Source organism: Nostoc sp. 106C, from assembly GCF_002154725.1.
Taxonomy (GTDB): domain Bacteria; phylum Cyanobacteriota; class Cyanobacteriia; order Cyanobacteriales; family Nostocaceae; genus Aulosira.
In genome coordinates, this window is the sequence record NZ_MTAW01000088.1 from 1 (window position 1) to 46,199 (window position 46,199).

A 46,199-nucleotide genomic window follows, 5' to 3' on the forward strand; every position below is an offset into this window, starting at 1 on the left:
CCCCTTAATCCCCTCCCCCGAAGTTTGCTCAACGGGGGGGAACCCCCGCACGCAACTTCTCTCCGCAGGCGGGGAGGGGAAGTTTTGGCTTTAGACAAAACTGGGGTGGGGTGACGAGGATCGTAATGGTAGGTGAGTGAATACAAAATCACGTTTTAACAAGGGTTTCACGTTAAGTTGACACGTATGGGCACTGCCGTGACCTCTAGAATATTATTGATGTGTCGCAAACATTATTTGATTTGGTATAAGATAGTTGACCCAAACCTATGAAACTTTCAGCAAGCACCTCACCTGACATCCCTAACCACACCATCGTTGAGCAACTGTATCTAGGTACTCGAACCGCAGTATATCGAGCAGTGTAAACAACGACTCAGTGTCCGGTGGTGATTAAGGTGCTGCGGCGCGACTATCCGAGCACAACAAGCACAATTACAAATTATCCAAAGCGAAAAAATGTCCGCTTTAGGTAATCTTGTGGCTGGTGTCGCCCACGAAATTAATAACCCTGTTGGCTTTATCAATGGCAATATTCAACCAGCATACGCAGGCGTTCAAGATTTATTTAATTTGCTCAAACTTGATCAAGAAAAATTTATCAGTCCGGGTGAAGAAATAGAATCAGAAATCGCAAACATTGATTTAGAATACCTGCGAGAAGATTTACCAAGTTTAGCAATTAACACTAAACAGGCTTTACTGATTTGGGAAGACTATATTCAGAAATCATGAAAAAGCAGTATGGTCAGCACTCTTGCCAGGATTCCTGGATACAACGTAACTGAAGAAATCTACAATGGTTCGAGAACCTTGGTTTATCGAGGTTATCGACAGACTGATCGAAAACCTGTAGCGATTAAACTGCTGAAAAATCCTTATCCTTCGTTTAATGAACTAGTACAATTTCGCAATCAGTATACCATTGCCAAAAATCTGCACTCACCTCTAATAGTTCAAACTTATAGCATAGAACCTTACCAAAATGGCTATGCGTTGGTGATGGAAGACTTTGGAGGAATTTCGCTCAAAGAGTGGAGAGTAAGGGGAAATCTACAATCTCTACAAGAGTTTTTCGTTATAGCGATCGCCTTATGTGACACCTTAGATATTCTGTATCACAAACGCATTATTCATAAAGATATTAAACCCAGCAATATTTTAATTAATCCCGAAACCAAACAAGTTAAATTAATTGATTTTAGTATCGCCTCCTTGCTGCCAAAAGAAACGCAAACTTCGCTCAATCCGAATGTCTTAGAAGGGACACTAGCTTACATTTCTCCCGAACAAACTGGACGGATGAATCGAGGGATTGACTATCGCACAGACTTTTACTCGGTTGGTGTAACCTTCTATGAATTACTCACAGGAGAGTTACCATTTCAAGCTGATGACCCAATGGAATTAGTGCATTCTCATATTGCAAAAATGCCGCCTAATCCAGAAGCTAGGAGGCACACTTCGACTACGCTCAGTGACCAGGAGGCAGGAGGCAGGAGGGAAGAAATACCAAAAGTTTTATGCGATATTATCAGCAAGTTGATGGCGAAGAATGCAGAAGATCGCTATCAAAGTGCTTTGGGATTGAAGCATGACTTAGAACGATGTTTGCAGCAGTGGCAAGAAACTGGAAAAATTCAAGCTTTTGAATTGGGACAGCGCGACATTAGCGATCGCTCTCGCTCACCGATAATGTGGTGGAGTTCATGGCACTGCAATTACAAAAGTTACCCTCAGCCACCCAAGAAATGCTGAAGTTAGCTGCTTGTGTAGGTGCAAAATTCGATTTAGAAACATTGGCGATCGTTTCAGAAAAATCGCCAACCCATACCGCAGCAGCCTTGTGGCCAGCTTTGCAGGAAGGCTTAATTTTACCCACGAGTCAGATTTATAAGTTTTTTCAGACAGGGGAACAGCCCCAGACAGAAGATACAGTTAATCCGACCTATCGATTTTTGCACGATCGCGTCCAGCAAGCTGCCTATTCTTTAATTCCTGATAATCAGAAACAAGCAACTCACCTGCAAATGGGACAACTGTTCCAACAAAAGCTCTCCGAAGTAGACCGAGAAGACAAGCTATTTGATATTGTTGGGCATTTGAATTTAGGCATAGAGTTAATCGCGCAACCACAAGAACGGCAAGCTCTAGCACAACTGAACTTGAAAGCGGGAACTAAAGCTAGAAGCGCCACTGCCTATGCTGCTGCAAGGGTTTATTTGCAAACTGGGATAGCGTTACTTTTGCCAGACTGCTGGGAAACTCAGTATGAGTTGACGCTGAATCTGTATGTAGCTGCTGCCGAAGCCAGTTACTTGAATAGTGACTTTGAGGGTATGGAGCAGCTTGCTGCATTAGTTTTGCAGCAGGCACAGACGATTCTCGACAAAGTGAAAATCTACCAAATTCAAATCGCCGCACACACGGCTCGTAACCAAACATTGCAGGCGATCGCAGTCGGTGCAGAGGCACTGAAGCAATTGGGGGTAGAGTTCCCGACAAAACCAGACTCAGCCATGATTGGCAGTGCTTTACAGCAGATCAAAGAGCAACTCCAGGGGAGAGAAATTGCCGAACTGGTTGATTTACCCGCGATGAGCGACCCCAATGCTCAAGCCGCCATCCAACTGTTAGGAATGTTATTTTCAGCCGTGTACCAGGGGATGCCAGGATTACTGCCTCTGTTGGGCGCGACGATGGTGCGATTGTCGCTGGAGTTTGGTAATGCCCCCGCTTCAACGATTGGCTATGTGGCTCACAGCATGGTACTGTGTGCCTTTTTGGGCGAAGTCGAAACTGGCTATAAATTTGGTCGATTAGCACTCGCAGTGCTGGAGCGGTTGAATACTCAAAGCATGAAGTGCATCACTTTGGGGATGTTTGGGTTTTTTATTCAACCTCACCAGGAAGCGTTGCGGGCGGCACTTGTGACGTTGAAAGAGAGTTACAAGGCAGGTATGGAAACGGGCAATCTGCTCAGTGCAGGCTACGACATCGGAAGCTACTCCCATCTGGCTTTTTTCGCGGGTGTAGAACTAGATCTGTTGGAACCCGAATTAGCAGCTTACAGTGCTGCTATGGCTCAGATGAAAAATGATTCAGCGCGTTTTCTTTTGGATATGACGTGGCAAACGGTACAGAATTTGCGAGAAACAGTGAGCCAGAGCGATCGCCTAATTGGTACTGCCTATGATGAAACTGTGATGCTGCCCAAGCACCAGCAGGATAACGAACTGATGATGATTGTCGTTGCCTTTATCTTCAAACTGTTGCTTGCCTACTGCTTTGGTAATTATCCGGCGGCTGTGGATATCCTCACCCAACTTAAGCCCTGTTGGATGGTACTATCGGGAACGGTTTTTATTCCTATTTTCCATTTCTATGCGGCGCTGACGCACCTGGCACTGTTACCCACCCAGCCAGAGACAGAGCAAGCCCAACTGCTTACCCAGGCTACCACCCATCAAGCAGCTTTGCAGCAATGCGCGCACAATGCCCCGATGAATCACTTGCACAAATGGCATCTAGTGGAAGCAGAGCGATATCGGGTTTTGGGTAACAAAGCTGCTGCCATTGAGCATTATGACCAAGCGATCGCCCTGGCTCAAGAACACCAATTCATCCACGAAACAGCTTTAGCCAATGAACTGAGTGCTAAGTTCTATCTGGAATGGAAAAAAGAACGCATCGCCCAGGAATACATGACCCAAGCCTACTACGGCTATGCTCGCTGGGGAGCTAAAGCCAAAGTTGCAGACCTAGAACGCCGCTACCCGCAACTGCTGGCTGCGATCTTAAAGCAAGCTCACTCTGCCCTTTCTATCGACGAAACCGTCTTTGCTGTGGGAACCGTCACTTCCACCACTTCCTCCTCCAGTGTCTCCGATTCCCTCGACCTCTGCGCCATCCTCAAAGCTTCTCATGCCATTTCCAGTGAAATCGAACTGGAAAAGCTACTTTCATCGTTGCTTTCGATTGTCATTGAAAATGCGGGGGCGAATAAATGCGTGTTAATGCTCTTGCGAGACGATCGCCTGTTAATTAAAGGCTCAATTACCGAGGGTTCAAAGCCAGTTGTCTTGCAGCGTCTTCCCGTTGAAGATAGTCAGGAAATTCCCCACAGACTGATTTACAAAGTCAAGCATGACAAGCAAACTGCTGTGTTGGTAAATGCAAGTGCCGAGCCGACTTTAGCCAACGATCCGTATATCATTCGTCAACAGCCCAAGAGTATCTTGTGCAGCCCAATTTTGTATCAAGGTCAGTTGAAAGGCATTTTATATCTAGAAAATAATTTAGTTACGGGGGCGTTTACGAGCGATCGCGTTGAACTACTGAACTTAATCTGCGCTCAAGCGGCAATTTCCTTAGAAAATGCTCGACTTTACGAGCGATCGCAGAACTATGCTCAACAGTTAGAACAGTCTTTTAATGAACTTAGTGCTGCCCAGTCTCGCTTCCACAACTTAGTAGATAATGTGCCTGGAGTGGTTTATCAATTCCGCATGAGTGCTGATGGCATTACCTCACTGACTTATATCAGCGCCGACTGTTACACCCTATACGAAATCACCCCTGAGCAGGCTACTGCCAATGTAGGCTTTCTTACACAAATGGTGCATCCAGATGATCTAGCTTCTTTCCAGCAAACTTACACTGACACCGTTCAGACTTTATCTCCCTGGCGGTGGGAGGGGCGAATCGTTACCCCATCCGGAATCGTCAAGTGGATTCATGGCGAATCTAGAATTGAACAGCTTGCTGATGGCTCAGTTGTCTGGGATGGATTATTTTTAGATATTAGCGAACAGCAAGCTGCACTGCGTGAACGCAAAATCGCTGAACTTGCCTTGCAACAAAAATCCTTTGATTTAGAAAAAGCACTAACCGATCTACAAAACGCTCAATTACAAATGATCCAAAGTGAGAAAATGTCTGCTTTGGGTAACTTAGTTGCTGGTATTGCCCACGAAATGAATAATCCTTTGGGTTTTATTGCTGCCAGTATCAAACAAGCTAAACCCACCATTGCTGATATTTTTGAACACTTAAAACTCTATCAAGAAACTTTTCCCAACAAGAGTGCAGAAATCGAAGATCATGCTGACGAAATTGACTTAGAATATAGCTTCTCAGACTTACCAAAAATGCTTGATTCCATGACTTTGGCGTGCGACAGGCTCAAAAATATTAGCACTTCACTCCGTACTTTCTCCCGTGCTGATCGCGATTACAAAGTGCCGTTTAATATTCACGAAGGTATTGATAGCACCATTCTCATTCTTAAGCATCGTCTAAAAGCTAACGAACAACGTCCGGCTATCGAAGTTGTCACCAACTACGGTAATTTACCACAAATTGAATGTTTTCCTGGACAACTAAATCAAGTTTTTATGAATATTTTGGCTAATGCTATTGATGCCTTAGAGGAGTCGAATATTGGGCGCGATTTAGCAGATATTCAAGCCTTACCCAATCGCATTACTATTACCACTTCAATGACCGATCGTCTCGTCAAAATTGCCATTGCTGATAATGCTCAGGGGATGAGTGAAGAAGTCCAAGAAAAAATATTTGACCATTTATTTACTACAAAAGGAGTCGGTAAAGGCACGGGGTTGGGATTAGCGATCGCCAAGTCTATCATTCTAGAAAAACATGGTGGTAGCCTAGAAGTGCAGTCTGAGTTGGGTCAAGGTACTGAGTTCTGTATCCGCCTGCCGATTCATGTTTAATTGTCTGTGGTAATGCCGAAGAAGCGATCGCTTTTTCGGCATTACATCAAGGACAATCGCCTCTCCTATCCTTACACCATTCAATAGTTTTAAAAGCTATAGTGCTTATTTTGCATAGCTTGTAGCTTTTATTATTGCCATTCACTCAGGAGTCTAAAGTCCAAAATCAAAGGAAGACCTTTTACCCTTGACTATTAACCCAAATCGCAGTAGATAGCAGTACATATATTATGTACCATAGCTTGAGCGTGATATTGTGTTTGATGAATTTGACACTTTAGCGATCGCTATCCATGCAGTTCATCAAAAAACTCTTGACTTGGCCAAGAAGTATTTATTTTTTGCTCCCTATAATAATTATCGGTCTTTTTTGGAGCAATTTAGCGTCGGCGGCTGTAACAGTTAGTGGCATAGAGTTTATCGGACAAGCTACTCTCCCCAAAGGATTATATTTTCAAAAAACGCCCGTAGGAGGATTATCTGGAATTACCTACGACGCCCAAAAAGACCTTTATTATGCCATTTCTGATGACCGCAGTGAAAAAGCTCCTGCCCGTTTCTACACTCTCAAAATTGACCTCAGTAAAGGTTCACTGAAAAATGGTGGTGTTGTCCCTGTTGGTGTCACCACCCTATTAAATGAAAATGGTGACAAGTTTCCTCCCGATACCAGCGATACAGAAGGGATTGCTTTAACTAGCAAAAAAACGGTCTTCATTTCTTCTGAAGGTGATGTTAGGCAATTAATTAATCCTTTTATTCAAGAATTCTCCTTATCTACTGGTAAGGTAATCACAACACTACCCATACCAAACAAGTTTTTGCCCGATAACAATGGTCAGCATGGTATCCGCAACAATTTGGCTTTTGAAAGCCTTACCATCACACCTAACGACAAGAAACTCTTTACAGCTACCGAAAATGCTCTAATTCAAGATGGTGCAGCCGCTCAACCCAATACCAGCACTTCCTGCCGAATTTTACAATATAACTTGCTGACTAATCAGCCAGAAAAGGAATTCCTTTATCAAACTGAACCTATCTCGCCTTTTTTAAATTTTACTGGCAAGTTTGCTAGCGGTTTACCCGATTTAGTTGCCTTGGATAATCAAGGAAGTTTCCTGAGTTTAGAACGGTCTTTTACAGGTTTGGGATTTGCTATTTTCCTGTTCCAAGTTTCTTTAGAGGGTGCTGATGATATTCAGCAGATCGATAGCCTCTTAAATGTTAACTCCCAAACAATCAAACCTGTTCAGAAAAAACTGCTGTTAGATTTGAGAACTCAAGAGGTATTGCTAGATAACATTGAAGGCTTAACCCTTGGTCCTACATTACCTGATGGTCAACGCTCATTAATACTAGTAAGCGACAACAATTTTAATTCTCTGCAACGTACGCAAATACTAGCCTTTAAGTTGAAAATCGAATCGCCGCTCATCAGGCTCTTGCGTCGTCTCCTCCCTAATTTTAACCGCTAACTTCTACAAGACCAATCTACTAGATTAGAAGTATAATTAAGATTCTAAAATTTAATTTTAGTAAGTATTTCTACTTTTACCGTATATTCACTGAGGAAATTAGGCAAATGTATTATGTCGATTTGGGGATTCAGTGGAAATTCTCATACGGTTTCTATATTAAATATGTTACACCATGTTTAAGAACTGTTGCAGATAGGTTTGCCATAATTTTATTAAAAATTAAACAAGTTTTGTAGTAAATTTCACCTCATATAATTAACTCTCTAAAATTATTCATCTTGTTTATAGATAAAATAAAACTTTAAGGAGAGTTATTTTAATAACTTTCTGATTTTATTTTTAATAAATAATTTTATGGTGCAAAATCCGATTCCGAATCTAGTCAACGCCAAGACTGAATTAGATATTTATATTGGTAAATTCTTAAATAATCGCTATTTAATCCGAGATTTGATTGGCAAAGGCGGCATGGGTAGAGTTTACCTAGCAGAAGATGTTGCCAAAGGTGGGATGGCAGTTGCTGTCAAGATTCTCTCGCTTAGTTTGGGTAGTCAGCAAATGTCCCAACGCTTTGCTAGAGAAATTTTTATTGGTGCTCAATTAGGACGGAAAAGTAAAAATATTGTCCGGGTATTTAGTTATGGTGTAACTGAGGAAAATATTCCCTTTTATGTGATGGAATATCTCCAAGGTAAAAATCTCAAACGTATCCTCAAAAATCAAACATTACCACTAACAAAACTTTTAGATATTTGCAATCAAATTTGCTTAGGCTTACAGTGCGCACATCAAGGTATTATTCTTAAAGGAGAAAACTTTCCTATTGTTCATAGAGATATTAAGCCCGAAAATATTTTCCTGATAGAAGATACTAAAAAAGAGAATGTAGTCAAGATTCTTGATTTTGGCATTGCCAAATTTTTAACAGAGCGCAGTGGAATGACTCTGACTGATTCTTTTATAGGTAGTTTACCTTACTGTTCTCCAGAACACATGGAAGGACGTAAACTATTGGATGTGCGTTCTGATATCTACAGTTTAGGAATACTAATGTTTGAAATGCTAGCTGGAAAGCATCCATTTCAAGCCACAACTAACTCTTTTGGTAGCTGGTATCAAGCACATCACTTCCAAACTCCACCTGCATTTGGGGAAGTCAATCCACAATTAGTTATACCCCAAACATTGCAGAAATTAGTGATGAGTTGTTTAGCCAAGGAAGTAAGCGATCGCCCACAAAATATTAAAGAAATATTAGAAACTTTAGAACAAGTAAAATTGCAAATTGAGCGTAGTGCTGCTATTAGTATTAGCGAAGAGTTGCAATCACCTACACTACAAATAGTACCTGTAACATCATTATCCGAAAAAGAGTGTTTACAGAAGACTTGGCCTAAGAATAGACCAATTGCACCAATTGGTTTTCCTTATTTATTACACACATTCCAGGGAACTATCCCAACTTTTTGGGCTATGTTACCTCAACAAGAAATTACAAAATTTTTAGATAAAACACATAGCACAGAATTTGTGGCTAAAATGAATATCTATCCAATGGTTTTATGGATAACAGCATTATATAATTCCCAAATTTCCCAAACAAAGTGGCTTTCTTGTTTCTTAGACATGAATGATAGCCGAGGGCAAAAAATAATCCGAAGTTTAGCAGAAGTTGGCTATTATCATTTGTTATTTTTTTCCATAGAAGAACCACATAATTGCACTCATGTAATGACATTGACTCTGACTGCTAGCCAACGTCAGCAACTAACAGATTGGTTAGCAATGAATCCGACATCCCAGGAATTTATTTCTACTAAACAAGCAAAAATTATTTTAAAGGCAGAGTATGAAAGGCTAAAAACAGGAATAGTACGCAAATTAATAGCTACACCAGAGAAGAAAGAAATACGTTTAAAAGCTTGGGCATTTAAAATATATTATTATTTTATCCAAGTTATCTTGCGCCGTTAAATCTTAACCGAATATATTGATAAGGCTGAATATTACTAAATTATCTTATTTTAAATATGTTAATCTTTAGATTGAAATTGGAGAGTATTTAGAGGTCGTAAAAGTGAACCAAAGCTCATTTGCATCTCCACAGAATACAGGGTTACTTGTCAATCGTTATAAATTGATCAAGTTAATTGGCAACGGAGGCATGGGCAAGGTTTTTTTAGCGAATGACATTTTGCTAGGAGGAATACCAGTTGCGATCAAATTCCTCACGCAAACTGTCTCAGATGCAAAGATGCAAAAAGATTTCGCTAGAGAAGCTCTAATGAGCGCAGCTTTGAGCCAAAAAAGTATACATATAGTGAGAGCGTATGATTATGGCGTAAGTGAAAAAGGTAACCCATTTTACGTCATGGAATATTTATCTGGCAAATGCTTAAAGGAATTAATTCCTGTAAACTTACCAATGTTTATGACTTTGATACGTCAGATTTTTTTGGGCTTACAGTGTGCTCATCAAGGCATAAACATGGACGGCAATATTTATCCGCTAGTTCATAGAGATATTAAGCCAGCTAATATATTAGTTATTCCCGATCCCATATTAGGTCAGTTAGTAAAAATCCTAGATTTTGGGATTGCTAAGTTTTTAAATTATGCGACAACCATAAGTACTAATAAAGGTTTTCATGGCACATTACCCTATTGTTCGCCAGAGCAACTAGAGGGAGGAGATTTAGATAGTCGCTCTGACATTTATAGCCTAGGGGTGATGATGTTTGAAATGCTCACAGGTGAAAAACCTTGGGAACCAGAAACCGATCACTTTGGTGCCTGGTATAAAGCACATCACTTTGAAGCACCAAAGGCGATCGCACAGGTTAAACCCAATCTGCAATTGCCACGAGAGTTAAATGATTTAATTATGACTTGTCTAGAGAAACAAGCCAGCGATCGCCCACAAAATATGGCTCAACTGCTGCAAGTCTTAGAAAATATTAATCGGTCTAATTATCTCAGCTTGCCCACAAATGTGAGGATACCAGAAGTGGGCAGTAATGTCCAAGCAGAATCCGTCAATGCCAATTCCTCAAATTTTTCCCTGAGATCTGAGTTACCTGTAGCTTTAGAACAAACTTGTTGGAAACTTACGTGGCCGGAAAATAAACCAATTCAGGAAATAGTTTTTCCCCAACTTCTAGATACCGAACCACAACCAGTGGCATCAATATGGCTGATGTTATCAAAACAAGAGATCAAACAACGTGCCCTTTCTGTACGTTACAACGAATTTCTCTTCATCACATCTCCTCACCCTATGCTGCTGTGGCTGACAGTCCTGTACAATCGCAAACTCGGTCCCAAGTGGCTACCCTGCTACCTCGATATGCAGAACCCACAAAATCATCAATTGCTGTCTTCGTTGGCGGAAAATGAACGCTACCCTTTAATTTTATTTACTCTCGAATCACCTCACTCCTGTGCTGGAGTGATCAGCAGTTACATAGATCCCACGAAGCGACAAATGTTTAAAACTTGGGTCAAAAAAAGTCAAAGCCTACCACCCTCTTCTCAAGCCCAATTGAGCAAAAACATATTAAAGCAGCAGTATCGGCAAATGCAATCTCAAATACAGCAGCATCTAGCATCAATACCGCAGGCTGTAGCATCAGGCGTTTTGGGATGACTGAATCGGAAAGGGAGGAGAAAAGAAATAGGACAAGGAAGAAATAGCCAAGAACAAAGGGTTATTGACTTCTAAATTTCTCACTCCTAGATACTTGACAAGCCGGAAAAAAATGTACATAATAGCAAAGTTGCCAATTAAGGGACTGTAGTTCAATTGGTTAGAGCACCGCCCTGTCACGGCGGAAGTTGCGGGTTCGAGCCCCGTCAGTCCCGTAGAAGTTAATGAGTTAGCAGTGCTGAGTTCCGAGAAGAGCGGTGCAAGAAGAAGTGATTTTCAATGTTGACTTGAGAATTTCCTTTTACCATACCCCATTGAGCGATCGCCTAAAACTCGGTATTCAGGGCTTGTTATATTAATCATGCTTTGAGAAAGAGAGAAAGAACTGTGACTGTTAGAGTCCGTATTGCTCCAAGTCCCACGGGAAATTTACATATTGGTACAGCCAGAACTGCTGTGTTTAACTGGCTATTTGCCCGCCACCACGGCGGAAAGTTTATCCTGCGAATTGAAGATACAGACCTAGAGCGATCGCGTCCCGAATATACAGAGAATATCCTCGAAGGGCTGCGCTGGTTGGGGCTAAACTGGGATGAAGGCCCATTTTTTCAATCTCAACGCCTAGACCTCTACAAACAAGCAGTAGAAAAACTGCTAGAGCAAGGGTTAGCCTATCGCTGCTATACAACTTCTGAAGAACTAGAAGCTTTACGGGAAACCCAAAAAGCTAAAGGGGAAGCACCGCGCTATGACAACCGTCACCGCAACCTTACTCCAGAACAAGAAGCCGCTTTCAAAGCTGAAGGCCGTAACTTTGTGATTCGTTTCAAAATCGAAGATGAGCGTGAGATTGTCTGGCATGACCTAGTAAGAGGAAAAATGTCTTGGCGAGGAAGCGATCTTGGTGGTGATATGGTCATCGCTCGCGCTTCCGAAGCAGGTGTTGGTCAACCACTGTACAACTTTGTAGTTGTCGTTGATGACATCGATATGCAAATCACCCATGTCATCCGGGGAGAAGACCATATAGCCAACACAGCCAAGCAAATTCTCCTCTACGAAGCTTTGGGGGCGAAAATACCAGAGTTTGCCCACTCACCGCTAATTTTGAATATGGAAGGGCGCAAACTCTCTAAGCGGGATGGCGTTACTTCCATTTCCGAGTTCAAAAAATTAGGCTTCACTTCTGAAGGTTTAGTTAATTACATGACTTTGTTGGGTTGGTCGCCACCAGACTCTACTCAGGAAATATTTACTTTAGAAGCCGCAGCTAAAGAATTCAGCTTTGAGCGTGTCAATAAAGCAGGTGCAAAGTTTGACTGGGCAAAATTGGATTGGTTAAACAGTCAGTACATCCACAGTACCCCAGTAGATAAGCTGACAGATCTACTTATACCTTATTGGGAAGAAGCAGGCTTTAAATTTGATGGCGGACGAGATCGCCCTTGGTTAGAGCAACTAGTAGCTTTAATCGGCCCTAGCCTGACACGGCTCAAAGATGCTGTGGAGCAGAGCCAACTGTTCTTTACCGATACTGTTGAATTTAGCGAAGAAGCCACTAAACAGTTGCAGCAAGAAGGTTCGGCTGCTGTTCTCCAAGGCATTCTTACAGCTTTGGAAAATCAACCGCAATTACCAGAAGCTACTGCGCAAGAAATTATTAAGCAGGTGGTAAAAGCCCAAAATGTCAAGAAAGGATTGGTAATGCGATCGCTTCGAGTCGCCTTAACTGGAGATGTTCATGGTCCCGACTTAATCCAATCCTGGTTACTACTCAACCAAATTGGTTTAGATCGCTCACGTTTGAGTAGAACCATAACAGCAGGCAGTTAGCTCTCAGTCTTTGGGAATATTTTAGATTTTTAGAGGCGCACCTAGGTGCGCCTCTATTGATAATAAAAGCAGCCACAAGAATTGTGAGCCTTGGCACCAACTACAAGCCCAGTTCCTGGGAAACTAAATCAATCCTTCGGAGTGCATCTTCCAAAAGTAGTTAATTCTTCTATTTTTGGGAACTTGGTGTGTAAAATTCATGTCATCAACTCCACTTAGATAACCATGTAATTAAAATGCCGAAAAGCGCGCTCAATAGAGGGATCAGATTATCATTAGTGGTATTTACACTCTTCGTCACATCGAGCACTCATGCCGGAGCAGATGTGCCACCAACACCACCAATATTTGGAGATGCCACCATCGGCAAGAATTTTTCCCCAGATCCCTTTACTGTTAGGGGTATGAGTGGCGGCTCAGTTCCAGGGAACCAAGTTGGCAAGAGAACGGAAACTGCCACTGGCCCATGTACTGGATTTGTTGATGAAGCACCAGACCATAAATTGGAATTAACAAATAAATTTGACTATCTGAAGTTGCAAGTGCAAAGTCCTGAAGATACTACGCTCATAGTCAAGGGACCTGGTGGTACATGGTGCAATGACGAGTTTGATGGTAAAAATCCTGGCATAGTTGGGGAATGGCTTCCAGGAACTTATCAAATTTGGGTTGGTTCTTATGTTAAAGGCAAGTATTTCCCTTACACTCTCCAAATTACAGAAGTTAAATGAGATACCTGCATCCAATACATCAATTTCAGCAGTAGGATTTCATCAGCCAAAATCGGGCATTCACAATAGGATAGAGGGATAGAGAAACAGCAATAACTTAGAAAGCAAGCTTTGAGAATGCTTCCTAATCATGAGTTTCTCTAATCCTCGTTTCTTTTGTGGGCAATTTTGTATTAAAATTAAGTTAACTTTAATTAAGATTCGTGCTGTCGTTATAAATTTGCTGTAATGACCTTAGAGCTTGTATGGCGATGCACGTAAAACATCAGATTAAACAAAATGGATTTATCCAGATCCGTTTCCCAGCGATTCAGCAACCAAGAAAGGATGAATGATGACAAAAAAGTTTTGAATTCCAAGATTAAACGCCCTCTGGGGAGCGTAGCCAAAAGCTAGCGCCGCTGGCAGGGTAAGTTAGGTTGAAAAATTTTATACTTTTTACTCCACTCTCATCCTGAAATTAACAGAGTGATTGCATCATTTGGTTGCTAAAGCTGATGAGTTGTATTGGCATCTAGAGGCAGATTAAGATGAAATTTTCTTGGAAAGTCCTATTACTATGGACATTGCCTGCTTTGGTAATTGGCTTTTTCTTTTGGCAAGGGGCATTTGCTAGCGCTCCTGCTGACATGACTAAGAATGCAGCCAATACCCGCATGACCTATGGTCGCTTTCTGGAATACTTAGACGCTAATCGCGTTAGTAGTGTAGATCTTTATGAAGGCGGCAGAACAGCAATTGTTGAAGCCGTAGATCAAGACATCGAAAATCGTGTTCAACGGTGGCGGGTGGATCTGCCTGTTAACGCGCCTGAGTTAATTAGCAAGCTTAAAGAAAAAGGAATTAGTTTTGATGCCCACCCCATGCGCAATGATGGAGCCATTTGGGGATTGTTGGGCAATCTCGTTTTTCCAATATTATTGATTACTGGATTGTTCTTTTTGTTCCGTCGCTCTAGTAACCTCCCTGGCGGGCCTGGTCAAGCGATGAACTTCGGCAAGTCTAAAGCTCGCTTTCAAATGGAAGCAAAAACCGGAGTTAAATTTGACGACGTAGCAGGTATTGAAGAAGCTAAAGAGGAATTACAAGAAGTTGTCACCTTCCTCAAACAGCCAGAAAGATTTACTGCTGTAGGCGCGCGCATTCCCAAAGGAGTGCTGTTAGTTGGGCCTCCCGGAACTGGTAAAACTTTATTAGCAAAAGCGATCGCCGGGGAAGCTGGTGTACCTTTCTTTAGCATTTCCGGTTCGGAATTTGTGGAAATGTTCGTGGGTGTGGGTGCGTCTCGTGTACGTGACCTATTCAAAAAAGCCAAAGACAACGCCCCCTGTATCATCTTTATCGATGAAATTGACGCCGTAGGTAGACAACGGGGTGCTGGTATCGGTGGTGGTAACGATGAGAGAGAACAAACCCTCAACCAACTACTCACCGAAATGGATGGTTTTGAAGGTAACACAGGCATCATTATTATTGCAGCCACCAACCGTCCCGATGTATTAGACTCAGCATTGTTGCGTCCCGGACGCTTTGACCGCCAAGTGACCGTTGATGCACCAGATATCAAAGGACGTTTGGAAATCTTACAAGTCCACGCCCGCAATAAGAAACTTGACCCCAGCGTATCCTTAGAAGCGATCGCACGCCGCACACCTGGTTTCACTGGTGCAGATTTAGCCAACTTACTCAACGAAGCCGCTATTCTTACCGCCAGAAGACGCAAAGAAGGAATTACTCTCAACGAAATTGATGATGCGGTAGATCGGGTAGTCGCAGGGATGGAAGGAACTCCCTTGGTTGACAGCAAGAGCAAGCGCTTAATTGCTTACCACGAAGTTGGACACGCTTTGGTGGGAACTGTATTAAAAGATCATGACCCAGTACAAAAAGTTACCCTTATCCCTCGCGGACAAGCACAAGGTTTAACTTGGTTTACTCCCAACGAAGAACAGGGGTTGATTTCCCGTTCCCAACTGAAAGCGCGGATTACTGGTGCTTTGGGTGGACGCGCTGCGGAAGAAGTAATTTTTGGACCTGCGGAAGTTACCACTGGTGCAGGTGGCGACTTACAACAGTTGTCGGGTATGGCTAGGCAAATGGTTACCCGGTTCGGGATGTCAAATTTAGGCCCCCTATCTCTGGAAAGCCAGCAGGGAGAAGTCTTCTTGGGTCGTGACTGGACAACCAGATCTGAGTATTCCGAAGCGATCGCATCGCGTATCGATGGTCAAGTTAGAGCGATCGTCGAAGATTGCTATCAAACAGCCAAGAAAATTATTCGTGAAAATCGTAGCGTCACCGATCGTTTAGTTGATCTGCTGATCGAAAAAGAAACCATTGACGGCGCAGAATTTCGTCAAATTGTGGCTGAGTACACAGACGTACCTGAGAAAGCTCAGTATGTACCACAGCTATAATTACTGATTTAAACATCTTAAGATGGGTATGGTTAAAGAACTATACCCATTTTTATTTTTTGTATTGATAAAATACTAAATATTTAGTTGGTAGCAGGGAACACTAAGCATAGTTAAGGTTTTGTTACTGCTATGCAATACCTGCTTTACCCGATCGCAATCTACGTTTTACTGCTTTTTATCCGCTATTTCATTACCTTTTTACAGCTTTGCAAGTCTCAATTTCAATATCCAAAATACCAAATTACACAAGCTGATACAGTTCCTACTTACCTGAGAGATTTATTTCAAACTCCAATTAGAGAACTTGAACAATTAGGCTTTAAACCATTTAGCTATTTGCGCTATCAACCAGTTGTAAAAGTTTATCAGCAAACAAATTGGGAAATTCTCTTATATAACAAAGCGCTTAAAAGCTACGCCACAGTAGTTGTGCGTCGTTTAGTTGAACCTGTTAATTTATTTGATATAGAGTTTTATACCTTCTTTAAAGAGAAAACATTGTTGCTGACTATTAACGGTAAAGCACATGGAGTGATAGGAGAAATTCCTAACACAATTGTTCAAGATGTTTATACAGATCGAGTATCGGTGCAATGGCAAACTCACCAAGATAAACTCAAACAATTAACTTCTAGTAAAACCCCCTGTGGTTTGCTACCAGAGGCTTTTGCTAAGGCACTACAGATATACATGAGTAATTATGTCAGTTTCCTAGCCAAAGCAGGACATCTATCACCAATTAAAGGAACAGAGTTATTTCAGCTACATTGGCTAACGGCTCTGAAAACAGTCAACCCGATGATCCAAGGTGGTAGTAAAGCCGCAACTATCATCAAGCAACGCAGACAAAAAGCTAAAACTGATTCCAGTATCTCTAGAGAAATCCCGATAGAACTGGAAGTTGAGGGCTTTCAACAAATGCAATACTTGCAACAGGGTCTAGTAGGGAAAAAATTTCGCGCCTGGCTATTGTTGGGCAGTCTAGTGCTGTTTATCGCCAGCTATACTCACTACCTCTCCGCCCTAAGTGTTGGGATTTTTATCAGTGTACTCCTGTTCCATGAAGGTGGACACTTATTAGCGATGAAACTGTTTGGTTACCGTGACACCTCTGTTTTATTCATACCGTTTTTAGGAGCTTTAGCAACTGCCCGCAAAGATGACGCCACACTTACGCAAAAATTTTGGATATCCCTAGCAGGCCCATTACCAGGGTTAATTTTGGGGATTGGGTTGGCAATCCTTGCCCCTCCGAATAGTGGCTATCCTAGTTGGGTGCGAGAAGCAAGCTGGACGCTAATTTTTCTGAATTTATTCAACTTGCTGCCAGTATATCCATTGGATGGCGGACAAATTGCTGATTTACTGCTGTTTTCCCGCTTTCCTTACATTGGAGTTTTATTTAAGCTAATTGGCGTTATGATCTTGGGGCTGATCGGGAAAGACCGACCAGAGATGCTGTTATTTGTATTTTTGATAACTTTGAGTATCCCTCACAGTTTTCGCAGTGCCAAAGTGAATGCCAAATTACAGAAAGAATTACAGCAAAACCCACCCACAGATCGAGATAATCTCCTACATGCCATATTCAAATACTTGAAGCAGTTCGGATATGGAAACTTGCCCTTCAGTACTAAATACACTCTGGTGAAGGAGTTAATTCAACGGCATTACGAATCGCGTGGCAAGTGGAAAACTAGATTGTTACTTGTTATTGTCTACTGTGTGAGCTTGTTAGGCGGAATAGCTGGTAGTGTACAAGCAATCATTCCTAGTTGGGTCAGCTTTTTACCTTATTATTTTGAAAATCCGCAACAAAGACGTGAACGTGTCATAAAAAATAGGCAACAAGCAGTTGAGGAGGCGACTGCTGCTTTGCGTTCAAATCCTAATGATGTTAATGCTTATATAAAACGATCGCGGGCCCATCTTGCCTTACGTAACTATCAAGGAGCGCTAGCAGATTATGACCAAGTGGTACGCCTACAACCTCATGATATTGAATCTCGCATGACTCGTGCCAATTTTCGCCGCAGGTTAAAGAATTATCAAGGTGCGATTCAAGATTACAATCAGGCCTTACGCCTTGATCCTAAAAATATCAATGTCTATCAGCTAAGAGCGCGAGTGCGTGATGAGATGCAAGACTACAAAGGTGCGATCGCTGATTACAACGAAATGATTAAATTAGATGCCAAAGATACATGGGCTTACATCTCTCGTGGATATGTGCGTCAAAAGCTACAGGATTACAAAGGCGCGATCGCAGATGCTGACTATGTAATCAAGCTAAATTCTAAAAACCCTGAGGCTTATGTTTTGCGCAGTCAAGTCCGTCATCATATGGGAGATACTCAAGGAGCGATCGCAGATCAACAAAAAGCAGATACTCTTTATAAAGCTATGGATGAGGAAGATCCAACTAATAAAGTTTGATATTTTTGGCGTTGCTGAATTACAAGTCTAACTGCGCGACAATTTCAAATCTCCCTCAGAAGCGATCGCCTCAAAGCAAGAATCCATTTCAACAAATAATTCCCAGTAATCTCGCTTGCACAATCCCAATATCCTTTCAATTACCATAGTTTCCAATTGAGAAATGCGCTTACCTTTCCAAAGTGTGTCAGCCAGAGCAACAAGTAGTTCTTCAAAAGAGCATTCCATCGCTTCCCATTGAGCATGAGAACGACAGCAGCGTGCAAGACTTGGCTCAACTCCATGAGCAATTAAAAGCTCCTCACCTGCGAGTTCATGATTATTTCCTTTTGCAGTCAGTTCCTCCGGATAGAGAATTTTACCTGCATCATGGAACGCGACACCTAAGCGAACAAAATCTTCGTTAAATGAAACGGATAGTTGATGAAGTTTTGCAATCAACAAATCAGCAGCTTCACCAACCAATGTCACATGACGAATTAGCTTTGATGATGCTCCCAGTTGTCGCAGAAATTTGTAAGCATCATGCACTGTTGGGAAATCTTTGATTTGGCTACTCATTCAGCTTCATCCAGTATAGCGATCGCTAGTTTAGTTTAAGCTTGGAATTTGACTTTTATGGCTGTACCAGTTGCGACTTTCAAGCTGACTTTTCTATCAAAGAGTAAGGTTGGATTAACACATCTGCCGGAATTCCTAATTGCTGATGCAAAAGACGAATCATATCCAACGTTAGAGGCTGTTGTCGATTCAAAATCTCCGAAATCTGCACTTGAGTACCAATTACAGCCTCTAAATCATGCTGAGACAACCCACGAGATTCGAGATAATATAAAATCGCTGCAATCGGATCTGGTGGTTCGATTGGGTAATGCTTTTGCTCGTATGCTTCCACAAGCGTAGTTAAAACTTCCAAGCGGTCATACTCTGGCGTATTTACTTTCGCATTAAACAGTCTTTCAATTTCAGCAAGCGCAGCATGATAATCAGCTTCGGTTCGGATGGGACGGGGTTCAAGCATATATAATTACTGCCTCAAATACTTGTCGCATCTACGTTATCGTATTCTTGATGCGTTCCAATAAAACAAATAAAAATAATTTTAATCTCATAACGAACATGAACAATTAAGCGGTAATCATTGCCTTTAATATTAAAAACAACACGATTATTAGCAAGAATACTGGCATTGCGATAGATGCTTTTGATATCTGCTGGACTGTCCCATTCGGCACGAGATGCTTCATCAAACCAAGCTTTTAATGGCTGTTCGGCATCTGGATATGCTTCCCAGAACTTTCGTAAAGTACTACGGGCAATGATTCGCATAATGAGATTATAATTACTCCGACTATGAGAGTAAATCCTCTAAAGTTGCAAATCCCGTGTATGCATGAGGTAACCCTACCCTGCGGGTTATCCGTTGGGCGTAGCCCTTCTCGTAGAGTAGGAGTACGACTACGCTCATACGTGTCAACTTAACGTGAAACCCTTGTTAAAACGTGATTTTGTATTCACTCACCTACCATTACGATCCTCGTCACCCCACCCCAGTTTTGTCTAAAGCCAAAACTTCCCCTCCCCGCAGGCGGAGAGAAGTTGCGTGCGGGGGTTCCCCCCCGTTGAGCAAACTTCGGGGGAGGGGATTAAGGGGTGGGGTAAAACGTATGTGGGATAAGCGTTTGAGCTTAAGTTGACACCAATGGACTACGCTCGGCGTAACCCTGAGCGTAGTCGAGGCGTAATTTCTACTTCAGCCCCAAAATGTTCTAAGAATGTCATCATAGTTAAGGTAAAACATTCTGGAGATAAAGCTACGGTTTACGCACGTCCTTTAGCACGGTTAATTGAGCAATTGCAACGCCTACCGGGAGTTGGGCCGAAGTCAGCCCAGCGATTGGCTTTGCATATTTTGAAGCGACCAGAAACGGAAGTAGAGGCTTTGGCACAAGCTCTGATTGATGCTAAAAAACAGGTGGGCTTGTGTTCTGTCTGCTTTCATTTATCTGCTGAACCAGTTTGTGAAATCTGCCGCAATCCTAACCGTGATATCAATACTATCTGTGTGGTGGCGGATTCTCGTGATGTGATTGCACTGGAAAAAACCCGCGAGTTTAAAGGTAAGTATCACGTTTTGGGTGGGGTGATTTCGCCAATGGATGGTATTGGCCCAGAACAGTTGACTGTTCAAGCTTTAGTGCGGCGGGTAAGTCAACAAAAACCCCAGGAAGTGATTTTGGCAATTAGTCCCAGTGTCGAAGGGGAAACGACGACACTATATATTGGTCAGCTATTAAAACCATTTACTAAGGTGACGCGGATTGCCTTTGGTTTGCCTGTGGGTGGGGATTTGGAGTACGCTGACGAGGTGACTTTGGCAAGGGCGTTGGAAGGGCGGCGAGAGTTGGATTAGGGGAAGGGACAAGGAGGATTGAGGTTTCGATTTTTTTATTCAGGCGATCGCGCTCAGATGATGGAAAAAGACGATGCAATTCAATTGCAGGGTGATGTATTAATATAGCAAGGCAATGCGATCGCATACAATGTTCCCGCGTCTTCCCTACCGCCATTCGCCTTGCAACGTAAAAGCTGCCCATTCATAAGGGCTGCGCCCCTCTTGCCATAACTTGCTTTGCGCTGCACGCAAAGCTTGGGCTGGAGTTTTACCTTGCTGCAACATCTGTTTGTAAAATTCCTGCATCAATACTGATGTGCCTTCGTCGCTAACTTGCCACAGTGACACCACAACCCGCGCTGCGCCTGCATACATTAACCCGCGTGTTAAACCAACTAATCCCTCACCATTGACGTTTTTACCTAGTCCAGTTTCGCAAGCACTCAAGACAATTAGCTCGGCTGGGTAATCTTGGTTAAACAAATCTTCCAAGCGCAAGTAGCCACTGATGGGATTGCCTTTTTTATCAACTAATGACAGTACAATCCCTGATAGCTCTGGTTGGTCAGAATTGACAAAACCGTGAGTAGCAAAATGTAAAATGCGGAATTGACTGAGGGTGCTGCTGGTTGCCCAGTTGTAATTAGCATCAAAATTCACGGCTTCCAAGGTGTTTGCTGCTGGTATCAGCTTTAATATTTCTTTGGCTTCTGTTGCAGTATTTTTTAACCTATCCCAACCATTGCGTTTCAGGCTTCTGGCGGAACGCTCCAGTGCAGAACGCTCGAGGTCAAGGTTTGAGCCGAGTGAGGATTTTTCGGGTTTAGCTGTCACTCGCTCATCGGTAGCACTATATACTGGATCAGCGAGGATAGCTAAAGCTTTCGGTGCTGGATGTCGCTTGGCGAGTTGTTGGCGTTGAAAGGCAATAGTTGAAGCTGAGGGTAAATTGACAATTTCATGATTTACCATTAATGGTTGGTATTTATTTGCACTTATGTCAGCCAACGCTGCAAAAGGAATGGTCTGTAATGCACCATCAGCAACAATTACTAAACGCTTTCGGGCTAGTTTATCAACAACAGGTGTAAGGATGAGTTGAGTAAGTTTTTTTGCCCTTGAGATCGATAAATCGCTAGCTGTTCCTGCTTGCAAGCTTGAATGAAATTTTGTGGCAACTTCTTCTATCTCTTTGCGTGGCGGGAGTGTGTAAGCTTGCATCGATGTGGGAGTGACAGCCCACAAATAACTATGTTCATCTCCCAAAGAATACTGCAATAGTAGGGTGTCTTTATCGAGTTGTTGCTGAATTTGGGGTAATTTGAGAATGTCCTTTTCCGGGTCTGGGTTTGTCAATTTTGCATATACTGGGTTGCTAGTACGAATTTTTGCTTGTATTTCTTGGTATTGTGCCAGGAGATTTGTAATTTCTGTAGTTAGTTTTTGAATAGATGCTTGAGTTTTTGGAGTGTTATTACTTGCTGATGTTTGTAAATTGCGCCGCAGTGTATCTTTAGCATCAATTTGCTGTCGTAAATTACGTTCTTGTGCTACTGATTGTGGGTTTGCACCTTTAAAAATTTTGGCATGAGCCTCGTTTAACAATTCTATGAGGCTGCGAGCGCGGGAGCGTTCGCTGTAGTGCAGAGCTAATGCATCGTATCCTTGGGACGGTTCTTTTTTGTGCAGTTCCATCAGCAAGTCGATGTAGAATTTGTAAAGATGCTGCTTGGTAGCGAAGTAAGAACTTCGGAGTTCTTTGCTGTCAATTTTGGTGCGTAATTCTTCAATAATTTTGATAGCTGCTTCTACATTGGTGCGGGCTGCTTGCAAGTTACCACGACTGCGTTCTAAGTAAGCGATGTTACCAAGAGTAGTAGTTTCCCCACTCTTGTCACCCACCGTGCGAGACAACGGGAGAGCAGAGTTGAAATATTCCAAAGCTTTCTGCTTTTCCCCTAAATTGTCATAAAGATAGCCGATATTATTCAACGTAATAGCTTCACCACGTCTATCGCCCACTGCACGCCTCAGTAGGAGAGCAGAGTTGTAAGATTCCAAAGCTTTCTGTTTTTTCCCTAGAGTGTCGTAAACATAACCGATAGCAGTCAAGGTAGTAGCTTCTCCATGTCTATCGCCCACCGCACGCCGCAGTGGCAGTGCAGAGTTGAAATATTCCAAAGCTTTCTGCTTTTTCCCTAAATCGTCGTAAACTCCCCCAATGTTATTGAGGGTAATAGCTTCGCCACCTCTGTCACCTACTACACGACGCAGTGGGAGAGCAGAGTTGAAATATTCCAAAGCTTTCTGCTTTTCCCCTAAATCGTTGTAAACGTCTCCAATATTACTCAACGTAGAAGCTTCCCCGCGTCTATCGCCCACTGCACGTCGCAGTGAGAGTGCGCTGTTGAAATATTCCAAAGCCTTCTGCTTTTCTTCTAAATTGTTGTAAACTGCACCGATATTATGTAAAGTTGCAGCTTCCCCAAGCTTGTCACCTACTGTCCGCAGTAGTGAGAGTGCATTGTTAAAATATTCTAAAGCTTTTTGCTTTTCCCATAAATCTGCGTAAACTATCCCGATATTAGCTAAGGTAACAGCTTCTCCACCCTTGTCGCTCACCGCACGCTGGATTGGGAGAGCAGAGTTGAAATATTCTAAAGCTTTTTGCTTTTCCCATAAGTCGTTGTAAACTAGCCCGATGTTAGTTAAGATATTGGCCTCGCCACCCTTGTCGCTCACTGCACGCTGGATTGGAAGTGCACTATTGAAATATTCCAAAGCTTTTTGTTTTTCTCCTAAATGGGAGTAAACTAAGCCGATATAAGTTAATGTATTAGCCTCCCCACGTCTGTCACCGACTGCACGCCGCAGTGGGAGAGCAGAGTTGAAATATTCCAAAGCTTTTTGCTTTTCCCCTAAATCTGAGTAAACTGCACCGATATGATTGAGAGTAAGAGCTTCTCCACGCCTATCGCCCACCGCACGATACATTGGAAGAGTACTGTTGAAATATTCCAAAGCTTTTTGCTTTTCCCCTAAATCTGAGTAAATTTGCCCGATATTAGTTAAGGTATCAGCTTCCCCATCCTTGTCACCAAATGTACGCACCAGTGGGAGTGCATTATTGAAATATTCCAAAGCTTTTTGCTTTTTCCCTAAATCGGAGTAAACTCCGCCGATGTGAGTTAAGGTACTAGCTTCCCCTCTTTTGTCGCCCATCGCACGTCGCAGTGAGAGTGCATTGTTGTAATATTCCAAAGCTTTTTGCTTTTCCCCTAAATTGTCGTAAACTCCGCCGATGTAAGTTAAGGTATTAGCTTCCCCTCTTTTGTCGCCCATCGCACGTCGCAGTGAGAGTGCATTGTTGTAATATTCCAAAGCTTTTTGCTTTTCCCCTAAATTGTCGTAAACTCCGCCGATGTAAGTTAAGGTATTAGCTTCCCCTCTTTTGTCGCCCATCGCACGTCGCAGTGAGAGTGCATTGTTGTAATATTCCAAAGCTTTTTGCTTTTCCCCTAAATCGTCGTAAACTCCTGCGATATTAGTTAAGGTATTAGCTTCCCCACTCTTGTTGCCGATCGCACGCCGCAGTGAGAGTGCATTGTTGTAATATTCCAAAGCTTTTTGCTCTTCCCCCAAATTGTCGTAAACTGCGCCGATATTATTGAGAGTAAGAGCTTCGCCACCCTTGTCACCCGCCGCACGCCGTAGTGGGAGTGCATTGTTGAAATATTCTAAAGCTTTTTGCTTTTCCCCTAAATCTAAGTAGACCCCGCCGATATTGGTTAAAGAATTAGCTTCGCCACCCTTGTCACCCACCGCACGCCGCAGTGAGAGCGCACTGTTGTAATATTCCAAAGCTTTTTGCTCTTCCCCTAGATCGTCGTAAACGGCACCGATATTATTTAACGTAGTAGCTTGCCATTTTTGATCCCCTGCTTTCTGCCACAATACCAGCGCTACTTGCAATTTTTCTATTGCCTGTCTTAGTGATTCTGCTGTACCTTGTTGATAGAGTGCCATCCCTTCTTCATAGGCTTTTGCTGCTGGACTTTGAGTTGCATCTTGCTGGTTTGTAGTTGGCTGCTGTGCGATTTGTGTCTGTTTGAGCGTGGCTTTTGCTCTGACTGACTCGGATAATAGAACTACACTCAGCAAGCAGATTAAACAGTAAAACTTAAATTTAGGTTTTAGATATGTAAAAAAATCGCTTTTTATGGTTTTATTATTCATAGTCTAGTATTAATTATGTACAGCAACATTACTAACACATCAATGCAGTTGCAGAGATAAATCTGTCAAAATATATACTTATTAGATGGAATTTAGTTTAAGGTTGCATCAAAGATGAATGTTGCTGCTGTCAGTTTTTGCAACAAAATGTAGGTGCGATCGCATCGAATGACAATGCAATTCAATTGCAGACCGATGCATTAATATAACAAGCCGATGCAATGCGATCGCAAGTCGATGCATTAACATAATAAGGCGATGCAATTCGATTGCAGGGCGATGCATTAATATAACAAGCCGATGCGATGTCGATGACAAGCTGCTCCCGCGTCTACGCTTTCAAGACGCTCAAATCTCCGACATACCGCTATTTAGCACGGGGAAGCGGGAGTTCGATGTTTAATTTGCTTCCTATTTCCATAACATTGTTTGCAAAATCTGTCATACCTGCAATTGTTGTAGCAGCTACAGTAGCAGCAGTTAGTAAAGCTGTTAGACGCTTTTTGAGTTTGGGTTTATTCTGTTCTTGTTCTGGCTTTTGAATTTCTGCTTCTACATCATCTATATCAATAATGATGTCGTCGCGGATTTCAGGTGGGAATTGGGCGGCAGTTTGGCGCAGGTTGCCGATCAGTTGCAGAATTTCGCTGATGTTTGCGCCGCTTGTTTGATTGAAGTTAGAGGCTTGCTGACTGGCGTTGTCTTTGACTTCGTTGGCAAAGTTGGCGATGTTTGCGCCTTGAAGATTATTTGTGAATTGAGAATTTTCTGACACAGCCTTTGCCTCAGCTTTATTAATAATTGGTCTACTGACGGCTAGTTTAGCAATCTCTCGCATATCTTCGTATACAGTCCTATCATCTGCATCGTTATCTCCTTTTTGTGATTTTCGACGCGATTCTAGTGATTCGTAGCCGTCTAAAAGTTGACGTAAATCGAGTTTTAATTTTAGTTTGCCGATGGTGACTGTGCTTTCACCCATTGCCTCAAGCCCCAGAAGTTCTTGGTAGTCGAGGGGCGGGTGGTTGGGATGGTTGGGGACAGGAACCCATTCGGTGATTTCGAGATTGGGAAGACTTTTGTGGATTTTATTGAAGACATCGCGGAGGATGCCGAGAAATAAGCGGCGGGTTTCTTTGCGTCCGCTAATGGTGATGAAGATTTTTTTGTCTTCGGGGTCGGCTTTGATGCGAGCGATGTTGTAGATTTCGTTGTGTTCTTCATATTGCAGCATTACGCCACTGCGCCAATAGATTTGGTTATGAATTTTTTCGTGGGTGTTGACGATGAAACGGGAAATGATGCTTTCGGGGAGAACTTTGTAATGGTATTGAAATTCGAGGGTTTCGCCTTGGAGTTCTGTTTCGTCTGGTTGGTCTTTAGGTAGAAGTCCCGCAATCAAGAATTGTGGTGGATAACATTCTAGTTCAAAGCCAAGCTCAAATTCTTTCATCAGCCCGATCAGATAGCCGTGACGCTGGGTGGGATAACGCTCTGGATTGAGGATGCGGATGAGATCGGCGGGGGTGAAAATGCCTTTGGTTTTAGTTTTGAGAATTTCATCGCTCAGGAGCGCGTAAATGCCTTCTGTCACCCAGTTGGGTTTGAGGACGTTGGTATCTTTGAGGATGGGATGCTCGCGGAAGTTGAGAACTAAGCCGAGTCGATGCAGCAGGTCGATCAGTTGCTCTTGGTTTTGTTCTTCGGGAATTTTGTTTTCGTAGCAGATGCCGATATAGTTACCGTAGGTGATGAAGTCTTGGGGCATAGATTCGAGTTGTTGTTTAACCTCAAACCATGAGAGCGGTAGAAGGTCGTAGACTTCTTTTAGCTTGGCGATTTGCTGCAAAATTGCGGTGCGAAGTTCATCAATGCCGATATTTTCTTGGCAGGAGGTTTCGATAATCGCTTGGATGTTAGGATATTTTTCGCGTAATGCCTTGCGGTTGATGTCGAGGGGTTGTTCGTCTTTTTTGTTGCCAACGATAATCACGGGGGACTGTCCGCCGAAGCTTTCGATTAGTTTCAGCCAATATTCGATGCGGTTTTCTTCTTCGCTGGTGCGACAATTACAGACTAGGAGATAGAGGCTGCGCTTAGTTAGAAAAAACTGATGGGTGGCATGATAAATTTCCTGTCCGCCAAAGTCCCAAACATTGAGGCGGATGTCTTTGCTATTGACCTGCACGTTCCAAGTTTGTACATTGAGTCCGTCAGTTTGGGGTTGATTTTTATCATATTTATTGCGGATTAGTCGCTCGATGAGGGATGTTTTGCCGACGCTGCCTTGTCCAATAAGCAAGAGTTTGGCTTCGTTGAGTGGACGCACTTCACCACTACGGAGTAATCGCAAGTAATTGAAAATTTCTTCAACTGAACCAACATCATCAGAAGATCCTAAAATCTCTGGTGAAATAGGAAGCGGATTTCCCCGTAAATCTAGTTTTTCCAGTTTCGGCAAACTTTCAAGCGCCTCTGGAATCTCGGTTATTTTGTTGTTACAGAGGTCAAGCAGCCTCAGATTGGTTAATTTAGCAATCGCCTCTGGAATCTGCGTAATTTGGTTCTTATAGAGTTTAAGCTCCGTCAGATTGGTTAAATTAGCGACAACCTCTGGAATCTGCGTAATTTGGTTAGAACTGAGGTAAAGCTCCGCCAGATTGGTTAAATTAGCGACAACCTCTGGAATCTGCGTAATTTGGTTGTTATGGAGGTGAAGAGTATTCAGATTGCTTAAATTCACGATTGCCTTTGGAATCTCGGTAATTTGATTCCAACTGAGGAGAAGCCGCGTCAGATTTGTTAAATTGGCGATCGCCTCTGTAATTTGTGTAATTTGGTTTTTATACAGGAAAAGCGTAGTCAGATTAGTTAAATTCGCGATTGCCTCTGGAATCTGGGTAATTTGGTTGTAACTGAGGTCAAGCTGCGTCAGATTGGTTATTTTTGTGATCGCTTCTGGAATATTGGTGATTTGGTTAGAACTGAGGTAAAGCTGCATCAGATTGGTTAATTTAGCCAGCGCGTCTGGTATCTCGGTGATTTGGTTTTCACCGAGGTCAAGCCGCGTCAGATTGGTTAATTCAGTGAGCGCGTCTGGTATCTCAGTGATTTGGTTGCCACCGAGGTCAAGCCGCGTCAGATTGGTTAATTTAATTAGCGCGTCTGGTATCTCGGTGATTTGGTTGCCACTAAGGACAAGCCGCGTCAGATTGGTTAATTTAATTAGCGCGTCTGGTATCTTGGTTATTTGGTTGCTACTAAGGTAAAGCTGCCTCAGATTGGTTAATTTTGCGATCGCATCAGGTATTTCAGTTAGCTCTACTCGAATTAAAATAAGTTCTTCTAAATGTAGTATTTGCGTTACCACATCGGGAATGCTCTCTAAAGGATTGCCACTAATATCCAACTTACGCAAATTAGGCAAACCCAATAGTTCGAGTGGAAGGATTCTTAAATTATTGCCTGAAACTTTTTCGACAATGCGGCCTCCTACTTCTTCATAACCTTTAACCTTCTTTCCCAAAATCAAAGACTCAAGCTGCTGCAATTTACCAATTTCCCCAGGTAACTCAGTCAACTCTTGCCCCGACAAGTCTAACTCTCGCCAACCCTCAGCCGCCGCGCGATCTATCAGTAGCAATAACTCATCCTGCGTCATAATTCCTAGCAAAAGGGTAAAAGGAAAAAAGATTGATAAAAATTATACAAAAGGCAGGAGGCAGGAGGCAGGAGGCAGAAGGTCAAACTATTGCTATCCCTAGCATTCACGCTTTCAAGATATTCTAACTTATGTGAATATAGCCATAATGACTTGATACAATTCAATTGTAGGGCGATGCATTAATATAACAGCCCGATGTATTGGCATAACAGAGCGGCGTATTAATATAACAACTCAATGTATTGGCATAACAGGGCGACGTATTAATATAACAGCCCGATGTATTGGCATAACAGAGCGGCGTATTAATATAACAACTCAATGTATTGGCATAACAGACCGATGCAATCAAATTGCCACAAGATGCTTCACCACTCTGAGTCTACGCATTACAAATTTTTATCGTCAGCTTATGACTTTGGACGTAGTTCAAATGCCATTTGCGAACGGTAAAAGCAAACATCAAATTCTAGAAAAAAGTTCATCCGCCCTAACAGTAATGGCACATTATCTGTAAGGCTCCATGCAAAAACCAATCGCACAGGCGAAAAAGTACCAATTTGGGCTGATAAAACTAATCCTCTGGCTTCAACAGGTGCTAAATTACCAGCTAGTTGCACGGAAGTATTCAATTCTTCCCAAACTGCTCCTAGTTGAATACCTAAAGAGTAAGGTAAAACGTTAATGCTGGCTCCTGTATCTAGCAGTCCAGTAACTTCTACAATTGAATTTCGGTAAGCTAATGTCAAAGGTAATAGTGGTACTGCGTCAATATCGCCAAATGCATCAGGTGCTTCAATAAAAGGAAACCTTTGAGCATTAACCATCGCTTGGTTGTCTGTCTTCTTCCAAAAGTGCGCCTAGCTTCAAAGCAGCATCATGGGAATTAAACGGAGACCACACTTGATAAGTAGCTCCCGGTTGCAGTGACAATGCTTCTTCATCTGCTAATTCTTGAACTAAAAACTGCATGACCTGTAATTTTTCTGCACGAGACAGATTTCGCAAGGTCGGGAATAATTCTGCTATGCTCATCTGGGCGGAGAAAGAATAACTAGATATGATTTTAACTTGCTGTAATTGGACAAATATTAATAAGTTATAAGTTGAAACGCGATCGCATTTTTCATCGCTACAATCAATTTGCTACAAGATGCGATGTCTACGACAAGCAGTACTCTTCGAGAAGCCTCGCTCCGCTCGTCTACCGCGTCTACGCATTCAATACGCTCAGAACCCCAACTTCTTGAAGAAGTCGGGGTTCTTGTTGTTGACTATATTCAGTCTTGTTAAGTGGAAAATGCTGGTTTTACAGCTAAGTTAAGGTTGACGCTTTCCTCGCTCAACTCGGCAAGTTTGCCAACAGTAGCATCAATATTTTTCCTGGCATCGCCAAACAACATCAGGGTATTGTGCTTGTAGAATAGAGGATTTTCCACTCCAGCGTAGCCACTAGCCATACTGCGCTTCATCACTATCACAGTGCCAGCTTTCCAAACCTCCAGGACTGGCATTCCCGCAATCGGGCTATTGGGGTTTTCTAAAGCGCTGGGGTTAACAGTGTCATTAGCACCAATGACCAATACTACATCTGTCTCAGTGAAATCCTCATTGATTTCATCCATCTCTAATACGATGTCGTAGGGCACTTTCGCTTCCGCTAACAGCACGTTCATGTGTCCCGGCATACGACCAGCTACAGGATGGATACCAAAACGAACTTTAATGCCGCGATCGCGCAGTCGTTTGACAATTTCTGAGACTCCATGTTGTGCTTGCGCTACTGCCATACCGTAGCCAGGGACGATGATCACGCTCTTGGCACGGGATAGGAGTTCAACTGTATCTTCAACTGTAGTTGAGGTAACTTTACCCTCTATCTGTTCGCCATCTCCAGCACTTGCACTTGTCTGAGCGCCAAAACCTCCTAAAATGACGCTGATGAAGGAACGGTTCATGGCTTTGCACATGATGTAGCTGAGGATCGCCCCACTACTACCTACCAAAGCACCTGTAATGATCAGCAAATCGTTCGATAGCATGAAACCAGCAGCAGCAGCAGCCCATCCTGAGTAGCTGTTGAGCATGGAAATCACTACCGGCATATCAGCACCACCAATTGCCATGACGAGATGAATGCCTAAGACTGAGGCAATTGCAGACATGATCAATAGCGGTTGCAGTCCAGTTATTGCCTCTGCACCAATAAATTGGCTACCAAGCCAGATTGCAGCCGCAAGCATAGTCAAGTTCAGTAAGTGCCGTCCTGGTAGTAGTAACGGTTTGCTGCTGATGATACCCCGCAGTTTACCAAAGGCAATAATCGAACCTGTAAAGGTGACTGCACCAATAAATACACCAACAAATATTTCTATTTGGTGAATTGTGGATTCTACAGGCGTGAGCGATCGCGTTTCTTGGAGATAATTGGCAATACCTACGAGAACTGCGGCTGCACCCACAAAACTATGCAGAATTGCCACTAGTTCCGGCATGGAAGTCATCGCCACCCGCGAAGCAACAATTGCACCAATCACGGCTCCAGGGATAACAACTGACCCCAAGATGCCATAAGCGTTCATATCTAGGGAAAGTGCGGTAGCTACGAAAGCAATCAGCATTCCCACAATGCCGTAAACATTGCCTTGGCGAGCAGTTTCCTGGTCAGACAGTCCCCCAAGGCTGAGAATGAATAAGGCGCTAGCCACAATATACGCCACTGTCAGTAAGTTATTTGACATATTTTTGTTCTACCTTTGGAACATCTTGAGCATTCGTTGAGTGACTAGGAAACCGCCGGAAATGTTAATCGTGCCTACGAGAATTGCGATCGCTCCGAGAATAGTAGTAGATGAACTCGATCCTCCAGAGATTTGCAGCATCCCGCCAATAATGATGATGCCGCTAATAGCGTTGGTAACGCTCATCAGCGGTGTGTGCAAAGCCGGTTTCACATTCCAAATCACTTGCCAACCAATAAAGCAAGCTAGGACAAACACGATGAAATGAGAAAGAAATTCTGGAGGCGCATTAATCCCGATGCCAAGTAAAGCTAAACCAACTAACAACAGCCAAATCATGTTACTCCCACCTTTCGCCGCACTGGGAACTGGAGAAATTGGTGCAGTTGCTAAGACTTGAATCGGCTCTTTGACTTTATCTTCACTTTTGCTACTTTTGTTTTCTGTTACCTCTACTTTTTTCTCAATCTTTGGTGGGGGATAAGTAATCTCGCCAGCATGAACTACTAAGGCACTCCTAACTACCTCATCTTCGAGATTGATTTGGAAATTACTCGCTCCACCCATGTCTTCGAGCAGATGACAAAGATTGTTACCGTAAAGTTGACTGGCTTGTTGCGCCATCCGGCTGGGCAAATCTGTCAAACCCACTATCGTTACTCCCTTGTAACGGTAGATTTCACCAGGATGAGTACAAGCGCAATTACCACCTTGCTCTGCTGCCAAATCAACGATAACTGACCCCTCTTTCATGCTCTCAACCATTTCTTGGGTAATCAGCACAGGTGCTTTTCTACCTGGGATGAGGGCTGTGGTAATGATGATGTCAACTTCTTGAGCTTGAGCAGCAAACAATTCCATCTCAGCTTTGATAAATTCGTCGCTCATCACCTTGGCGTAGCCGCCTTCACCAGTACCGTCTTCGGCAAAGTTGAGTTCGAGAAACTCTGCACCTAAGCTTTCTACCTGCTCTTTTACTACCAAGCGTGTATCAAAAGCTCGTACAATTGCACCCAATCCTTTAGCAGTACCAATTGCTGCTAATCCCGCTACACCAACCCCAATAATCATCACCTTTGCAGGTGGCACTTTGCCCGCTGCGGTAATCTGACCGTTAAAGAAGCGCCCAAAGTGGTTAGCAGCTTCAATCACCGCACGGTAGCCAGCGAGATTTGCCATTGAACTTAAGGCATCCAGCTTTTGCGCCCGACTGATACGGGGGATTGCATCCATCGCCAACACTGTAGCTTGGCGTGCTACCAGTTTTTGTAGTAGTTCAGGATTTTGGGCAGGCCAGATAAAACTGATCAGCGTGCTTCCCTGATGCAGAAAATCTGCTTCATGTTTACATTCATCAGGATGCATTTGGGGTGGGCGCACCTTAAGTACAATATCTGCCTCTGCCCATAAAGTTGCAGCATCCGGAGCAATCTGGCAATTTGCTTGAGTATAAGCATCATCAGCAAAGTTTGCCGCATAACCAGCATTTCTCTCAACCAGCACATCAAATCCAAGCTTTTGCAACCGTTTGGCTGTGTCTGGCGTAGCTGCTACACGGTGTTCGTCAGGATAGACTTCCTTTGGAATACCAACCTTCATTGGTGTTCTCCTTTTGATTTAGCTGAGTTCCCCAAATAAAGAGAGACACTAAGCAATTCAAAATTCGGTGTTGCTAAATTTCAGGATGAATGTCTCATGCAGAGGCGCAGAGAAGATAAGGATTTTGAAATTTTAATGTTGTAATTTCATCTTTTGTTTCAGCAACGCCAAAACATTTTGTTGTTGATAGCTATCCTAGCTGCTGGCTGTATGCAAGTTAAATTTGTAACCCTGAAAGCACAAAGGATTGAGGAAAATCAGGATTCTAATATTTCTTTTGATATGTTGCTAATGGCGATCGCCGCTAGCCGGAGGTTTAGATCTTGCACCAACCTCAAAAATACTCTGAAATAAATTTCGTTACGCCCATCGCACGCCACTTATTGGAATCCTAAGAACTCTCCGAAGACTGTGCGCTAACGGCAAACCGCTTTTCAGGTGTCTACAGCGGAAGCTGCTCCAACAACCTTTGTACACAAAGTGTCTTTGCTTTTTGCCTCCCTCACTCAGGTTTTATGTTTATATTTGGTTGAATTACTTATGTTAAACATAATATTTAGTATAGTGTATTGTATCTAAATTTGTAGTAATTCTTCACAAGTTTTGAGTAAATTATTACCATAAAAAACTTGTTGCCATCATATATTTTTAAGTTTTACATTTAATTGCAGAAAACAAAACTTTGTATTAAATTAGTATTTAAATTAATACAAGTCTATAGTTATTTTATAAAGCAGATATGTAATTAATCCAGAATATATTTTGCGTATTTTTAGCGAAGTTTATTGTAGCTATGCTAATAAATTAAACCAAAATATAGTATTATACTATATTCATATATACTAAAAAATCTTAATTCTAAGTCTGTAAATGAACTTTGCATTAGACTTTAATATTTACTAATGAGACTTAGTTGGCAATTTTTAATTATAAAATTACAAAAAATAATCCTGAATTCTGAGGTAATAACTCAGGATTCAGGTAGTAGGTATTAACAGAGGGAAGACTTAGCTTAAAGGAGCGAAATTCTTAACAAAGCATGGAGAAAAACTATAATATTGCAAGATAATAGTGCTCTTACCTGTTAATTCAATTGAATTTCAACTATTAAATGTGCCAGGAAAGCTGACTAGCTTTAATTAATAAATTAACACTATATATCTAGGGGTAAATATATTGCAACTAAACTTTACCTTTAGGAAAAAAAGATCTAGAATTGCCAATTACTCAACTAGAGACTGACTCAGATGGCTTTCCGTACCATTACTAGTGCTGGTAACCAAAGAGCGATCGCCACTGCAACTTATGCTGCTTATACCGCTACAGATGGCAAACCTTTTAACCCTTGAGTCAACAATCATTGGAATCCTGCTGATTCATACAAACGTTTGAGCATGGCGGTAATCTTTGCACCATAATCTAAATCTGCTGACCAGCGTCCTGATAACTGATCAATTAATGGAGCAATACCACGCGTAACAAAACGAAACCTGGGATCTACTACTTCGTTCACCAAAGGTTCTAAACTGGCGTAAGCTTTTAAATGTTGGATGTGTGCTCTCACACCAATTCTGGCGCTTTCAAAAGAAGCTGCTTGTGAACTACCGCCAATCGTACCTAAGCCTGCAAAGTTATTTTGCTCAGGTCTAATATCGCCACCAAAGCGTAAAAATCCAGTTTCAACACACATTTGACAAAAGGCAATATCATAGTTTATACCCTCTGCACTAGCTTCTTCTCGATAGAGTTTTGGGATGTCAGGAAATTGCACTAAAGCATTTTCATTATTGTTTCTCAGAAATAGCTGTAACTGTACTTCTGAAGTATTACCATTCGATATAATCCGGTCAAATTGCCCAGGGCAGACAACTAAAATTGAACGCAAACTTACAGTGCGAGTAGCCGCGTCCCAACTGACAGAAACATTAAAATCTCGCAGTTCAATGGCTTTTACATACACAACTTTATGATATGTAATTCGGCGAACTTCAGGTATTTTTGATAAATCAACGCGTAAACGATCTACTAAATCAATTGGGATATAAGCATTGCCATTAATCAGTATTCCTTGTTCTGAGTATTTCTGTCCATTAATATTAATATTAATGGGCGGATAAGTTGCTTCTGGAGTATTTCCTTGACTGGGGTCGATCGCCCGGCTCCAAGAAGCCAATCCATCAGCAATTCCTAAAGCAAAATCGCGGCGGCGATTTTGCAATAAAGACCTGTCATCAGGATTGCTGAGAAAACCTACCTGCATTAACAAAGAAGGAATCGCTGTTTGGCGGCAGAATATTAGCCGACCTAATCCGCTATCTGTATCTGGCTTGACGCCGCGATTTGGCAACTGAGGTACGCGGCGCAACAGTCCCAACAATAAAAGTTCAGCATTGCTTTTGCGCTGCTCGTTATTGGCAATGTAGAAGACACTAGCCCCCCGCACATTGGGACTACTAGCTGCATCAGCGTGAATTTCTAACGCCACATCAGTAGAACGACCACGGGAATTTATCCAGGCGATAGTATTAGCAGCACTCAGATCATCGGGAACTGATAAAACTTCAAAGCTCCGCGCCCGCAATTCTGTTACAATCAAATCCCGCAACAGAATCATTTCTCTAGCTTCTGTTGTCCCACCAGCGATCGTCCCTGGATCAATTCCCCCAGCTTCTTTGCCTCCGTGAGCAGCAGAAATAAATATACGCCCCATCTTCAGTGTTTCCTCTTATAAGACTCAGCCTAAGCAATCCTATATTCATTCTTGGTTGAGCAACAACAATATAATAGCCATCAGGAGTCCTTGATCATTTGTCCTTTGTTATTTCTCCCAAGTTGATGACCAATGACTAACGATCGATGACCACCAATGACTAATGACTCATGAGTAAATATGCAAATTCCCCGCTTGCACCCAGATACAATTGAAGAAGTTAAACAACGTGCTGACATTGTAGATGTCATCTCTGAGTACGTAGTTTTACGCAAGCGTGGTAAAGATTTTGTGGGTCTATGCCCCTTCCACGATGAAAAAACTCCTAGCTTTACTGTGAGTCAGACCAAGCAGATGTACTACTGCTTCGGCTGTCAAGCTGGGGGAAATGCCATTAAATTTTTAATGGACTTGGGAAAGCGTTCCTTTGCTGAAGTGACTCTAGATTTAGCGCGGCGTTACCAAATACCAGTGCAAACCTTAGAACCTGAGCAAAGGCAAGAATTACAACGACAGATCTCTTTGCGCGAGCAGCTATATGAAGTTCTCGCTTCGACAGCACATTTTTATCAACACGCCCTGAGACAATCTCCAGAACAAAAAGCACTACAGTATCTCCAACGCGATCGCCTACTCCAAGAGGAAACAATTCAGCAGTTTGGCTTAGGTTATGCTCCCGCAGGTTGGGAGACACTCTATCGTTATTTGGTAGATAGTAAACACTATCCAGTGCAACTGGTAGAAAAAGCGGGATTAATTAAACCCCGCAAGGAAGGGGGCGGTTATTATGACGTGTTTCGCGATCGCCTAATGATTCCCATCCGTGACATTCAAGGGCGGGTGATTGGCTTTGGCGGGAGAACCCTTTCCGATGAACAGCCCAAGTATCTCAATTCCCCAGAAACCGAGCTTTTTAGTAAAGGCAAAACTCTCTTTGCCCTAGATCAAGCCAAATCTGGGATTTCTCAACTCGATCAAGCTGTAGTCGTAGAGGGATATTTTGATGCGATCGCCCTCCATGCTGCGGGGATTAATAACGTTGTCGCTTCCCTGGGTACTGCTCTAAGTTTAGAACAGGTACGTTTGGTATTACGCTATACCGACTCTAAACAATTGGTGCTCAACTTTGATGCTGATAATGCTGGAACTAATGCCGCAGAAAGAGCGATTGGGGAAATTGCCGAACTGGCATATATGGGCGAAGTCCAGCTAAAGATTCTCAACATCCCCGATGGTAAAGATGCTGATGAATACTTACACAGCCATACCCCAGAAGACTATCGCCAACTGTTAACCAATGCACCACTCTGGCTCAATTGGCAGATTGATCAAATCACCAAAGACCGTGATTTAAAACAGGCTACAGATTTTCAGCAAGTAACTCAGCAAATAGTAAAGTTGCTGAAAAACATAGTTAATAATGATACGCGTAACTATTATATTTCCTACTGTGCTGAAATCCTCAGCTTAGGAGATACCAGACTAATTCCCTTAAGAGTTGAAAATTTGCTGACTCAAATTACTCCTAGTAACACCTACTCTCAGCCTCTACCAGGAAAGAGAAAATGGGAGAATGGCAGATCTTCTCAAACTTCAGTTGCCAAGCCGCAATCAACTGTTGCTGCGAGCGATCGCGGTTTATTGGAACGAGCAGAAGCTCTATTGCTACGGATTTATCTACACTGTCCCGAACAGCGTCAAGTTATTTTAGACACATTAGAAGAGAGAGATTTGCAATTTAGCCTTTCTCACCACCGCTTTTTGTGGCTACAGATTGTAGAAGTACCTAGGGGGATGGAAGTAGATTTAGTCTCAACTCTGCAAGACAAATACCCAGAGTTTCCTGAAGAGATGGGCTTAGTATCTCATTTGTTTCATCTTAACGAGAAAAGCCAGAAGGAAATATTGCGTACTCCTCAAGTTGTTCAAGCTGCGATCGCTTGTATGGAAAGGGTATTGCGAGAAAAGCGCTATCGACACTTTTTGGAAATGTGGCAAGAAACCGATCCTGAAGCAGAACCAGAGCGATGGCAATCATATTATCAAGCTTTTTATACCGAAAAGCTGCGGCTTCAGGAACTAGACCGTCAACGGCAATTTTCAATTACAGACTTGTTATAGGCATCCTATTTATTAGTGTTTATCCGGGTATTGGATAGTTTTTTTAAGGATTATCAAGAATAAATTTTCGAGAATTTTTGAGAATTAATATGTTATTTTCCTTGATTAAATCACCTGTGCAAAGCACTGGTAAGCGCTCTTGATAAGCTTTAATAGCGAGGATATATTCATGGTCAGCTAGTTCGGTTTTAATTAAACGCAATTTATCGAAAACCACACCAAGTAATGTGATTTCAGCACTTAATTGGTCAGCATTAGGGGCTTCAATTCGCATCACAACTCCCTGAATTTTAATATTAGAGGCATTGGTTATTAGATCGCTTAAAATTTCAATTTGTGAGCGATTTTCGACTTCTTCTAATATTTTGAGAGCTTCTTGAATGCGAGTAGGATAATCACCAAGATGTTGCTTATTTGGTAACAAAATTTCAAACTCACCATGTTCTGGTTCTTGTTTGAGCCAAACTGTAGCATTATCAAGAAAGGGACGGTCTTCATGCCATCCATGAGATTGCAAGTAATGCTTTAGTTGTTGTGGTTCGATAGTTTTGAGAATATCTGCATCCCGCACGGTAACTTTCGTGTTGCCTCTATTTTTGAATTTTGAATTTTTTACTCCTCTTGATCCCAATCATCATCTTCACTCCAATACTGTTGCGGTGCATCGCCGTGAATTTCTAAAATCTTGGCTTTTTTAATTTTGTTATCAGGTGGATTAATTGCTTCTAATTGCACATCAAATTCCCAATTGTCGCCAAAATCGTAAAGATAGGTCATGCTTGTACCCGGTTCTAGCGGTAAATCACCAATGCGGACTTGATCAGCAAATGGGGGTAATTCCATGTAGGGATGTCCAATTTTACAAGTGCGACCAAAACGGTCTTTATAACTAAATTCGTATAGGTGATCGTAGTCAAAATCAAAAGCATCAAGGATTGTACTAGCTAACCAGCTTAATTGTCTCTTAGCTGGTATGGCAATACGCCGCCAAGACCTAGAGACGGATACTTTAAAAATATAAATACCGTCAGTGAAGCCTTGTTTAGGAAGAATTAAATTATGCTCCCATTCTGGGAAAAAAGGCTTAAAAGTTGGCTGCAATTCGCCAAAATTTATATTTACCTCATCCTCAAATTCTCCTGACATCCCAATGGGAAAGAGTAACCTAAATATGGCATCACCCAGAGGTGAGCGCTGCACATTAGTAATGCGCCAGCCTTTGCCTTCTTGAGGCTTTCCCTGTTTGATAGCTAAGAATCCAAATAATTCTAAAAGTGCGATATTATACAATCCAGGATAATAACTAACATCCTGTTGGTCTTCATATTTAGCAAATTTTAAGCCTTTATCGGGAACACGCACCCAAAATTGAATACACTTAAATAAATTATTCCATGTATCTTGACGCTCACCCAGAATCTCGTTATTTCCCCAAATTAACCAGGCTTCTAGTAAAGTGAAATAACGTTCAGTTAAGTTGAGGCTAGTCCAAGCTTCTAAGACAGCTTCATCTAATACTAAAAGTTGTTTTTTACCTTGAGATTTAATTTGAACTATTCCCGAACTGCGTAATAACAGATAAAGTCCATTGATGTAAGGATATGATTTTTGTACAGGACGTTTAAGTTTAGTGTCAATTGGGTGACTCAACCGTAAATTAAGTTCTGATAATACTTTTAAAGGCAGAAGATTATTAACGCTACTTACTTCCACACCTTTTGGTTGCAGAAAATTAATGAGAGTCTGAAAGTCACGCAGAATTGTACCTGGTTGATTTTCATCAATGCTTAGTTCTTTGAGGAGTTGCTGCTGTGACTCTGTTAAGGAAGGCAGTTCAGGATTGAGTGTACGTTCTAATTTCGCAAATAAATCTTCCATAATTTAAAACTAAATTAAAAATTCAATTTAAATTTAACCTTGTGTGTAATTCTTTGCTGTTTGTACTACGAATGAAGAAATGCACAAACTTTAGCAAAGATGAATGGTAATATTTTCGCTTGCAAGTTGAAAATCCTATAAATTTGATATGAACAGTAACACTCGCCTGGAGATGATCCTAGCTGACACGCCTGTTGGCATGATATTACCTGCGATCGCTCAACTTAACCTACCTGACTGGTGGTTAGCAGGTGGTGCAGTGCGAAATACTGTTTGGCGTTCGATTTTTGGTAATGACTGCGAGTTAGTTATCAAGGATTTTGATATTGCATTCTTCGATCAAAAAGGAAACCGTTCTCAAGAACTAGCAGCAAAAGCTACACTCACAGAACAGTTTCCTCACGATCAGTTTGATGTCAAAAATCAAGCTAGTTTTGGTCGTTGGCGTCCTGGTCGCAGACCCTACAATAGTACAGAGGACGCAATAAAGGAATGGTTACATACTGCTACTGCCGTAGGAGTTCGGTTAGATGCACAAGGGCAATGGCAATTTTTTACCCCTTACGGGTTGGATGATTTATTTAATGGCATTATCCGAACTACGCCTGTGCATACTTATAACCCAGATGCTCATAAAAAAGCATCTGGCTTCCTGCAAAAGTGCCCCTATTTACAATTAGCAGAATGCAATTCTAATTAAGGTGAGTTGGATGTCTTCAAAGAACCCCACTTCCATTCCTCTCCCCGCAACGAGGAGAGGCTTACAACGTTTTTCAAGTAAATAGACCACGCGGTAGGAAACATTAGACTTCTTGCAGAAGTCGGTTAAAGGGAAAGGGGAAAAGAGGAAAGGAACTCAAAACCCTTTCCCTTTAACCTTTTCCCTTTCCCCCCTCTTGCAAAAATCCGAATAAGAATAAAAAACCACAGATGTAGACACGAAGTGGCTTCCCGTAGGGTACACCGATAAACACAGATATTTATCTATGGTTTGATTTTCAAAACATTGACTTATGCAAGAAGTGTAATCATCTTACTGGTGCCGTGCCCCTACTTTGGATCTGTGGTTCAATAACCTGGAAACATGCTGTAAAAAGTTGATGTTTCCATTGTGAGAAATTTGATTTTCTGCCCAAAATAAAAAATTGTGGACAAAGCAAGTTTTAATTTTTAATTTTTAATTTTGAATCGCTTAGTTGGCTCTCAAAGCGGCTATAAACAATTTGAGTAGGATACCAAGTAGAAAACCAATACAAATCTTGAATAACTTTGTGAGAGTTATTGTTATCTATCTCAAACTGAACTAAGGCTAAATTATTTAATCCAATCACTTCGCGTCCATCTTGAAACCAGGATAATTTCCAAAACGTTAAATACTGCAACCATATCCATTTTTTATTTTTCGCTTGTTGCTTGGAAGTCATCAGCCATGCCATATTATTACCAAAATCAGCAGTCTGGGTAATTTTTCGCGGAATCCATTCCATTACACCATTCCATTCAGGCTGACGGGGTGACAGATAATTGCGGCGGGATTTATTAGGAGAAATTTCTACCATATAAGGTGAATTTGACCATCCTATCCAATGTCGGCTTTTTTCTGGTAAAAGCCATTGTTTGAGCCGTGTATGAATGATTTGAGTAATAGTCTCTTCATTTTTAAAGGGGCTAGCCGTTAACTGCACTAAGACAGAATTTGTTTGAGAACCTGAAGAAGTTTTGCTATAAGATAGGCGGACAACAGAACTGTAGTGAATATCCCCAGAAAGAACAATAACTTGTTGGCGTTGCTCAAATAAAGTTGTGAGAAACTTCGCTAATGCTTCGTAGTTAATATTCCAAGCATCTCCCACATCTACGCCATAAACTTTTTCTCGTTGTAAATGCCAATGGTGAATCCAATCAATTACTTTTAGACCAAAGAGATTCGTCGGTGCAATTACAAATGTAGCTTGCATTTGCGATCGCCCTTTGGGTTTATGTGTTGCTTGTTCTAGAGGCTGAGAAAGTTGCTGCCCAAAGGCTTGGGGAGATAGCAACATTGGTGGCGCAATTGGTTTTTGATCGGCAGGATAACCCCGCCATGTGCGTGTATCTAAAACAATTACTTCATGGCAAAAACTCCGCACTGTATAATGCCAGGTAAGTGCTTCAGAATCTCGATCTAGCACCAATACTGAGCCATATTGAATAAACTCTGGTAAGCCTGTGCTGGGGTTGATGGGTGGCATTCCTAGGTAACGAGCGATCGCATCCCCAGCTACAGCATCCATCCCTTGAGAAGCCGACCATTTCTCAGCCGCCTGCAATAATTTTTCTCCAGGTTGACCACCTGTAAATTGCTTTGGTGTATTGCCCCATGCTTGAAAAACTGCATAAGCTAACAGGGCGTTTTGAACGGTTCTGCGTCCCAAAGGTCGTCCTAGTACTCGCAAACACCAAGCTTGGTTAAGGTTCCAGTCATCGCTGACATCATGGTCATCGAAGATACTATACATGGGAATATTTGCCAAGGCACGCCGCACTTTCCAAAGGGTGTGGATAAATTGCCGCATATCCCGCACTTCTTTGTCCCAGCAACGGCTAACTCGATGACCATCCATAACCTCTCGTCCTTTAGGAAAGCTAGTCGGCCAGCAGACTGGAGACCAAGCTAACAGGTAAGATGCGTAATACTCACCTAAACTTAGCAGGTGACTGTTAACCTTGGCAGTTTTATTGTGTAATCCGGCGGTGAAACCAGCTTGGTTAGTTGCTACCTCAGCCCGATGTCCGGGAAGTAGTTGTTTTGGTGTGTAATAACTGGCATCTGTAGCTGTTTGCTGTACAAAAGGTAGCCGTTCTTCCCAACCCAGCAGCGCATCGCCCAACTGACTGGATACCCACAACAGCGGATCGGCAACATCATCACCATAAATCTGGTCGCCAGTCAGGAAAAGTTGATGAGGTCGTTTTCGCGGCTGGTTTGCTGCTTTCTCAATCAAGCAATCGAGAATCGGTAAGGCATCAAACCCATCACCGTGGGGTTTGCGACAGGAACCATGTACAATTTGCAAATCTTTTAAATCATTTGGTGGCAGGGCAAATGTTGGTTTTTGATGTGCAAAATAGCTGATGTTGACATTGGGAAAGCGGTGAGAACACAAGGCTTGCGCTAATGTTTGCTCAGTCTGGGAAGATTCCTCAATAAATTGCAAGTCGTATGCATATATGCGATCGCTAATCAACAAATACTTACCCGCAGATTCAGCCGTTACTGCCACAATATGTAGCGATTCTCCCAAAGCAAAAGTAGAACGTTTGCCTTCAAATAAACAATTTGCGATTAATGCACCGTCATTAGCTGTCTCGTAAACTCGGAGTAGCACTTCACAAGGACGTTTAAGCGCTACCCAAACTGTAACTGTTTCGGGTTCTGTATGTTGTAACAATGGCCCCGCCAAAATCAGCGGCAATTCTTGTAAAAATTCGTCTCCAAAAGGGTAGTTCATTGCCAACTGTGCAAGCCTTCTTTGAACCGTATTGCAATGGTTATGTGTTTTTCTGTTGCAAGCTTGACAACAAACTACTTTTTATAGTACAAATATACTATTAAGCGTTGCGATTTTGCATAAGAATTTAACACTCTCAACTGAAAAATATCATCTCTACGCCAACAGGAGAGCAAAATTAATGAAGTTATCGAAAATGGACTTGAGTAGCTTGATTGCGATCGCTCATTCTGACGGACATTTGCAGTTATTGCTCGATCGAGGCGACGAGATAGAATTTTTAGAAATCCCTGCACCCATCCAAGCTTATGAAGGATTGCGAGAACTAAACGAGATTGTATCTGAACCTGCGGCACTTCCTCCCCAAGAAGAACCTATTGCCCTATTACCAGTTAGCTCATCAATGGCCGCTGCGATCGCCTACGATAGTCACGAGCAAACTTTACAGGTTGAGTTTCGTAATGGAGCAGTATATGAGTATTTCGGAGTAGATGAAGACACTTGGGAAGATTTTTATTCTTCTGACTCAATAGGCAGTTTTTTTAATCAACAAATTAAAGGAAGATTTGACTGCGAACAAATTGGCGACGAGTGAAAAAAAGATTAAATTTGTCAAAAGGTTGAGCCTGTTTCTCTAGCGTTTCCCAGCTACCTGAAGTACTAGATTTAGATCCCCGATTTCTTGAAAAAGTCGGGGATTTAAGCAGCAATTTTTGCTAAAGTATGTGAAATTATACTCAATAGTTTAAGTTTCTTAACTGTTTAATTATTCTTAACAAAAAATCCGCAACAAAACTGAAATTTCTCTCTTTAAGTAGAAGATTCAATATTATTTCTCCGCTACACTCTACACAAAGATAGATTATTTGATATTAGCTGGTAATTTATTTACTTTTGCAACTATCAGGATAATAGTTGCAAAAAGTTATTTGGCTAAATTTTCATTAAATAAATTTAAATTTTATTTACAAGTGCGGGAGTACAATTGCCGTGTCTTCGTTAAAGACTTTTGTACAGCAGCCAGAAACTCGGACTGCATCTCGTTCCGAGTTTTTGAAAGAAGTAGGTCAAGTAGCTGGTGTTACTCTCTTATCAGTCACTATGCTGGCAAGTTCTGTTCTTGCTGGAGGACTAGTTGGTTTAGCAGTTAGTTTTCGGAATTTACCAGATGTCAGACAACTACGGAACTTTTTACCAGAAGAAACAACTTATATTTATGACATTAAAGGTAAGCTTTTAGCAGGTATACATGGGGAAGCCAACAGAAAAATTGTAACGCTAGATGAAATTTCCCCAAATTTAAAACGAGCAGTATTAGCTAGTGAAGATAGCCACTTCTACAACCATCACGGAATTAATCCCGGCGGTATTGGACGTGCTGCGTTAGTCAATTGGGCAGCAGGTAGTATCCGGGAGGGCGGTTCTACAATCACCATGCAGTTGGTGAAAAATATATTTCTATCGAAAAAACGTGCTTTTACTCGAAAAATAGCAGAAGCGGTACTGGCAGTTCGGTTAGAGCAAATTATTAGTAAAGACCGAATTTTAGAAATGTACCTCAATCAAGTTTATTGGGGTCACAATAACTATGGTGTGCAAACAGCAGCACGAACTTACTTTGACAAATCAGCAGCAAATTTGACTCTGGGCGAATCTGCATTGATGGCAGGTTTGATCCAAGCGCCAGAACAATTTAGCCCTTTTGTAAATATGAATTTGGCCAAACAAAAACAAAAGGAAGTTTTGGGACGAATGCTGCAACTGAAATGGATCGGTCAGCAAGAATATAATGATGCTCTCCAGCAAAAAATCAAACTTGGTAAAATCAGGTCATTTCAAGGTAGTGCTCTTCCTTATGTAACCAATACCGTAGTTCAGGAAATAATTAAAAAGTTTGGGCGTGATGCATTACTTAAAGAAGGAATGCGGGTACAAACCACAGTAGATGCCAACTTCCAACTGATGGCAGAAGAAACTATTAAGAATTGGCATAAAACACTTGAAGGTCGGGGGTTAAATAAAAATCAAATGGCTTTAGTCGCTATTGATCCCCGCACGCACTTTATTAAAGCATTAGTAGGTGGTATAGATTCAAAATCTGGCGAATTTAACCGAGCAACTCAAGCACAGCGTCAACCTGGATCTTCTTTTAAGCCATTTGTTTACTACACTGCCTTTGCTAGTGGTAAGTTTACACCAAGTACAACGGTAGTCGATGCTCCAGTTAGCTATCGAGATGGTGATGGTTGGTACTATCCACGGAACTACGATGGTGGCTTTATGGGAGCAATGCCGATTCGTACTGCCTTAGCACTATCTCGTAATGTGCCTGCGGTTAAGATTGGCAAAGCTGTAGGAATAAATAAAGTGATTGACACCTGCCATACCTTGGGAATTAGGAGCCAAATGGTTGCCGTAAGTTCTTTACCATTGGGTGCAATTGGTGTGACACCGCTGGAAATGGCTAGTGCTTATGCCACCTTCGCAAATTATGGCTGGCAATCACCTCCAACGGCTATTGTTCGGATTACTGATAGTAGTGGCAATGTATTGTTAGATAATACTCCTAAACCTCAACAAGTTCTTGACCCTTGGGCATCAGCCGCATTGTTAGATGTAATGCAATCGGTAGTTACTGAAGGAACTGGTAAAGGTGCTGCTATTGATCGGCCAGTTGCAGGTAAAACAGGTACAACTTCTTCAGAAAAGGATATTTGGTTTATTGGTTCTGTACCGCAGTTAACGACAGCCATCTGGGTAGGAAGAGATGATAACAAACAATTAGCCAGTGGTGCGACAGGTGGAGGTATGGTTACTCCCGTCTGGAAGGATTTCATGCAGAAGGCGCTTAAGGATGTACCAGTAATGAAATTTAAACCGCCTTCTGAATTTCCTCGACCTAAGCCAAATTAAAATAATTCGTCATTAAGACGCCATTTGTAGAGACGCGATTAATCGCGTCTCTACAAATGGTGTATTTGTCGCATTCTTTTTTCAAATTGGTATTAGGAATATGGAGATGATCTCAGAGGGTGACAACCTACCTATAAAGGTTGCTGCATAAGGGATAGGGCATAGA

General features: G+C 42.1%; 28 protein-coding genes and 1 tRNA gene. 16 read left to right on the plus strand and 13 right to left on the minus strand.

The genetic code is table 11. The annotated features are described in order from the left end of the window. Window positions 1–459: 459 nt before the first annotated feature. The 11 genes from BV375_RS09980 (at window position 460) to BV375_RS10025 (ending at window position 18,285) form a co-directional block, all read left to right on the plus strand. Window positions 460–735: a histidine kinase dimerization/phospho-acceptor domain-containing protein gene (locus BV375_RS09980; protein ID WP_086759941.1), complete on the plus strand. Its 276-nt coding sequence runs from the start codon at window positions 460–462 to the stop codon at window positions 733–735. 9 nt (window positions 736–744) lie between these two features. Continuing rightward, a complete protein-coding gene (locus BV375_RS38085; protein WP_243713900.1) occupies window positions 745–1,758 on the plus strand; it encodes a serine/threonine-protein kinase in 1,014 nt (337 codons plus the stop codon). Window positions 1,759–3,704: 1,946 nt separating this feature from the next. Beyond that, window positions 3,705–5,738, plus strand: coding sequence for a GAF domain-containing sensor histidine kinase (locus BV375_RS38090; protein ID WP_243713901.1), 2,034 nt, complete (start codon window positions 3,705–3,707; stop codon window positions 5,736–5,738). Between the two features lie 293 nt (window positions 5,739–6,031). Further along, complete coding sequence (locus tag BV375_RS09990; RefSeq protein WP_086759943.1) at window positions 6,032–7,216, plus strand: esterase-like activity of phytase family protein; 1,185 nt, start codon at window positions 6,032–6,034, stop codon at window positions 7,214–7,216. A gap of 357 nt (window positions 7,217–7,573) precedes the next feature. Further along, window positions 7,574–9,193 (plus strand): serine/threonine-protein kinase, encoded by a 1,620-nt coding sequence (locus BV375_RS09995; protein WP_086759945.1) that lies wholly within the window; start codon window positions 7,574–7,576, stop codon window positions 9,191–9,193. Between the two features lie 103 nt (window positions 9,194–9,296). Continuing rightward, window positions 9,297–10,865 carry a serine/threonine-protein kinase gene (locus BV375_RS10000; RefSeq protein ID WP_086759947.1) on the plus strand — a complete coding sequence of 523 codons (1,569 nt, stop codon included), beginning with the start codon at window positions 9,297–9,299 and terminating at the stop codon, window positions 10,863–10,865. 141 nt (window positions 10,866–11,006) lie between these two features. Continuing rightward, a tRNA-Asp gene (locus BV375_RS10005) sits at window positions 11,007–11,080 on the plus strand. Window positions 11,081–11,252: 172 nt separating this feature from the next. Further along, entirely contained in the window at window positions 11,253–12,698 is a 1,446-nt protein-coding gene (gene gltX / locus BV375_RS10010) for a glutamate--tRNA ligase (RefSeq protein WP_086759949.1), read from the plus strand. Window positions 12,699–12,934: 236 nt separating this feature from the next. Next, window positions 12,935–13,429: a hypothetical protein gene (locus tag BV375_RS10015; RefSeq protein ID WP_086759951.1), complete on the plus strand. Its 495-nt coding sequence runs from the start codon at window positions 12,935–12,937 to the stop codon at window positions 13,427–13,429. Between the two features lie 530 nt (window positions 13,430–13,959). After that, window positions 13,960–15,846: an ATP-dependent zinc metalloprotease FtsH2 gene (gene ftsH2, locus BV375_RS10020; protein WP_086759953.1), complete on the plus strand. Its 1,887-nt coding sequence runs from the start codon at window positions 13,960–13,962 to the stop codon at window positions 15,844–15,846. Between the two features lie 132 nt (window positions 15,847–15,978). Continuing rightward, window positions 15,979–18,285: a site-2 protease family protein gene (locus tag BV375_RS10025; RefSeq protein WP_086759955.1), complete on the plus strand. Its 2,307-nt coding sequence runs from the start codon at window positions 15,979–15,981 to the stop codon at window positions 18,283–18,285. A 27-nt stretch (window positions 18,286–18,312) separates the two neighbouring features. Here the strand turns inward: BV375_RS10025 and BV375_RS10030 are convergent, their stop codons facing one another. The 3 genes from BV375_RS10030 to BV375_RS10040 form a co-directional block, all read right to left on the minus strand. Continuing rightward, entirely contained in the window at window positions 18,313–18,846 is a 534-nt protein-coding gene (locus tag BV375_RS10030; protein WP_086759957.1) for an HD domain-containing protein, read from the minus strand. A 79-nt stretch (window positions 18,847–18,925) separates the two neighbouring features. Continuing rightward, window positions 18,926–19,306 carry a helix-turn-helix domain-containing protein gene (locus BV375_RS10035; protein WP_086759959.1) on the minus strand — a complete coding sequence of 127 codons (381 nt, stop codon included), beginning with the start codon at window positions 19,304–19,306 and terminating at the stop codon, window positions 18,926–18,928. Between the two features lie 14 nt (window positions 19,307–19,320). Next, window positions 19,321–19,614 (minus strand): type II toxin-antitoxin system HigB family toxin, encoded by a 294-nt coding sequence (locus tag BV375_RS10040; protein WP_086759961.1) that lies wholly within the window; start codon window positions 19,612–19,614, stop codon window positions 19,321–19,323. 373 nt (window positions 19,615–19,987) lie between these two features. Between BV375_RS10040 and recR the strand changes: the two genes are divergently transcribed. Then, entirely contained in the window at window positions 19,988–20,698 is a 711-nt protein-coding gene (gene recR, locus BV375_RS10045) for a recombination mediator RecR (protein ID WP_279432920.1), read from the plus strand. A gap of 147 nt (window positions 20,699–20,845) precedes the next feature. On the opposite strand, the gene BV375_RS10050 is transcribed toward recR, so the two are convergent. The 7 genes from BV375_RS10050 to BV375_RS10080 form a co-directional block, all read right to left on the minus strand. Then, a complete protein-coding gene (locus BV375_RS10050) occupies window positions 20,846–24,916 on the minus strand; it encodes a tetratricopeptide repeat protein (protein ID WP_086759964.1) in 4,071 nt (1,356 codons plus the stop codon). Between the two features lie 367 nt (window positions 24,917–25,283). Then, window positions 25,284–28,577 (minus strand): leucine-rich repeat domain-containing protein, encoded by a 3,294-nt coding sequence (locus tag BV375_RS10055; protein ID WP_086759966.1) that lies wholly within the window; start codon window positions 28,575–28,577, stop codon window positions 25,284–25,286. A 413-nt stretch (window positions 28,578–28,990) separates the two neighbouring features. After that, entirely contained in the window at window positions 28,991–29,407 is a 417-nt protein-coding gene (locus tag BV375_RS10060) for a retropepsin-like aspartic protease (RefSeq protein WP_086759968.1), read from the minus strand. Beyond that, the gene (locus BV375_RS10065; protein ID WP_086759970.1) at window positions 29,400–29,615 is read right to left on the minus strand and encodes a hypothetical protein; all 216 of its coding nucleotides are present in this window, start codon (window positions 29,613–29,615) and stop codon (window positions 29,400–29,402) included. The genes BV375_RS10060 and BV375_RS10065 overlap by 8 nt, the downstream gene beginning before the upstream one ends. A 254-nt stretch (window positions 29,616–29,869) precedes the next feature. Further along, window positions 29,870–31,321 carry a Re/Si-specific NAD(P)(+) transhydrogenase subunit beta gene (gene pntB / locus BV375_RS10070; RefSeq protein WP_086759972.1) on the minus strand — a complete coding sequence of 484 codons (1,452 nt, stop codon included), beginning with the start codon at window positions 31,319–31,321 and terminating at the stop codon, window positions 29,870–29,872. Window positions 31,322–31,330: 9 nt separating this feature from the next. Beyond that, window positions 31,331–32,920 (minus strand): Re/Si-specific NAD(P)(+) transhydrogenase subunit alpha, encoded by a 1,590-nt coding sequence (gene pntA, locus BV375_RS10075; RefSeq protein WP_086759974.1) that lies wholly within the window; start codon window positions 32,918–32,920, stop codon window positions 31,331–31,333. Window positions 32,921–34,277: 1,357 nt separating this feature from the next. Continuing rightward, window positions 34,278–35,630 (minus strand): N-acetylmuramoyl-L-alanine amidase, encoded by a 1,353-nt coding sequence (locus BV375_RS10080; protein ID WP_086759976.1) that lies wholly within the window; start codon window positions 35,628–35,630, stop codon window positions 34,278–34,280. A gap of 180 nt (window positions 35,631–35,810) precedes the next feature. Between BV375_RS10080 and dnaG the strand changes: the two genes are divergently transcribed. Further along, window positions 35,811–37,751: a DNA primase gene (gene dnaG / locus BV375_RS10085; RefSeq protein WP_086759979.1), complete on the plus strand. Its 1,941-nt coding sequence runs from the start codon at window positions 35,811–35,813 to the stop codon at window positions 37,749–37,751. A 43-nt stretch (window positions 37,752–37,794) separates the two neighbouring features. Here the strand turns inward: dnaG and BV375_RS10090 are convergent, their stop codons facing one another. Beyond that, a complete protein-coding gene (locus BV375_RS10090; protein WP_086759981.1) occupies window positions 37,795–38,322 on the minus strand; it encodes a hypothetical protein in 528 nt (175 codons plus the stop codon). Window positions 38,323–38,363: 41 nt separating this feature from the next. Beyond that, on the minus strand, window positions 38,364–39,629 hold the full coding sequence (locus BV375_RS10095) for a plasmid pRiA4b ORF-3 family protein (RefSeq protein ID WP_086759983.1): 1,266 nt from the start codon (window positions 39,627–39,629) through the stop codon (window positions 38,364–38,366). Between the two features lie 148 nt (window positions 39,630–39,777). Here BV375_RS10095 and BV375_RS10100 point away from each other — a divergent pair, with 148 nt between their 5' ends. After that, window positions 39,778–40,329 (plus strand): nucleotidyltransferase family protein, encoded by a 552-nt coding sequence (locus tag BV375_RS10100; protein ID WP_086759986.1) that lies wholly within the window; start codon window positions 39,778–39,780, stop codon window positions 40,327–40,329. 463 nt (window positions 40,330–40,792) lie between these two features. On the opposite strand, the gene BV375_RS10105 is transcribed toward BV375_RS10100, so the two are convergent. Continuing rightward, window positions 40,793–43,120: a PhoD-like phosphatase gene (locus BV375_RS10105; RefSeq protein WP_086759988.1), complete on the minus strand. Its 2,328-nt coding sequence runs from the start codon at window positions 43,118–43,120 to the stop codon at window positions 40,793–40,795. Between the two features lie 181 nt (window positions 43,121–43,301). On the opposite strand from BV375_RS10105, the gene BV375_RS10110 reads away from it, so the two are divergent. Together BV375_RS10110 and BV375_RS10115 are read left to right on the plus strand one after the other, a co-directional pair. Continuing rightward, window positions 43,302–43,715, plus strand: coding sequence for a KTSC domain-containing protein (locus BV375_RS10110; RefSeq protein WP_086759990.1), 414 nt, complete (start codon window positions 43,302–43,304; stop codon window positions 43,713–43,715). A 395-nt stretch (window positions 43,716–44,110) separates the two neighbouring features. After that, window positions 44,111–46,033, plus strand: a complete 1,923-nt coding sequence (locus tag BV375_RS10115; RefSeq protein WP_086759992.1) for a transglycosylase domain-containing protein — start codon at window positions 44,111–44,113, stop codon at window positions 46,031–46,033. The last annotated feature ends 166 nt before the right edge of the window (window positions 46,034–46,199 follow it).

Excerpts from the sequence above, each read along its gene's own strand:
- BV375_RS09980 (WP_086759941.1), top strand. The coding sequence starts at position 460 with ATGTCCGCTTTAGGTAATCTTGTGGCTGGTGTCGCCCACGAAATTAAT.
- BV375_RS38085 (WP_243713900.1), top strand. The coding sequence starts at position 745 with ATGGTCAGCACTCTTGCCAGGATTCCTGGATACAACGTAACTGAAGAA.
- BV375_RS38090 (WP_243713901.1), top strand. The coding sequence starts at position 3,705 with ATGACCCAAGCCTACTACGGCTATGCTCGCTGGGGAGCTAAAGCCAAA.
- BV375_RS09990 (WP_086759943.1), top strand. The coding sequence starts at position 6,032 with ATGCAGTTCATCAAAAAACTCTTGACTTGGCCAAGAAGTATTTATTTT.
- BV375_RS09995 (WP_086759945.1), top strand. The coding sequence starts at position 7,574 with ATGGTGCAAAATCCGATTCCGAATCTAGTCAACGCCAAGACTGAATTA.
- BV375_RS10015 (WP_086759951.1), top strand. The coding sequence starts at position 12,935 with ATGCCGAAAAGCGCGCTCAATAGAGGGATCAGATTATCATTAGTGGTA.
- ftsH2 (WP_086759953.1), top strand. The coding sequence starts at position 13,960 with ATGAAATTTTCTTGGAAAGTCCTATTACTATGGACATTGCCTGCTTTG.
- BV375_RS10025 (WP_086759955.1), top strand. The coding sequence starts at position 15,979 with ATGCAATACCTGCTTTACCCGATCGCAATCTACGTTTTACTGCTTTTT.
- BV375_RS10030 (WP_086759957.1), bottom strand. The coding sequence starts at position 18,846 with ATGAGTAGCCAAATCAAAGATTTCCCAACAGTGCATGATGCTTACAAA.
- BV375_RS10035 (WP_086759959.1), bottom strand. The coding sequence starts at position 19,306 with ATGCTTGAACCCCGTCCCATCCGAACCGAAGCTGATTATCATGCTGCG.
- BV375_RS10040 (WP_086759961.1), bottom strand. The coding sequence starts at position 19,614 with ATGCGAATCATTGCCCGTAGTACTTTACGAAAGTTCTGGGAAGCATAT.
- recR (WP_279432920.1), top strand. The coding sequence starts at position 19,988 with ATGGACTACGCTCGGCGTAACCCTGAGCGTAGTCGAGGCGTAATTTCT.
- BV375_RS10050 (WP_086759964.1), bottom strand. The coding sequence starts at position 24,916 with ATGAATAATAAAACCATAAAAAGCGATTTTTTTACATATCTAAAACCT.
- BV375_RS10055 (WP_086759966.1), bottom strand. The coding sequence starts at position 28,577 with ATGACGCAGGATGAGTTATTGCTACTGATAGATCGCGCGGCGGCTGAG.
- BV375_RS10060 (WP_086759968.1), bottom strand. The coding sequence starts at position 29,407 with ATGGTTAATGCTCAAAGGTTTCCTTTTATTGAAGCACCTGATGCATTT.
- BV375_RS10065 (WP_086759970.1), bottom strand. The coding sequence starts at position 29,615 with ATGAGCATAGCAGAATTATTCCCGACCTTGCGAAATCTGTCTCGTGCA.
- pntB (WP_086759972.1), bottom strand. The coding sequence starts at position 31,321 with ATGTCAAATAACTTACTGACAGTGGCGTATATTGTGGCTAGCGCCTTA.
- pntA (WP_086759974.1), bottom strand. The coding sequence starts at position 32,920 with ATGAAGGTTGGTATTCCAAAGGAAGTCTATCCTGACGAACACCGTGTA.
- BV375_RS10080 (WP_086759976.1), bottom strand. The coding sequence starts at position 35,630 with ATGGGGCGTATATTTATTTCTGCTGCTCACGGAGGCAAAGAAGCTGGG.
- dnaG (WP_086759979.1), top strand. The coding sequence starts at position 35,811 with ATGCAAATTCCCCGCTTGCACCCAGATACAATTGAAGAAGTTAAACAA.
- BV375_RS10095 (WP_086759983.1), bottom strand. The coding sequence starts at position 39,629 with ATGGAAGATTTATTTGCGAAATTAGAACGTACACTCAATCCTGAACTG.
- BV375_RS10100 (WP_086759986.1), top strand. The coding sequence starts at position 39,778 with ATGAACAGTAACACTCGCCTGGAGATGATCCTAGCTGACACGCCTGTT.
- BV375_RS10105 (WP_086759988.1), bottom strand. The coding sequence starts at position 43,120 with ATGAACTACCCTTTTGGAGACGAATTTTTACAAGAATTGCCGCTGATT.
- BV375_RS10110 (WP_086759990.1), top strand. The coding sequence starts at position 43,302 with ATGAAGTTATCGAAAATGGACTTGAGTAGCTTGATTGCGATCGCTCAT.